This window comes from Planococcus halocryophilus (assembly GCF_022489025.1).
GTDB lineage: Bacteria > Bacillota > Bacilli > Bacillales_A > Planococcaceae > Planococcus > Planococcus halocryophilus_A.
This window is the reverse complement of the sequence record NZ_JAKVTG010000010.1, coordinates 55621-111449: the sequence shown is the minus strand read 5'-3', so window position 1 is coordinate 111449 and position 55829 is coordinate 55621. Positions and strand designations below refer to the sequence as shown.

Sequence of the window (55829 nt, the reverse complement as noted above, 5' to 3'; positions counted from 1 at the left end):
AAACGAAAGATAAATACATTTATCAATAGACAAAAGGAGAATCCTAATAACACAGGATTCTCCTTTTTATTGTAGGCTTAACCACCAATATACGACATACCAATTTTGTTACGATTTTTCGCTGTTAGTTCGGTGCGTTCATCTGAATACCGATCGTCTCTACGTTCCCAAACAGACGAAATTTTCTCGAGTAATTCTTCATCATTCAATCCATTTCGAATCAGTTCACGAATATCGAAATGTCCTGTTGCAAATAGGCAAGTATAAAATTTTCCATCTGATGATAAACGCGCGCGTGTACAAGAAGAACAAAACGACTCTGATACGGATGTTATAAATCCGACTTGTCCTTCCCCTTCTTCAAATCGATAACGTTTGGCTACTTCTCCGTAATAATCTTTATCTACTGGCTCTAATTTATACACGGATTGCAACTTCTCTAAAATTTGTTTTTTAGTAACTACTTTTTTAAAGCTCCAACCGTTATCGTTCCCAACATCCATAAATTCGATAAACCGTAACGTGATGCCTCGTTCTTTAAAATAAGCCGTCATCGGCAAAATCTCATGTTCGTTGACGTCTTTTTGCACGACCATATTGACTTTAATTTCGAATCCGACTTGTTGAGCAAATTCAATTTGTTTCAAAATATGTGAAGGATCGATTCCTCTGCCATTCAGTTTACCGAATAACTCTGGATCCAAAGCATCTAAACTAATATTCAAACGGCGAAGTCCAGCATCATATAACGCTTGCGCCTGATTTCCAAGCAGCAATCCATTGGTTGTCAAACCGATGTCTTCTACCCCTTCAACTGAAAGAATTTTTCCAACCAATTCAGGTAAGCCTCTGCGCATTAACGGTTCTCCACCAGTAAGCCGAATTTTTTTGACGCCCATCGCCACAAAAACTTTTGTTAAGCGATGTATCTCTTCAAATGATAATAACTCCTGCTTTGGTAAAAATGCATAATCATCACCGAATACTTCTTTTGGCATACAGTATGAGCAACGGAAATTACAGCGATCGGTGACCGAGATTCGCAAATCCCGTATCGGACGTTGAAATTGGTCCTGTACTGGGTTTATAGTCATGATGCCATCTCCTTTTTTTAATCATCCGGGTGATTTAAGTTGCGAAAAACAAGCTGATTTTCATGTATAGTTGATGTATCAATCCATTCAGTTGTTACTTTCTCCATAAATTTCATAACCCGTAATTGTCCGTTTTCAAGATCTTTCTGTAACTGTTTTTTTATGCGACCATTCCAAACGCTAAACAAAGGAATTTTTTCAGTCGCGTTCCAAACAGCTGTTATATCGGCAGACGCATCTGCTAAAGCAACAAGTTTTTTAGTTTCTGCGAGCCCAATAAAAGGCATATCACATGGCAACACCACGTATTTTTCTGCGTGTATGGCAGCCATACCTGAGTAAATTCCAGCTAGCGGGCCTTGTCCTTTAATCCAATCAACATCCGTAATCACATTGTAATCAACTGGAAATCGCGATACCAGTTCTGGTCTTGAGACAACAACAATACGATCGCATACTCCAGCTAATGCTCGATATGCACATTCATAAAAAAACTCACCTTCTATTTCAGCAAATGCTTTAGGTGAGCCGAACCGTCGAGATAAGCCGCCTGCAAGTAAAATTCCTACAGTTAACGTCACCCTCCGCTTACCGGGGGGATAAAAGCAACAACATCCCCAGTTTCCAGTACATCTGTCGGTAACGCATATTCTTCATTCACAGCTAAACGGGCTGCCCCACTAAGAAATTCCGGGTATTTCTCAGTCGCCCATTGCCATAATTCATCAACCGTTTTTCCTGCCATATCCACTTGTTCTTCTGACACACCCGTTTGGTCTTTAAGTCCTGCAAAATAAACTAAGCTGATCATATTAATCCCCCTTCCGGTTTTTTCTTCTGGTCTCCAATCCACTCTTCTCCGTCTTCCCAAATTTCCTTTTTCCAAATCGGTACAATTTCTTTAATTCGCTCTATGGCATATTCATTAGCTTCGTATGCAGTTTTTCTATGTGGAGATGAAACCGCAATAACCACTGCGATATCGCTAATTTGAAGTTCGCCAATCCGATGGGCTATCGCCACTTTTGTTCCTTCCCAACGTTGCTCTATTTCCTCACCAATTTGGGCTAGTTTTTTCTCAGCCATAGGTACATAAGCTTCATATGATAAATACATTGTTCGCACACCTTTTGTCCATTCACGAACATGTCCTGTAAACAACGTCACCGCTCCTGCTTCTGGCCGCAACACTAGATCTGCATAAAGTTGAGGATTGATCGCGGTTGTTACGATTTCAAATGCTTTCATGACTGTCACCATCCATCCAGTTAATAAACCAAGTCGCTATTTGCTTACTGTCATTCTGCAGAATCATACGTGCATTGTCCAGTTCTACTGCTTCTGGTGAAACAACTAATTGAATCTGTTTCAATTTTTTTAGCGTAGTCCAATCATCTGCAGAATTGAGCAAAACAATTTTTTCAAAATGAGCTTCTTTAAATCCTTCTACCAAAACTATGTCCGGACTTCCACTAGCCGCAAGTGCGACTAAATCGTCTAATGTCGCCTCTTTTTTTCGCTGATGCATTTGAATAACTCCATCACCATAAGCAATAGAACAATCTGCGCCTCTTTCGAAATGTCGCATGCTATCAGTTTTAGTACTCGGCATATCCAGTGCACCGCCATGTCCGTGATGCTTAATCGCAGCTATTGTTTTCCCTCGACTTTTTGCAAGTTTTAGCAACTGTAAAGTTAATGTCGTTTTGCCACTATTTTTATACCCAACTATTTGTAGCACTTTCACAATTGCCACCTAGCCGCGCCTTCTTCTGAACCGAGCAGCAAAACGTCTACAGTATCGCCTATTTGATAGCCTCGCGACCCACCTGGCAACACGATTAATGCATTGCCTCGTGCTATGGAAGATACGGCATTTGATTTATTGAATCCCGCTGGCGAAACTGTTTTCCCATCATAAATTGCCCGGATAAAACGAGTGAACGGATTGGCTTTCTTAAAATCTTCTCCAAGCACCGCTTTGGTATGAGGCATATATAGTTTTTGTGCTCCCATCATTTTTAAAAGTGCTGGACGCGCAAACAATTCGAAGCCCGTAAAACAAGCAGATGGGTTACCTGATAAACCGAACAAAAAGCGACCATTTGCCACTGCAACTGTCGTTACACTGCCTGGGCGCATAGCGACTTTATTAAATAATACTTGTGCACCAAGTTTTTCGTAAATAGCCGGAAGAAAATCAAAATCTCCTACGGATACACCACCTGTAGTAATTAGACAATCTGTTTCTTCTGCTGCTTTTTTAACTACTCGGTAACTTTCGTCCAAATTGTCGATTGACATGCCATACATTTTACAGTGTAATCCCATTCGTTTTAACTGAGCTACGATCATTGGTCCATTGCTATTGCGTATTTTGCCCGGTACTAAATCATCTTCTACCGCTAATAATTCTGTCCCGGTTGAAAGAATGCCTACAGTTGGCTGTTTTGCCACCAAAATTTGAGAATAGCCAAAAGTCGCGAGTAAAGCAATGGTTCCTGGGTTGATAAAACTCCCACTTTCAATTACTACTTCATCTTTCCGAAGATCTTCACCTTGTAAAGAAACGTTTTCTAGAGGCAGAAACGGCTTTCGAATGGTTATTCCTTCACCAGTTTCTTGCGTTTGTTCAAACATAACAACAGCATCTGCCTCTTTTGGCAGTTGTGCTCCCGTCATAATGCGAACGGCCTCAAATGCTTGCAGTTTTTTTGACGAGACTTCTCCTGCACCAATATGGTCAATTACTTTAAAGGCAATCCGATTATCACCCGTTGCACCTACAGAATCAATTGAACGAATAGCAAACCCGTCATAAGGTGAACGATCGAAAGGCGGTACATCACTCGACGCAATAATCGGTTCTGCTAGAATACGACCGTAGCTTTCTTCTAAATCTACTGTTTCAGCACCAATCGAAAAAGCCTGTGCTACTACTTTTTTAACCGCTTCTGCAACAGGCAGCGGTGTCCGTTTTTCGACCATTCTACTTCAGCTCCTTTAAGTTTATAAAGTTCTCAATATGTTTTACTGCTTATGTATTTTCTAAGTTTCTGAAAGTTTCTTATCGTACTAAACTTATACAAAGTGTTTGAGCATGTCAAACAAGCGTTTTTAATATAAAGAAAAAACCTTGAAATTGAAGCTTTCAAGGTTTTTCAAATAAATCATTTGTTGAATAGTTTAACTCAGTCACTAACAACTTCTGCATTAGCAGTTACTGCCGTTTCTGCGTTTTTCGCTCGAAGTCTTCGAATATCAAGACGAATAACAAGTGATATAACGAGAGCTACAAAAAATAGACCTGCAAAGAACAAAAGACTTCCTTCGTAACTACCTGTTTTGTCTTTCATGTAAGCTGCAAATAACGGTCCTGCAAGACCAGCTGCAGCCCAAGCTGTCAAAATATATCCGTGAATTGCACCAAGCTGTTTAGTGCCAAAAATATCAGCAATATACGCTGGGATTGATGCAAATCCGCCGCCGTAGCAAGTGTAAATGATTGCTAGCATAATTTGGAAGAATATCGCATTCGTTGTAAACGGTAAGAACGCAAACAGCGCGATTTGGATGACAAAAAATGCGGTGTACGTATTTGGTCGTCCGATATAATCGGAAATTGTAGCCCAACCAAGGCGACCAAGACCGTTAAAGATTCCAAGAACACCAACTAATGCCGCAGCTTGAACTGTCGTCATGCCAATACTGTCAATTGCCATTGGTTTAGCAGCTGATAAAATTGCAATACCGCATGTCACGTTAATAAATAACATGAACCATAAATAATAAAAACGCTTTGTTTTAATCGCTTCGTTTGCTGTCAGTTGTGACAAATCAACTTTTCGTTCTGCTTTTCCACTATTGAGTTTTTCTTCGAATCCAGCTGGAGACCAACCTTCTGGTGGTTTCTCAAGATAAAGTGAAGACAATAACATGACGATTAAATATGCAGCACCTAAAATATAAAAGGTTTGTTCTACTCCTACAGTCGTGATGAGCTTTTCCATAATTGGACTGCTTATTGCAGCTGCAAATCCAAAGCCCATAATAGCAAGACCTGTTGCTAAACCGCGACGGTCAGGAAACCATTTTACTAAAGTTGAAACCGGGGCAATATAACCGATTCCAAGTCCGATTCCGCCAAGTGCTCCGTAAAACAGATATAGCATCGGCAAAGAGGAAGCGCTTACAGCAAAACCTGATCCGATAATCCCTGTACCAAAAAACATAGCTGCAACAAGTCCCGCTTTTCGAGGACCGTATTTTTCAACAAAACTACCAAAAAAAGCGGCAGATAATCCTAAAAACAGGATGGCAATACTAAATGTCAATTGCACTTGGCTAGTTGACCAACCAAATTGATCGATTAAGGGGTTTGTAAAATTGCTCCATGCATAAACAGATCCGATTGATATATGAATCCCCACTGCAGATAATGCAATCAGCCATCTGTTTTTTGGTTTCTTTTTCATTTTCTCTGACCTCCTGGTGAAATTTTATCTAACTATATAAAATGATTTTTCAAGAAGACAAATCATCAGTTTTCCGTAGTTAAGTGGTTAATTCCCCAAGAAAAAAAGCTGTAAAACTACAGCTAAAATCTTGTTTCTAAATGTGTTTAATTTGTGAATAATAAGACGATTAGAATCATAGCACCCTTCTTTTTATTTGTCACCAGATTTTTTTTCAAAAACAAGTTCCGGTTTTTCCCCTACAATTCGTTCGGGATGTGTATAAAGATTAAATGAACTGCCGCGGATAAAGCCGATTGCCGTAATCCCTAAGTCTTCAGCTAAAGTTAATGCAAGTTCCGTTGGCGCAGATTTTGAGAGAACGATTTCACAACCGATTTTTGCAACTTTCATTAAAATTTCAGAAGAAATTCGTCCGCTAAAGACAATCACTTTATCACGAACGTCAATATCATTCATTAAGCAATACCCGTATATTTTATCTAATGCATTATGTCTACCAATATCCATACGAGAAACAATGATTCCATTTGCATCACAAAGTGCTGCGTTATGTACACCACCTGTTTGCTTAAACATTTCAGCTGACTCGCCCATCTCAGTCATGAGTTGAAAACAATTTTCTGGCGTTAATGTTACTCGAACTTCTGTCATTTTCTTCGCAATCATTGCGTCATGTGCAAAAACAAACCCTTGACGACTCATGCCGCAACAAGAACTAATAAACCGCTTGTTTTGTAATTGCTCAAAAAAAGGATACACTTTTTTTGCGGTGATGTGCACTGTACCTGTTTTTTCATCCACTCGAATGTCTTGAATGTCTTTAAAGTTAGGGATGATTCGCTCGGAAACCAAAAAACCAATAGCCATTTCTTCCATCTTGTCGGGAGAACACACGATAGTGATAAATTCTTTGCCATTAATTTTAATAGTGGCCGGCTGCTCAACAACCACACGATCTTCTTTTTCAGTAAAAGCACCTTTTTCAAAACGAATAATTTTACGTACTTTATCTTGTTTCATCGATTGTTTCCCCCATCTGTCCTGATTGGTCAATAGGTCTGTCGAAAAGGAAAACGGATACAGCAATATCATCTTCCACTTTGATATCTGAAAACAGGTGGACAAATTTTGCATTGACCAGTTTTTCCATGCCTTCTGGTGCAGCAGTTGCATAAACGCTTTGAATCATTCGCGTTCGTGCAGCGTGAATCATTTCTTTTCCTTCGGGAGTTCTTGCGATAAATTGTTCGGAAGGGCTAAGGTTACCGTACAAAGTTGAAATCGCCATATCGTTCACAAATACTGTGTGGATTCGCTCAGGACCTTTGCCGAATAAGTTTTTACGTAATTTCCGAATGATGTCGTTAAATTCATGGATTTGTCTAGACATATACTTCTACTCCCCATAATACGAATTTATTTATTGACCAATTAATATTTTAGTTGTATAAGATATTTTTACTGTTTATAATAATAACATACGTTGGTACTGTCGTAAGTTCTTGCGACAGCGCTTTCACTTTACTTAATAATTTTGGATTGGTCATTTAACAAGTCCTGTTAAGACACTATTCCACTATGAAACAGATGCACTTGTCAAGTGTGTTTTTCATAGTGGATTTTTTTATATCAAAAAGGAGGTTTTTGCATGTCGATTAAAATTAACGGCTCCCTTACTGAGTTCGAACAAGGCAAAACCATTTTACAAGTGCTAAATGAACAGAAAATTCTTCACCCACAAATATGTTATATGCCCGAACTAGATCCAATCGAAACTTGTGACACGTGTATCGTAGAAGTCGACGGTAAACTTGTTCGTTCATGTTCAACAACAGCTGTTGCTGGCATGGATGTTCAACTTACTTCCCCACGTGCCAAAGAAGCTCAAACTGAAGCGATGGACCGAATTCTTGAAAATCACTTGCTTTATTGCACCGTTTGCGACAATAACAACGGAAACTGTAAAGTTCATAACACTGTCGACATGATGGAAGTTGAACATCAAAAATATCCTTTCGAACCAAAATGTACAGTGGATGAAGTTGATTTAACAAATCCGTTTTACCGATACGATCCAAACCAATGTATTGCATGTGGTCAATGTGTTGAGGTTTGTCAGAACTTACAAGTCAACGAAACTTTAACGATGGACTGGGCGCGTGATCGTCCGATCGTTCTTTGGGACGGTGGCGCTAAAATCAATGACTCTTCATGTGTTAGCTGTGGTCAATGTGTAACCGCTTGTCCATGTAATGCCTTAATGGAAACCTCAATGCTCGGTGAAGCAGGCTTTATGACTGCCATCCCAGAACAAGTCCTTAGTCCAATGATTGATTTAGTAAAAGATGTTGAACCGGGTTATAGCGGTATTATGGCCGTCTCGGATGCTGAAGCGAAGATGCGTGAAACACGCACGAAAAAAACCAAAACCGTTTGTACGTTCTGTGGTGTTGGTTGTTCGTTTGAAGTGTGGACAAAAGATCGCAAAATCTTGAAAATTCAACCCGTTTCAGAAGCACCTGCCAATCAAATTTCGACTTGTGTTAAAGGCAAATTCGGGTGGGATTTCGTCAACAGCGAAGAACGCATTACAACTCCTTTAATCCGTAAAGATGGCGAGTTTGTTGAAGCTAGCTGGGAAGAAGCGCTTGACCTTGTGGCTTCTAAATTCAAAGCTATAAAAGAACAAAACGGCAAAGATTCCATTGGTGTTATTTCTTCTTCAAAAATTACGAACGAAGACAATTATGTTATCCAAAAACTAAGTCGCCAAGTGTTTGAAACAAATAACGTCGACAACTGTTCACGTTACTGCCAATCCCCTGCAACTGACGGTTTGTTCCGTACTGTTGGAATGGGTGGAGATGCAGGAACTATTAAAGATATTGGTAGTGCGGGACTTGTTATTATTGTTGGGGCTAACCCAGCAGAAGGTCACCCTGTTTTAGCGACACGCGTAAAACGTGCTCATAAATTGCACGGACAAAAATTGATTGTAGCGGATATGCGTAAAAACGAAATGGCCGAGCGCTCTGATATTTTCATTACACCTAAACAAGGTACTGACCAAGTATGGTTAATGGCTGTCACGAAATACATGATCGATCAAGGCTGGCACGATCAGCAATTTGTAGATGAAAACGTCAATTATTTCAACGAATTTAAAGAAGTATTAGCTCAATACACGTTAGAGTATGCTGAAAAACGAAGTGGTGTTTCAAAAGAAACAATTATCCGTACAGCAGAAATGATTCGTGACGCAGATGGTACGTGTATTCTTTGGGGCATGGGCGTTACACAAAATACAGGTGGTTCTGATACGTCTGCTGCTATCTCCAACTTATTACTAGCGACAGGAAATTATCGTCGTCCAGGAGCGGGTGCTTATCCACTTCGTGGTCACAACAACGTTCAAGGCGCATGCGATATGGGCTCATTACCAGGATGGTTACCAGGATATCAACACATCACCGATGACAATGCTCGCCAAAAATTTGAGCAAGCTTACGGCGTGAAAATCGATGACAAGCCAGGAATGGATAACATCCAAATGCTACAAGCTGTAGACGAAGGCATTATGAAAGCGATGTACGTTGTTGGCGAAGATATGGCTTTAGTTGACTCGAATGCTAACCATGTTGATGAAGTTTTATCGAAACTGGACTTTTTCGTCGTACAAGACATCTTCTTCTCACGTACAGCACAATATGCAGATGTTATTTTACCAGCTGCACCATCACTTGAAAAAGATGGTACGTTTACAAATACAGAACGTCGTGTTCAACGTTTGTACAAAGCCCTACCAGAAAAGGGACAATCAAAAGCTGATTGGTGGATTGTTCAAGAAATTGCCAACCGCCTAGGTGCTGGTTGGAATTATAGTCACCCAAGTGAAATTTTTGCTGAAATGGCAAGCCTGTCTCCCTTATTTGCAAAAGCAGATTATACAAATATGGAAGGTTGGGACAGTTTCTTATGGGGTAGCTTAGAAGGAGAAAGTACACCTCTTCTATATGTAGACGGCTTCAACTTCCCTGACAAAAAAGCACGTTTTGCTTTATCTGACTGGATTGAGCCTGTGGTCTTTCCACAAGAATATGATTTACACATTAATAATGGCCGTTTATTGGAACATTTCCATGAAGGTAATATGACCGACAAATCAAAAGGTATACTTTCTAAATTACCTGAGACTTTCGTTGAAGTGTCGCCAAAACTTGCAAAAGAACGCGGACTTGAAGACGGTTCGACAGTTCGCCTAGTCTCTCCTTATGGCGCATTAAAATTACCGGTCATTGTAACAGACAGAGTTAAAGACAACGAGCTGTTCTTGCCAATGAACTCGACTAAAAAAGAAACAGCAATCAATTTCTTGACTGGGCCTGCTGTCGATCAACGAACAAATACACCAGCTTATAAGCAGACAAAAGTTCGTATGGAAGTATTAAAAGATCACGTGAAACGTCCGCTACCACAATCAAATCCGCGTGATAAAAAACGCACGCCACAATCAGGCATTGAAGTCGAACGGAAATGGGCACGTGATGGCTATGTGCATTTGACAGATCAACGATAGAAAGGTGATGTCCTATGGCAAGTCCAATAACACATATTAAGAAGAAAGAATGGACCTCTGAAGAAATTCGTCAGCAAAAGCTTTTTGAATTGGAAACTTTGATCGTTGAACAAAACGAGTCACTCAATAAATTATTAGCCATTACTGGCGATTTAAATGATGCTGGCGTTTTAGATGCCGTGCTCGCAATGGTCAAAGCCAAAGAAGGCATTGCCGAAGTCGTCATGGAACAAGCTACGCGTGAACCTGTTACAAATCTCATTAATAATATGATGAGTGCAGCTGGCGCATTAACTGCTATTGATCCGGAGTCAACGGGTCAATTAGCATCGAGTGTGGTCAGAGGGTTAAAAGAAGCTGAAGAACAAAATCAAAATGGCAAGAAAATAGGAGTTTTCCAACTTCTCAAAGCTTTACGTGATCCTGATATTAACCGAACCATTAAGTTTGGTCTTAATTTCTTAAGAGGTATGGGTAAAGGATTGGGTAAATAATAAGATTTTTATAAACAGTTGCGGAGTATCCGCAACTGTTTTTTATTGTGTAAAGGTAGATTAGATTTTTTGCCATGGATGGCTCAATTTAATGTGCTGTTATGTTTTAAAGGCATATCACTTACGGTAGATTTCCAAAAGTTTAAAAACGCTCTATTATATAGAAGAAACTGAAATAAATACGTCACTTATTTCTTTTTATTTAGTAGATTTGAGTATGTGATTTTGCGGTTTTTGATTTTGCAAACAAAGCAGCACATCCCGCAAATAATGGGTTCTATGCCGCAAACAAACTACTCTATCCCGCAAACAAGCTTTTGAATTCGGCAAACAAACTACGCTATTCTGCAAACAACCTCGATTTCACTAAATAGATAACTCAATAAACTACTATTTCCGCCTTATAAATTTATACTTCTCGATATTTCCAGTAAATAATTACCTCTCTAGCTCCCCTAGAACCTCCCCCAATACTTAAAAACTAGACTCTGTCGCTCGATAACTGCTTTTATCATTATATATTCGCTTTTATCCATTTCTTATGACAAAAAACCCTTACTGTTATATATTAATTAACAAGAAAACAAACTGTATTAATACAGTTGTTAATTAAATTTTTCAAATCAGAAAGGGATGGATGACATGGTCGCAAACAAACTTCAACAAATCGAGGAACTGAATACAAGTTGGGAAAATGACAGCCGCTGGAATGGCATTGAACGTATGTACACAGCAGAAGAAGTTGTAAAACTTCGCGGTTCTGTACAAATCGAGCATACTTTAGCAAGAAAAGGTGCTGAGCGTTTATTCCGCTCGATTCATGAAGAGGATTTTGTAAATGCGTTAGGTGCTTTGACTGGTAACCAGGCAGTTCAACAAGTAAAAGCAGGTTTGAAAGCAATTTACTTGAGTGGTTGGCAAGTAGCGGCAGATGCTAACTCAGCAGGTCAAATGTACCCTGACCAAAGTTTGTACCCTGTCAATTCGGTCCCTGATGTTGTAAAGAAAATTAACCAAGCGCTTCAACGTGCTGATCAAATTGATGGCGTGGAAGGCACAGAAGGATTTGATTGGTTCGCACCAATCGTAGCAGATGCTGAAGCAGGATTTGGCGGACCGTTAAATGTATATGAGTTAATGAAAGCAATGATTGAGGCAGGCGCTGCTGGCGTTCACTTTGAAGATCAGTTAGCTTCCGAGAAAAAATGCGGACATTTAGGCGGTAAAGTATTATTGCCAACTCAAAATGCTGTAAGAAATTTAGTTTCTGCTCGATTAGCAGCAGATGTACTTGGAGTACCAACTTTAATTATCGCACGGACGGATGCAGATGCAGCTGACTTAATCACTAGCGATATCGACCCTCGTGACCATAAATTTATTACAGGTGAACGCACACCTGAAGGTTTTTACCGTACAAATCCCGGCATCGACCAAGCCATTGCACGCGGCTTAGCTTACGCGCCTTACGCAGATCTTGTTTGGTGTGAAACGTCTCATCCAAACTTAGAAGAAGCACAGCAATTCGCAGATGCAATTCACGCGGAATTCCCTGGCAAATTACTTGCCTACAATTGTTCGCCATCGTTCAACTGGAAAGCGAAGCTTGATGAAGAAACGATTGCAAAATTCCAAGTCGAACTCGGTAAAATGGGTTACAAATTCCAATTCGTTACACTGGCTGGTTTCCATTCATTAAACCACAGTATGTTCGAACTAGCTTACGATTACAAAGATCACGGCATGGCAGCATACTCGAAACTTCAACAAGCTGAATTTGCGAACGAATCGAAAGGTTATACAGCGACTCGTCATCAGCGCGAAGTTGGGACAAGCTATTTTGACGAAATTTCACAAATCGTTTCTGGTGGAACAAGTTCAACAACAGCGATGAAAGGTTCTACTGAAACTGCTCAATTTACGTCAACTAAATAAACAAAACCTATATGACTAGCATCTATTTCACCGCCATGGCATTCAAACAAAAATAAACTAACCTATTGGAGGAGATTCATATGAAACCGACAAAAACATACGAGATACGCACAATGAAAGAATGCCGCGAGTGCGGATGCGAAATCAAAGAGCAACAGCAGTCAATCATCTATGAATGTGAACGCTGCATGTGCAATAAAGACGAATAAAGCAAAAGACACAAACCCTCAATTTCGAGTGGTTTGTGTCTTTTTAATTTACCATTCCTAGTCCATCAGAGCATTGCCTGGATTTTCTTCTATCGTCTTAAAAATTCTTGTGAATAAGTCTTTTACATTTTTCTCATTTTGCTCATCGTTGTACAAGCCAAATGTCCAAGTCTTTTGAACTTGTTCTGTCGTTTATAGAAAACCTGTTGCATAATATTGATGATTTGAAATTTTTCTGGCATCTTCATACGCTAAATCAGCATCGATAAATGGATATTCTCCTGTATTGGATTCTATGAAAAAGAACGGAATATGCGACTCTAAATAAGCTGCACCTAACACAGCTATAGTTAACTCTTTCCATTATAACGTTCAAATTCTGGAGCTGAACATGCTACTAATATGGGTATTGTAACGAATAATAATAGTATAAACTTTTATAATTATTCATAAGCAATTTCCTTACTTAATTTAGTAACTTTTAAGATTAAGAAATTCGGACTTTGCATTAATTTAGCGTATTGTTCCGGTGCTAGTTCTTTAAATAACTCTGTAGGTTTCGGTTCTATTACTTGTTCGATTAAAAAATGAGCAAGTAACGACTCGAAAACTTCACTTAAAGATCTGCGGTAAAACGGCACTTTGTACGTCTTCCCTCCTTTGTTCCAGGAATCCACAATCAATTCAGTGTTAAAATAATCAAGGTTTTCCACTAGTTGAAGATCTGTTAGCGGATGATGAACCGATAACAGAAAACTGGCCCCAGGTTTTAAAACTCGGTGAAACTCTTTAAAGGTCGCTTCCCAATCTTTCAAATAATGTAGCGTTAACGAACTAACGATAAAATCAAAACTTTCGTCGTTAAAAGGTAATGCTTCTTCTAAATCTAAACACAGAACCTCAGCATTCGAACCTAATACCATTCGTGTTTGATTGACCATTTCAGGACTAATGTCAACCGCCGTTACTCGCGCACCTCGTTGAGCGAATTGCTCAGAATACCACCCTGCAGTACAGCCTGCATCAAGTATATGTAAACCGGACAACTCTTGTGGTACTAGTTTCATCATCGTTGGTCTTTCATACTGTGTATTGTATAGATTATTTGCATCTCCCATTTGTTTATAGATGCCAGCTAGGTCGTTAAATACATCCACTACTTGCTTTTTCATGCTTTTTCCCCAATCTCAGGTCGATTAATTTTATACAGTACGTGTCGCTCGAGGGAACTGCCCTTTTCTAGCTTCGGATGGTCAAACTCTCCCACTTTGATCATGCCAATTCTTTTCATCAATTTTTCAGAAGGCTTGTTAATCGATGCAGTAAAGGAATACACCTGTTTCATATTTAATGGCCCAAATGCATACGTAAGACAAGCTTCTGCCCCTTCTGTCGCATAGCCTTTTTTCCAAAACTTCTTGTCTAAGCGCCAGCCAATTTCTGCTGAACCTTTCCCTTCAATTTCCATCGTAATTTCAAGTAACCCGATAAAACCGATAAACGCCTCGTCTTCTTTTCGTTCAACCGCCCACATCGTATAGCCCTTATCATCCATATGCGTTTCAAAGCGGTCAATCAATTGGTCCGCTTGATTTTTCGTCAAAAGTTTTGGGAAATAACGCATCACGTCTTCGTCTTCAGACATGTCATAAAATCTATTGCGATCTATATCTTGCCAACGCTTAAACCCTAACCTTTCCGATTCAAAAAGATAGTTCGACAAAAGTCGTCACCCCTTTATAAATTTACATATTTATTTCTACTTTTCTATATTACCAAAGTTTGGCATTATTAAAAACTGTCCACGTAATTGTCACCTATCACAGCATTATTTAATAAACAACAAAAATAATAAGGAAAAATAAAAAATAAAGATTGCAATATGCATTATTTTTTTGCATTATTATAGATAGAGATAATTATTAATGCAAAATAATTTTGCACCTAGTTATTTATTCTACATAAGTTGAAGATTTTTATAACTTCAACGATTTGTTCCGTTATAAAATACAGAGAAGATTGGGGCAATAAAAAATGATCGTAAAAAACTTCTTTATCCACCTTTCAGAAAACCAACTTTTAAATAAAGCTGCTCAAAACTACGGTTTCAAGCTTGGAGCTCACAGCGTTGTTGCTGGGACCAACATTGAAGAAGCGATTGGCAGCATTAAAGAATTAAATGCGCAAGGCATCAGTTGTACGATTGATAATCTTGGAGAATTTGTCCATGATAAAGCAGAAGCATTAGAAGCAAAAAACCAGATTTTGGGTGTTGTTGATGCGATTCATAAACATGACGTAGATGCTCATATCTCATTAAAACCTTCACAATTAGGGCTCGATATCGATTATGATTTCTGTTTTGAAAACATTAAAGAAATTGTTGATAAAGCGTCTCAGTTCGGCATTTTCATCAATATTGATATGGAAAACTATGATCGCCTACAACCTTCTTTTGACTTGATGGAAGAATTGTCTAAAAACTACGACAACATCGGCACAGTAATTCAATCGTACTTCCTAAGAGCTCAAGAAGACATTAAAAAATATAGCAATTACCGTCTTCGAATTGTTAAAGGTGCATACAAAGAACCTGAAGCAGTTGCATACCAAACAAAAGAAGAAATTGATGCAAATTATATCGAATTAATCGAGTATCACTTGTTAAATGGTAAGTTTACTTCGATTGCAACCCATGATCATAATGTCATTAATCATGTTAAACAATTTGTGATTGACCACAATATTTCAAATGACAAGTTTGAATTCCAAATGCTTTATGGTTTCCGTAAAGAGATGCAATTTGAACTTGCAGCACAAGGGTATAATTTCTGTACGTACATTCCTTTCGGTACAGATTGGTATGGCTACTTTATGCGTAGACTTGCTGAGCGTCCTCAAAACTTGAACTTGGTCGTTAAACAAGTATTCACGAAAAAAACGAATACAGCACTAGGTGTAGTAGCTGGCGCATTTTTACTCGGCCGCTTAACAAGTAAAAAGTCATAAATTCCTTTTGATTGCTTTAATACTGTGATAAGCAAGTGTGCTATTTTTCTTTTTACAGGGGCACTTAAGCATTAACGAAATCGACCAATAACATACGAAAACCTGCATGCCTTATAGGGCTAGCAGGTTTTTTTGAGTTCAGTAATTTGTAATGATAAATACAGAAACAAACTATTATTAAATTTCGATGATTTTCATCGCTGTAAAAATTTCTTCTTTCGGCGAGTCTAGGACCCACTCGTTTGGATAATGACCAAGCGGATTACAAATACACTCAATGCCTTTATATTCTTCATGATAGCGTGAATGTGTGTGACCAAAAATCATTTTTTTCACACCATATTTTTCGGCCAGCTCACCAAACCGTGCACTTCCCATCATGGCGTTAAAAAAATCCCATGTTGGCTCATCTTTAATTTGGATAAAATGATCGAACGGCACGAAATGATTGACCAAAATAATTTTTTTGTCTTGATGTTCTTTTAACCACTGTTCCAGTTTTGCTACATACTTTTCAGTGACTGCTTTATCCTTCTCTGGCCAATGGGCATGAAGTTTGTCCGGCCATGTAAAATTACTGCAGCGACCGATTTCAAATTCCTCATCAGTAAACCCAGAAACACCCAATGAATAATCGTACCATCCACCATCACCAATAACGACCCACTCTTCATTTAACAGAATAGGACCTCTTCCTAAATTGCCTTGAAACGCTAATAATCTATCGTAGGCAATAGTGGAATCTTCGTGGTAAATATCGTGATTGCCGTGAACATACAACACTTGAATTTTTGGCAATTCATTTTGTAATTTATTTAGCAATTCGAGGCTTGTATCGGGTCCTGCTGCCATATCACCACACATGATAAAAACATTCGGTGCATGTTGGATTAAACTGTCTCTTAAAAGTGATAGTATATCAGTCTCAGTTTTTTTTCGATTTAAGCCTTCATGAATATCCGATAAGATAGCAATTTTCACTGAGCATTCCTCCTATGAGAAGCATACTAGTCATCCAAGATTTCTATTCCTATAGAAGATATTTATATTTGGTTATATATTTATTATAACTGATTTTTCAATCTTTTATGAGTGAGAGCTAAAATGTTTCATAAAAAAAGGGAAATGCATACCGTATCGCATTTCCCTTTTAGACCAATAACTCTTTAATATGACACAAGTGATTCCGTTTGAACTGGCGCATTTTTTAAAGAGATGCTGACGAAATCTCCTGTTGCAAAGCGTGTTGTAAAGACGGATTCATGAATCGTCCATGTTTCTTCCCCAACTTCAACGGTGTAATGAATTTCATGCCCTTGATACTGCACAAAAGACACAATACCTTGTAGTCCATTTTTTTCTGGAGGCATGAGTTGAAACTGTTCAGGGCGGACAGGATAAATTCCATTTTCTTTAAAACTAGTAGTCACACCAAGATCTGACCAGACATTTTTGGAATCAATTGCTGGAATAAATTGATCGTTTCTCCACTCCCCTTTAACCAAATTGCATTTGCCTACAAAAGTGGCTACAAATTCAGTTTCAGGACGTGTATACAAGACTTCAGGAGGCGCAATTTGTTCAATACGGCCTTGATTCATCACCACAATTTTATCAGCAATAGCCAAAGCTTCTCCTTGGTCATGAGTGACAAAAACAATCGAGGCTTTCGTTTCCCGGTGTAGCTTTTGAATTTCTTTACGCATCTCCATGCGCAACTCAACGTCTAACGCACTCAAAGGCTCGTCCATTAACAGTAAATTAGGTAATGGCGCGATGGCACGTGCTAGTGCTACACGTTGCTTTTGACCTCCTGACAGCTCTGAAGGGTATCGTTCGGCCAATGAGTCTAATCCAACAAGCTTTAGTACATCGTTGATTCGCTCTTGCAGCTCTTTTTTTCCTTCTTTGATTTTATTGGGGTGATAACTGAGTGGAAATTTCACATGTTCTGCAACCGTCATATGCGGCCAAAGGGCGAACGATTGAAACACCATGCCTATATTGCGTTTTTCAGGTGGCAATACCCGTTTTTTTGATGCAAGAATCAGATTGTCCATTTCAATGGTGCCGTCAGTTGGTCCCATAAATCCTGCTAACAATTTAAGTAACGTCGTTTTCCCACACCCGGAGGGACCGAGTACTGCGATAAATTCACCTTCGCCGATTTCCAAATCAATCGCATGCAGCGCAGTAAATGAACCGTATTTTTTTGAAACATTATTTACTTTGATCATTTGGTTTTCAACACCTTTCTATCCCAAAGCTTACTTAATAGCATAAACAAGCCTCCGCCAAACAATATGCCTAGCACGAGTACCGTTGAAAATGCCGTCGAATATGTTGAATAACCAGCCTGTTCATAACCAAATATAACAACACCTACTGTTTCAGATCCGGAAGACCATAATAAACTTGATACAGTCAATTCTGTGAGTGCCATTAAAAATACAAGTAATGCACCGCTGACAATTCCAGGAAACAACAACGGTAATAATATACGGCGCCATTTTACCCAACCAGCTGCACCAGACGTTCGTGCAGCTTCTTCCATAGACGGATCAATTTGCAATAATGCCGTATAACTTCCCCTAACTTGGAGCACAAGAAAGCGGGTGACATAGGCGATAAATAAGATCCATACGGTTCCATATATTCCCGGATTCCAGCCAGGTATTGGCTCAAGCCACATAAAAATCATACATAGCGCAAACACAGTACCCGGCAGAGCATAAGGAATTGTCATAAACAGTTCTGCTGTTTTCGTACTCCAATCTGGATATTTAAAGCGTAAATACGCGACAGCTGTTCCGATTACTAAACAAACAAGCATGGTGAAAAAAGCGAGTTGTATACTATTTGACAAGGCCGATAGCGGCTTGGAATCTGTTAAAAATACATATTCGTAATTTCGGAGTGATAAATTTTCTAATTTGAATGGGACGCCATATGCTGAAATAAGTGATAATGCCCCCATTGTAATAAGCGGCATTAAGCTCGTTACTAATAAGAATACCCATAACGACACTTCAAGGAGCTTTTGTTTACTTGCCGACAAATAAATGCGTGGCGTTGAATCACTTCTGCTCGTTTCGTTGACGCGGCTTCGGCGCAACAAAAACCATTGCAATATTGTTCCGATTAGCGCAATTAAACCGAGTATTACGGATAAAACAGCAGCACGAGAAAATGCCGATGGACCAAACCCGACAACTTGCTCATAAATATACGTACTTAACACACGAATATTTGCAGGAGTTCCAAGAAATGCTGGAATTCCAAAATTATCGAGATTTGATAAGAAGGCAATTAACCCACCACTCGCAATTCCAGGGAGCGCTAGGGGTAGAACAACTTTCCAAAACGCGCGTTTTTTTGATAAGCCACTTGTTGCAGCTGCTTCTTCTAGCTCACGCGGAATTTTTCTGAAGACGTTAACTGTGAATAAATACACGAGCGGATAATGGGAAATTCCAAGAAGCAGAATAATCCCACCTATGCTGTATAAGTTCGGAGCTTGCAAATCTCCTGGTAGCCAAGATAGCATTGCTGTTACTGGACCAGAGGCACTGAAAAATTGTGTCCAAGCAAGTGTTGTTATATAGGAAGGAATAACGAATGGCAAGAAAATAAACAACTGCATTGCGCGCTTCCCACTTAATTGAACATATGCGACAATCCAAGAAAATAAGATTCCTAGCACTAATGCCAGTATTGTCGAACCTAGCACGACAATCAATGTGTTTTTCACTGTTTTCCAGGTTGCCGGTTCTCTCAGAACCTCTGTGTAATACTGCATTGTTAGCGACCCGTCATCCACAAAACTCAACCAAACAAGTCGCAATACCGGTAGTAGAAAAAACACGAAAATAACGAGCAATCCGATTATTTTATACAGATTCTTACTTTGAAAAAAGAGAGAAAAAGAGGAATCCCTCTTTTTTCTCTCTTCTGCCTTTGGCGGTTTTGCTGTCATATAACTAACTCCTCACATCGAAATCCAGCTTATTTTACTCTCCGAAAATCTTTCCGAATTCTGCTTTGTCATCGTTACGTGTTTCTAAAAGTTCAGATGCTTCAGCATTTAAAATCGTCATTTCTTCTAATGTTTTTAGGCCTTCAGGAGCTTCGATACCTTCACGAATTGGTGTATAGCCTTGTTCAGAAGCTAACTTCTGACCTTCTTCTGAAAGGATAAAGTCAACAAATGCTTTAGATGCTTCTTCATTTTCAGTATTAGCGAGTATTCCTACCGGCTCCGTAATAACAGGCACACCTTCTTTTGGATAAATTAATTCGACTGGTGATCCATCATTTTTAGCACGAGCTGCTAAAAAGTCCACAATCATGCCATAATTTTTCTCGCCAGTTGCAACGCTTTCTAGCACTGCTCCATTGCCTTGCGTAATCATAATGTCATTGGCACGGAGTGCTTCGTAAAAGTCCCATCCCAGCCCTTCTTGACGTGTAATAACACCTAAGTTATATGCAGCTGCACCCGAATACAATGGACTTGGCATCACGGCCTGTCCTTTAGTAGCTGCATCTGTTAAGCTACTCCAGCTATCGGGCAGATTGGTTACTTCGTTTGTATTGATGATTATTCCCGTTGCCATAATTTTCGTGCCTGCATAAGTACCATCGGGATCGACAAATTCCTCATCGATAAATTCTGCTTCTGGTGATTCGTAACTCAGCAATAATTCTTCTGCTTTAAAATTTTCAAAAGTTACCGAATCTGCTACTAATAATACGTCAGCCTGAATATTCCCTCCTTGGTTTTCCGCTTGAATTTTTGATACTACTTCTTCAGTCCCTGAGCGAAAAATACTAATTTCAACATCTGGATTTTGTTTCTTAAAGGTATCCACTAATCCTTGTGCATCCGCATCTGGCTGTGACGTATAAAAATCCAACGTGCCTGAAACGCCATCTCCTTCTTTCGAAGTATTTGAATAGGAACTATCTTCTCCGCCTCCACAAGCTGCTAATACTGTTACTAAACACAATGACGCCGAACCAAAAAAGATTTTTTTCATCCTATTTCCTCCTCAAATTTTGTATCGGCCTTTGTAAAATTATTATGTTAAGATTCTCTATTAGTATAAAGTTACTTTATGAAGCTGTTGTTAAGCTTTTATTAAAAAATAATATTGTAGTCTGTATAACATTTTCATCTTATGGAAAGTTTGTATACTTATCGTCTTATAAAGTAACTATAAATTGACTAGCCGACAAGGTCAATTATAAATCGTAATACTATTCAGTTTACATTTTTTATAGAGCTCTCCCATTTTATAAATATAAGTTTACACCAATAAAAAAGCACTTTAATCCACAATTTCAGGCGATAAAAACCTAGTGGATTAAAGTGCTTATTATTAGTTTTAATAGTTGAGAAATTATTTTTAATTAACCGTTTGTTTCTTCTCATTTAACTGAGAAGAAAGCTCTTGGAACCACTCTTTATCATCTGTAGCCAATGCTAAATCAATCAGGAAGCTCAATTGTGCAGCATCCTTATTAACGGATTCTGGAATGCTATCAACTTGATGTATAGACATTGGAATGGTCATACCGATCATTTCTTCATTGTCGCTTTCTACAACCGTAACATTTACAGCTTCTTTAAGAACATCTAGGGAATCAATGAAGCCGATAATCAGTTCGTCATGGCGTGATTTCCCTTTTACCCAATCACTTATTTTTAAAATTGTTTTATTCGTACCCATATCTATACACCTACTTTACATTATTTTCGTTCACTAATTGCTAAACACTACCGAATTATGGACTCTCATTACTGTTTCCCTGATTAAAAACTCGCAAACGTAATTCGCCATTATTCTAAGTTTTTCTCTAGCAATTAGAACAGTAATTCGCTTTATTCTGAACAACTTGATCAGAATTTGAAGAGAAACTTCACCTTCTCAAGCTTATTACTTACATTAATTTTACGTCTCTCTACTTATAAACACAATTTATTTGCCTCACATTCGAGATATGTTCAATTTGAAATTTAAATAAACAATCCCTCTATCCGCATAAGGATTCGAGAGATTGCAACGATTCTAACATGTGATTTTTCTTAACTAAATATCTTATTAAATTGACCAGTTAATCAACATTCCAGCGTGTGTTAAGCCTCCACCAAAACCATAGAGAAGCAGTGTGTCATTGGGCTTAAGCTTTCCTTCTTGTAAGCCTTTATCTAACGATAACGGAATTGAGGCTGCTGAAGTATTGCCATAATACTCAAGACTATAAATGGTTTGTTCTAGAGAAAGTCCAGTTCTACTACAAATCGACTCGATGATTCGAAGATTCGCACTATGCGGAATAAACCAGTCTACATCATTTGTCTTGTATCCGGCTTTGTCTAATAATGCCTTTACGCCTTTAGGAACGGTATTTACTGCCCATTTATAAACTTCACGTCCATTTTGATTGACGAAACCATTTACCGCTAGTTCATTTCCAAACATTTGATTTGAAAGATCAGTGCAGTAAAGATTATGAGCAAGTTCTCCGTTTGTGCCCATATGTGACTCAATAAAACTCGGATTTTCTTCATCATACTCTACAAGTACAGCTCCGCCACCGTCTCCAAACAATATGCATGTCGAACGGTCGCTATAATCCAAAATTTTTGAAAATGTTTCCGCTCCAATCACTAAAATCTTTTTGTTTAGACCTGCTGTGATTAAGCCGTTCGCAATGTGGAGACCGTAAGCAAATCCAGAGCACGCTGCATTTAAATCAATCGCTCCTGTATTTTTAATGCCAAGTTTTGCTTGTACTAGAGCAGAAACGCTCGGAGTTTTAAAATCAGGAGTCATTGTACAGGCAATAATCATGTCTACATCATCTAGTGATTTTTTAAAGCGCTCCTTTAAATTTTCCACAGCTTTCACACTAATATCACTTGTGAATTCAGTAGTAAGCGCTATACGACGTTCTTTTATACCAGTCCGTTGGACGATCCATTCATCATTGGTTTCCACTAATTTTTCCAAATCATGATTTGTCAGCTTCTTTTCAGGTACATATGAACCGATAGCTGTAATTCGAGCTTTTGAAGTGTTCAGTTAAAGCGCCTCCTCTTGATGTACTCCCCCTATTCTACCACCAACTATTAGTAATAGGTACTAACAATAATGTTAAACAACTTTAAAATATTTTTGATTTCATTGATAAAATACTGACAATTCAGTTTATTTATTTTATAATAGACAAAAATACGGAAAAGGAGTTGATCAAATGAAAAAGCTACTACAAATGCTTATTGCTGTATTTCTAGTATTATCGCTTGGGCCCCTGTCTGTTTCTGCAGATAACAATCGCGGTAAGGATTTGCTTGTTTCATTAGGTGATTCTGTACCTTATGGCTATAACTTAGGTAAAAATAACAATCACCCTTCTAAAGCAGCGTTTCCTTACTTAATTGGTGAAAGATCTGACTTACGAGTCCGTAATCTCAGTGTTTATGGTTGGCAAACTTCTGATTTATTGGCTGCAATAGAAACAAACAAAAAGTATCAAAAAGCTATACATCACGCTGATTATATTACAATTACAGTTGGCGGAAACGATTTTATTGAGATTTTACGAGCAGCAAACGCAGAAAGCGGCGGAGACCCTGATTTGTTTAAGTATCTAATTCAGCAAAAGTTATCTACCAGTCAGGCATTTGAGAACTTAGCCGCAAGTGTTTACGAAATACGAACAATTAGTGATGCTCCAATTGTTCTATATAATATGTATAATCCATTCCAAACGAATGATCCATTACACAATGTATCAACTCTTTTCTTGCCTCAAGTGAATGCTGCTTTTGCTGAAGTAGCTCATAGCTTTAATGATGTTCACATTGCTGATGCTTATAGCGCTTTTGGCAGTGATCAAGAAAAATACGTATTGCCACAAGACATTCACCCAACCAAGGCTGGTCAAAAAAAGCTGGCTAAAATCGGTATAAAGACATTTCACGCCGAGCATGTAACGCATCATTAAGAGACATTTCAAAAAAGCTGTAGCTCCCGTACTGGGGCTACAGCTTTTTTAAATTTAACAGGAGAACCACTTTACAACTGGTGGGTTCATCGTATATTTTTTGTAGATTAAAGGATATAATTGATTTTGTTTGAAATAATTTATGAGGTGATCAGTTTGAGAAGTGGAAATCCGAGTTTAAAGACCGAAGCGTTCGAAAAATTTAAAAGTTCCGATACCACCCGAAAGATGACAATTCAAGGCACCGTCAATAAAACATTTATTTTGCTTTTGCTATTACTCGTAACATTCGTTTATTCTTGGAATCAGTTTGTCAGCAATCCAAACGGCGTATTACCGTTAATACTGGTTGGAGCAATTGGCGGTCTTATTGTCGGGTTAATCACCGTGTTCGTGCCAAAAATTTCTCCTTTTACAGCACCTATTTATGCACTACTAGAAGGGTTATTTCTTGGTGCGGTATCTGCTCAATACGAAGTCCAATACGGAGGCATTGTTTTCCAAGCAGTATTAATCACAATCGGTGTATTGTTAAGTTTGCTAGTTGTTTATAAATCTGGACTGATCAAAGTAACACAAAATTTCAGACTTGGTGTCGCTGCTGCTACAGGTGCTATTTTCTTAGTTTATATCATTTCATTTATCGGCGGGTTTTTGGGTTTTGAAATACCTCACTTACACGAAGCGACACCGCTTGGCATTGGAATCAGCGTCATTATTGTCATCGTTGCCGCTTTGAATTTAGTATTAGATTTTGATTTTATCGAGACTGCTGCCGAAAAACAAGTACCGAAATACTTTGAATGGTACGGAGCTTTTGGATTACTTGTTACATTAGTCTGGTTGTATCTAGAAATTCTTCGTTTGCTATCAAAAATTCGCAGCAGGTAACTCTAAAACGTCCTTCGGGGCGTTTTTTGTTTAATGAATTGAAATTCTCAATCCCAAATTCAGCATAGCAAAAAGCGCTTCCCTATACGATCAATAGGAAGCGCTTTTGTTATTTTATTTAATTCTAACTGCAATAGACTTAAGCTCTTTTAGTCTTTTCGCCATCAATATACATCAAAGCTTTTTCTGCTTTATACTGTTTATATCCTTCAATATATTCCTTGTACATCCCCAAATATGTTTTAGCAAGCTGATTCTTTCTTCTTCCATTATTCATCAATTTAGTCATCTAATTCATCCTCCTTAGTATGGGTAAAAATTCAGTTCTACTACCAGTAAAAAGATAATGCGATGTTGATTCACATGTCACGTTTAATTGATGAATTTTTCACTTGTAGATTTTTTGTGATAAGGAATTACTTGATAAAGTTCTTCAGGGCATCTCTTGGATAATTGATACATGTTATAAAATACCTCTTTCGTTATTTCATATCGATGCATACAATTTGGCAATTCTCTTAGTTTTTTTGACGCTTGATCAAACTGCAGTTCATTTATATCGACCCAAAAGGTTTGAATCTGTGTATTTTCTTCTCCATCTTTTTCTATTGAAACTTCTCTAGTTAAACGCGCAAAACAAGTGATATAAGTATTTCCTTCTTCAACATGAACATCTTTAGATTTCAGAAAAAAGTAACTGACCCTTTTATGAGGCAATTGCAAGACTTGTTCCATTATCTCTACTCTCCTTTGGACAATATGCTAATCTTTTACTCAAGCGTGCGGAGCGAATCTGATAGACGTTCAGCAAAGTGTTCTGGCGACTCGTGGGATGTAATTCGTAAACAATACATTCCACGTTCCGTTGACAATTGTTGCGAATAATTGGTAGGGAAAAAAATTTGATGTTTGATCAGTTCACCGATAAACACCGGCAACTCCTCAGGAAGCAGAAAAACTTCAGCTTGATTAATGGCTTTATGGTTTTCAATAGTCATTTCATAAGTAACTGATAAATCTAATGACCAACTCACACACAACCCAGAACTTGTTAGCGCTTTGACCTCTCTCCTTTTCTCAAGGTGCCATAACCCATTATAAAATTCCATTTCTCCACCTAAAAATCCGCTGACTTTCTCTGACGTCTTTACCAGTAAGTCAGTTTCTACCATTCTAAACACTCCTTTACACGCTTTGAGAAAAGCGCTAGCATACAAATCCATTTACAACTAGCTAGTCGCAATATCGAAGCGACGACTTTCATGTTACATACATATTTAAAGAAAATTCAGTCAAAAATAATTAATGATAATCGGATTTACTTACCCCACTCGACTAAAAGTAGAACTTTTTTACTGCACTATAAATTTTAAAGTTATAATGTATTTATTTTCCGATACATTAAGACTATAATACAACACAAAATATGTAAAGTATTATAGAATATTCTTTTAATTCAGACAAGTTATATATTTTTCTTATATAATATTTATGCGTAATATCGTATATCTAACTTATTTTATACGCTGCTCAAACAGATTACAATACAATTTTAAAAAATTTACTAGTTGCAGAAACTTAATATAATTGATCTGACCCTAACGATTTAGGAACTCTACTGCCCCTTTGAATTTGTTAGAGGTATTTAGCTTTTATCTCGTGTCTCATAAGATTTTTTTAACAAAATTAAAAAGAAGATGCATTGTAATTTGCACCTTCTCGTTATGTAATATCTTATAAAAATTAGTCAACGCTTAATAATTAGTTAGCCATAGTATGATTCCCAATTCTCTAATGTTTTACTAAAATAAGGTAATCCCTATATTTTCTTCAATTTTTTTATCGACTATTTTTCCATTTCGCAAGAGTTTTCATGGTATCCATACCACAAAAATAAATACGTCACTCTTTTACCTGTGGCGCAACTATAGGAAAATCTACTTTCCTATTTTAAATTATCGAGTTTTTGGCTAAAGCGATTAGACCACTCTCCCTCTTGATCGCTTTCCCGATATCCTTTTTTCAACTTCGAATCAATTAGTTTGTAAGCTTCTTTTAAACAAAGCTCTTCTGAAGGGAATTCTTTTGTATTTACAGAACCTCCGCTTCCGATTTTTCCGTATAAAACAATAAACACATTACCTTGAGCTTTTATTTTCCAAAACTTATTGGAGTAGGCAGTTATACACACCAATGATTTTTCCACTTGATTTCTCCGCTTTTTATTAGGTCTATTAAGCATAGTTTTAAGATACCTCCATATGAAGAAATTATCTACATAACCTCTATCGTGCAGTCTCATTCACATAATCAAAAAAGCTATCTAGTTTCTAAAAAGCCAGATAGCTTTAAAATTTCTTCTTTTATTTAAATACGTCGATGTGCTCGAAAATGCGGAACAACAAACTCTCCCAATTCCTGCAGAACTTCCGCTATTGGACGATGGCCGTTTTTCACTGCTAAAATAACGTGATTAACTCCCATTTTTTCTAACGCATAAAGATAATCAATTAAAAACTTATGCCCCGATGAAAATCCGAGTTTAATTGGTACTGGGCTTGGTGGTGCATTTGGTTTTTCTGACAAGTTAATAACTAAAGGTTGCGTAAACGGTTTAAATTCACTCGTTGCGTTTCTCCATTGCTCAATTAGTTGCTTTTGCCGACTAGCTTCTTGACCATAAAACATCCAGCCATCTGTATGTTTTGCTAACCACTCTATTGTTTGACCAGAATAACCTGTACCTAAAATCGGAATATCTTGTAACAATGGTTTTGGAATAACATCTCCCTCTCCTAAACCTACTCGCGCAGATTGTATATTGGGAAAGGATTCCTTCCATGATTTTCTCATTACTAGTATTGACTCTTTGAATAACTCATTGCGATTTTCTCTATCTACTTTGAACGCGGGAAATTCAATTGGCCGATCCCCTGTCGCAGCACCAAATAAAAACCGCTGTGCGGACAATGCATCTAAAGAAGCAGCCGATTTAGCCAAATGAAGTGGGTGACGCAATGTCGTAATTACACTCGCGATTCCTAAAGCAATTTCTTTTGTGTGCGCACTTGTGAAAGCAAGAAGCTGAAAGGGATCGTGCACAACTCCTGCATCTCCGAAGTTCGGATCAAAAAGTGGTGAATCTCTGACGAACAATGCAGCAAATCCAGCATCTTCTGCTTGTTTAGCCAACTTCATTTGTGAGGCCATATCCAATATGTGAGAATGGTCCTCCTCCGTTTGAAAAGGAAACGAAATTCCGAGTGTTAATTTATTTTTTTGAAACGTTCGTGCAAATCCATTATGAGTTTGAAAATTATTCACCTTTATTCCACCTGACTTTTTTGTTCTTTATCACTAACACGGATAATAACTATCTACATTAGAATAGCAGGATTATTCATTAAAGTATAAGTATCTGTCTGCGGACAAGTTAATACTTTACTGAAACTATCTTAGCAATTGACCGTATATAGTACTAAACAACTTAAGGAGGAAATAAGATGTCGAAGTACTCTATTCACCAATTTGTACAACAAACAAAACAAGACGATAGCGCACGTGAATTTTTTGAACTTGAGACAGATCGTTTATTAGAAGTAAATCTAGATGGGCTCGTTTGGGCAAAAGCAGGATCTATGATTTCTTACGAGGGTAATATTAAATTTGAACGCGAAGGCATGTTAGAGCATGGACTCGGAAAATTCGTTAAGAAAGCTTTCAGTGGTGAAGGTGCACAATTAATGAAAGCAACTGGTGAAGGGAAACTGTACGTTGCTGACAGCGGCAAAAAAATAACCATTCTGGACTTAGAAGGCGAAAGCATTTATATCAATGGAAATGATCTTCTCGCTTTTCAAGATGGGTTAGAATGGGATATTAAACTTATGCGACGTGTTGCCGGGATGATGGCTGGCGGTTTATTTAATATTCGTTTAGAAGGAAACGGACTTGTTGCTTTTACATCTCACTATGAGCCGCTCACTTTACTCGTGACGCCTGACAAACCCATTTTCACAGACCCAAATGCAACAGTTGCATGGTCTGGTAGTTTGGAACCAGACTTCGTAACGGATATCCAACTAAAAAGCTTATTTGGTCGAGGCAGCGGAGAATCTGTACAGATGAAGTTTTCAGGAAATGGCTTTGTCGTGGTGCAACCTTTTGAAGAGGTATATCAAGCATTGCAGAAATGATTTTCGATATGTACTGTGATTCGCTTAAATAAATTCTATATAAAAAAGGTTCTGGTTTAAATACCAGAGCCTTTTTTATATGCGGTAATAAGGTTTTTTTACTGTATATATCAAATATATTAATAGAAGAATTTTTTTAAAAAAGAACCTTCTACTAAACGAAACTTATTCAAAATCGTAGGTTAAGTTCCATTGCTTTCGTGTCTCATCCATTTCTTCTAAGCTAGAACACGGCATCGACTATATAACTTTTATAGCTAGTGATCAAACTCCATTCATTTTTTCGGACGTGATTTAAAGTCTTTTTCAATTTCCTTTTTCCAGCTGCGATTAATTTTTTTACCTGTTCGAAAAGAACTGACAGCTTCACTCACCACATCGTAGTTAAGTTGTGTGCCTTCAGCGTCCGCATGATAATTCACCGCAAAATCCTCTTCTACTCCGAACTGTTTTGCTGTGGCGACGGCATCGATATTCGCTCCAAGAAAGATGAACTCCCAATTCGCTGTATTTTTCTTCATCGCAATCATTTCATGAATTTTTTTATACGAGTATTCACAGCTGGAATTTTCCATACCATCTGTCGTAATAACTACCATTACCCTGTCTGCCCGCTGTTCTTGCATGGTGCTTTTTTGCACATTGCTTATTTTCTGTATTGTCGAACCCATCGCATCAAGCAATGCTGTCATTCCACCCACTTGGTAATCCTCTTCAGTAATTGGAGCAACTCCTGTTACCGGAATTCGATCATGTAGCAACTCATAGCCCTGATTGAACAATACCGTCGTGACACGAACTTCTCCGGGGAGCTTCCGTTGTTTTTCAAGCAATGCATTAAATCCACCAATTGTGTCCTTCTCTAGCCCTGCCATCGATCCACTTTTATCGAGAATAAACACCAATTCTGTCGTTTCATTTTTCATTATAAGTTCCTCCTCAAGTTTTCTTTACAACTTAAGGTTACAATTTCCAGCTAACGAATAGGTCGCTATGAAAGCGACATTTATCCACCGAGAAGCACTTGATCAAAAGCAAACAAAGCCTCATTAATTTCATGGATATTGTAATTTTTCCGCTCAATAAAATATAAAATAATTAAATCAAATTTATGGCTGCGTGATAGCCTATACCCCGCTTTCTCAAGCAAGTCCTCTGTTTCAATAAGATTCAGTTCAAGCGCTACAGCAAATGCGATAATGGTCTTTTTCATCGGTGTATAATTAGCCGAATTGCGAATTTTGGAAAACAGCTTACGATCGATATTTGCTTTTTTATATGTTTCGATGTCCGTCATGCCTTTTTCATCTATAAAGCAAAGCAACCGCTCTGAAAAAGATTCATCCATATTCCCTAACATAACATCTAAACTAAGATCTATTTGAGACTCTAAGCTAAGTTCAATTTCTGAACTATGGAAGACAATTTCTGAATCGCCTTTTTTGCGATATCGTATATCATGTTCTTCAAGTGTTCTAACTTCATTTTCATCAATAAAAGTCACAATCGATTGATAACGTTTTTTACTGAGTCCGAAAGACCTTTTATCGAATACTACTAGGTAGACATGCATTTCATGAGCCATTAAAAATTTTTCTATAGCGGAAACCGCAATTTGTAAAGCAGGCTCTTTTGGGTACCCAAAAATTCCGGTAGAAATGAGTGGAAATGAAATTGATTTACAGCCAAGCTTGTGTGCCAATTCAAGCGAATTTACGTAGCAATCTCTCAGTAATTGTTCTTCATTATTTTTACCGCCTTGCCATACAGGCCCAACTGTATGGATGATGTACTTGGCATCTAGCGAAAAGGCTTTTGTTTGCAACGCACTTCCCACAGCACAATGACCAATTTGATCGCAAGCTTCTTGTAAGACATGAGATCCGGCAGCAGAAAATATCGCCCCACATACTCCACCACCCATCTTCAAACTAGCATTCGCTGCATTGACAATTGCATCGGTTTTCATCTTTGTAATATCATTTCGTACGATTTCGAATGGCATGCCTTTTCCTCCTATTGGCTCGTTTCACTTGAAACTTCTATCTTATTTTTCATCACTACTTTATAGTTTACTAATTGTTTATGCCGCCGACTTTACTTTTAGACTCCTATAACAGAGAAAAAACCTAACAAACTACTCTATATTTGCGTTACAGTTAAACTAAGTAATTTAAGACTTCTTAATCAATTATACAGTTACTACGGAGGAGCAACCTAATGAAAAAAGGTGTCATAATATATGAAAGCATCATGTTCGTCCTCATCCTCATTTCTATCTTTTTTGCTTTTTCAGAAGATCAAAGCTTTATCCTACTTGACCGAATCATTTGGGGTATTTTTGTTATTGATTATACCGTTCGATTAATCAATGCGAAAAACAAATGGACCTATGTTAAAAAGCACCCATTTGAATTGATCGCCATTATCCCGTTCGATGCACTCTTTAGAGCCGCGCGTATTGCCAGATTGTTGCGATTGGTTCGCTTAATTGGCATTGGTTCGCGGTACATGAAGCCGGTATACAAATTACTGAAAACGAATGGCTTAGAAAAAGTATTAATCGTTGCGCTCATTCTTTTATTCCTAATTCCGATACCAATCGTTATTCTAGAACCATCAATCGAAACTTTTGCTGATGCATTGTGGTGGGCTGTTGTCACTACCACAACTGTTGGATATGGAGACTTATCACCAGAGACCCCCATTGGCCGTATTCTTGCGGTTGTTCTCATGATGGTCGGAATCGGGATTATCGGTACATTGACGTCTTCTATCACCAGTTTTTTTAATAAAGAAATCGCGAAAGGTCACGAAAAGCAACTTCTTGATATCCTTAAAACCATTGAAGAAGTTGATACGTTAACAAAAGATGATATTGAAATGATTAACCTTTATATTAAACGAAAAGAAGCTACCAAAGATAATGGTAGCGATGCAAAAGAAAAAGGTTCAATCCAAGAATAACGAACTTGGGTTGAACCTTTTTACGATAAATCTATTTTCATGGTAACCAACCTGTTTCAAAGCCGTTTAACTCTGCATAATCATAAAGCTTAACAAATTGGTGAAAGCTGTAGTTTTCCATATATTGTTTTACGTATAAATACATCGCAAACTTGTTCTATACTCAAGCTATCAATAACCTTCTTGCAGCATCTCCAAAAACTCAGCTTCACTAGTAGCTCCCAAATATTCCATTGCGCTCAAGCCATCCTCACCAGTTAAAGTAGGATCCGCTCCATTCTCCATTAACAGTAAAGCACTTTCGTAATCACCATAATCAACCGCGGTTGCCAAAGCGGTAGAGTAATCATCAAATGTATTCGCATCTGCTCCAGAAGAAAGTAAAAACGCAACAACGTCCAGTTCATTAGCATAAATGGCGTACATCAAAGCGTCGGCTCCTTCAGAATCTTTTGCATTTACATCATCACCGTTTTCGATGGCTTCTTCAACACTAGCCATGTCTCCGATAGATGCAGCGAACATTAATGGTGTTTCTCCCTCTACAACATAACTTTCATCATATAGAATATCATCAAAAGTCGGTAAAAATTGAGAAAACACTACTGCGCCCCCTGCAAATAATGCGATAGTTAAAAAGTAAATTGCGCCAAGTACGCCAGCAATTAATGTAGCACCTAAAACGATTTTGCTATGATCGGGCTCGTAAAACTTCGAATCATTATGGTCAAATTGAGCAATCGATTGAATGCGTTTTGGTAAACGCGGATGGGTAGATAACACTTCACTTAACCAAACTACAGCATTTGACTCTGTCGCAATTTGTTCACGATATGCGTCTTCGTTCACTTCCAAATAAGTCTTTTTGCCAATTCCTAAAAGCGTTAATGCCCGTTTTGCCGCTGGTGCGTTTTGGATAGCAAATGCAGCGTGTCGATCGCATGTGTATTCACAAGACCTGCTATATGCTTCACTAAGAAAAGGAATAAAACCAGCTGGTAAGATTAATAGATTTTTCCATATGTGACGGCGTTTCACATGAGCCAACTCGTGGGCGATAATAAAATCTAATTCTTCCTGCCCTTGTTCTCGAGCTAGTTCAAATACCTCTGAATACAAAACAACCATATCTCGTCCAAAAAAACGTGTAGCAAAAGCATTTAATGCGCCTTCGGATTGAACGACAAATACATCAGGCACTTTCTTCAATTCCATTTGCTTTGCTAAAATCTGCACACGCTCATAAACATCTGGAAACTGTCGCTCGTGTATGCGGATTCCGTTACCACGAATCGAGCCAAGCATCATTACATTCGCGAACAACATAACTGCGAAGACTGTAAGAGCGATGGCAATACCAATCACTGATACAATTATTGCTGCATAAATAAAAACGCTAAATAATAAGCTAATACCAAAATATACATTTTCTCTGTTTGATTGAATACTAGACTTGATCATCATTTTCTCCCTCTCGATTTGGAATATCTTACATATAGTAGCATATAATGTTCATTCTAAGAATAGAGTTTCGTGTATAATATTGATTAATTGAGATAGAGATATAACCTTTACTTTGAAAACCCTTCACATACATTTGCAGAATAATCATGACTATAGTATTATTTACGAAGTAAATAAATATATGCATCTGTATAACCCTAAGGATATGGCTTAGGGGTCTCTACCAGGAACCTCAAAATCCTGATTACAGAAAACGATCCGTTCGTTTTTTGTAATCAGGATTTTTTTGTGTTTTTAACAAACCTTAAATCTATTACAAATGCAAAGAAGAGAGGAAGCGTTAAAAGCAATGAATTTAAAAGTGTATATTTTAGCTTTATCCACAGTTGCTGTGGGACTTGTCGAACTGATTATCGGGGGAATTTTACCAACAATTGCTGAAGAATTTAATGTCTCGTTAAGCTCTGCCGGACAATTGATTACTGTATTTGCGATGATTATTGCCATCGCTGGCCCTGTCTTACTTGTGGCAACCAGCAAATTTGAACGAAAAAAAGTCTATTTGATTGCTATGTTCATTTTTTTCCTCGGAAACATCATGACTTATTTTAGCCCTGATTTCACATGGATGATGATCGCGCGCGTGTTAACTGCTGCAAGCACTGCACTTATTGTCGTGCTGTCACTTACCATTGTCGCTAAAATTGTTGAACCACCTTACCGAGCAAAAGCGATTGGCTTTATCTTTATGGGGATCAGTTCTTCACTAGTTCTTGGTGTGCCACTTGGTATTGTCGTTTCAGACTTGTTCGGATGGCGTGTTATTTTCCTTGGAATTGCTCTACTTTCCATCGGATCGATGGTATTGATTGCGCTCTATATTCAGCCAATCGCCGGTGGTACAGCAGTCCCGCTTAAGCAACAACTTAAAGCCGTTGCAAGTGCAAAAATCGGTACCGCTCATCTCGCAACAATGTTTATGCTAGCGGGACATTATACGGTATACGCTTATTTCACACCATTTCTAGAAACCATTCTGAATTTAAATTCATTTTGGGTTAGTGTCTGCTACTTATTATTCGGTATTGCTGCAGTTAGTGGTGGTGCTATCGGTGGCGCTTTATCCGATTCGATTGGTTCGAAAAAAAGTATCATCATCGTCATTTCAGCTTTTGCCGTTTCACTATTTTTACTACCATTCACTACATTTTCGTTAGTCGTGTTCTTACCAGTAATGGTCATATGGGCTGCACTGAGCTGGAGTTTAGCTCCACCTCAACAAAGCTACCTAATTGAAATAGACCCAGCAACATCAGATGTTCAACAAAGTTTCAATAACTCAGCTCTTCAAGTTGGTATTGCTCTAGGTTCTGCAATCGGCGGTATCGCATTGGCGCAAACCGGATCAATTTCAAGCATGCCTTGGGTTGGCGCTGTTATCGTTCTTATCGCACTTGGTTGTGCCATATTCTCAATAAAACGACCGGCTATTGTTCGTAACGATATACAAACTACTAGTCAAAACTAATGGGTAAATTATACAAATCCCAATAAAAAACAGGAGTGAAACCTTTTAGTTTCATTCCTGTTTTTTTGCATTTACTTCACTTTTTTATTATATAATAACTATGTTTACTAGTGTAACAATTCACTAAGCGCCGGCGCGTCAATGGGCTAGGCGAAGCACAAAGACAGATGCTTTTCCTGGCTTAGTGCAAGAGCCATGCCCAAAGCGGCCGAAGCGTTTCCAGACCCATACAAACTTCCACACCCCACATATTTTTCTGAGCTCCCTCTTTACATCCCTCTCCACTTCCTCTACACTAAACCCATCGGGAACAACCCGAACACAAAAACCGCATACCGTTTTCTGCACTAGGGGTGCCCACTTTGGCTGAGATGCAAGCGCAAGCTTCGATCCCTCAAAACTCGATCAGGATAATACCTGCGTGAGGAAGTGCGGCGCATTTCTGAAATAATTCCTTTTTGATTATTTGTAGATTATGGCTGCATCTTCACGGATGCGGTCTTTTTTGTGCACATTTTTAAGGAGGAATTATACATGGAACCATTGCAATGCGGTACTAGCCCAATTGTCGGATTTCGCTTTTCGTTACATCCAATGACAGGAGATTTTATTAACGTAATCAAAGGAGCTTTAAACGAAACGGATACTTCAAATGTATGGATGCATACAGATGATGTCTCTACCGTTATTCGCGGCAAACAAATTCACGTCTTTAACGTTGTCAAAGCTTTAACATTACATGCAGCGAAAACTGGTGAACACGTCGCGTTATCTGGCACTTTTTCGATCGGCTGTCCTGGCGATTCATCAGGCGATGTCTTTTTGGAAAAAGACGATATGTTATTAAACACAGATGACACAAAACAATACGTTTCTTCGCAATTTGCATTATACCCAATGAACAATCCTGATTATATGTCCGTGATTTATCGTGAAGTCGATCGCGCTAAACAACAAGGCGTTTTTAACGACTCGATGCATTATGCGAGTGGTATCCACGGTGATATTCACGATGTCTTTGCTTTTTATGAAGAAGCGTTTACGAATGCTCGCTCTGTGGAACACCGTCATTTAGTCATGACCGTATCGATGAGCATTAACAGCCCATCTCATGGAGGTGCTTAACATGCTAAAATCGTGGAAATTAAAAGAAGTCGTCTTAATGTCGTTATTTGCGGTTGTCTTTGGCATTGTTTATTTGTTGTTTGTCCACGTTGCAAATATTTGGGCAGCTGTAATAGGACCACTCGCATATGAATGGATGTTTGGCATTTGGTTTATCGTATCAATTATTTGTATGTACATTATCCGCAAACCCGGCGCTGCTTTTCTATCTGAAACAATGGCAGCTGCTATTGAAGTTTTAATCGGCAATGCTGTAGGCCCTCGATTAATCTTAACAGGTGTTGTACAAGGACTTGGCGCAGAAGCAGCATTTGCATTGACTGGCTACAAACATTTTAATATTTTGGTATTAATGCTTGCCGGAATCGGTTCGGCAGTTTTCAGTTTTGTATATGGCTATTTTGTCTCAGGCTATGCTGCGCTTGACCCGTCGTTCGTTGCGTTAATGTTTACTATTCGCGTGCTTAGCGGTGCTATCATCGCAGGAATTGGTGGTAAGTATATTGGAGATGCCTTACTTGCGACAGGTTCGCTGCGAGGTTATGCCATTGCACGTACGAAAAAAGGTGATGTGAATGCCTAAAGAGATCCTCTCTTTAAACAATTTGTCATTTCGATTTCCAGAAGATCAAACGGCAACGTTACAAGATATTTCTTTTGCCGTCTCAAAAGGCGAGAAACTTGTTATTTCTGGTCCAAGTGGCTGTGGTAAAAGCACTCTCTTGTATTTGTTAAACCGTTTGTATCCTGATAATTGCGATGGCTCTGTTGACGGGGAAGTTTTGTTATTCGGAAAACCAGCAACAGACTATGCACCTGGTGAAATCAATCACCGCATTGCGACCGTTTTTCAAGATCCCGATTCTCAATTTTGTATGCCTACTGTTGAAGACGAACTAGCTTTCACATTAGAAAATTTACAGATCCCTTTTGACAAAATGGAAGCTCGAATCACAGCCGTATTAGAACTAACTGGTCTAACCCATTTGAGACATACGATTATTCAATCTTTATCTGGAGGAACCAAACAACGTGTTGCAACAGCATGTACATTTATTATGGAACCAGAAGTGTTATTGCTCGATGAACCGTTGTCACATCTAGATCCCTATACGGCAAAGCAATTTGTTGAATGGCTCACAGAACTGCAACTTAAAACGCAATTGACGATTGTTGCAGTTGAACATCGTTTAGACAGTTGGGGAACATTCTTCGAACGCGAAATCCAGTTAGGTGAGAACGGGTGTCTCGTAAAAGATCATTTATTTTCACCAAAACAACCGATTTTATTTCCGGAACGGAAATCTGTACTTCTACCACAGACGGCTTTACAAGTTGAGAATTTGTCTGTCACGATTAAGAATAAACAATTGCTCACTCCGCTGTCATTTGCAGTGCATCGTGGTGAAATCGTTGTGGTGGCTGGACCAAATGGTAGCGGCAAATCGACATTGGTTAAATCCTTATGTGATATTTACAAACCGACGACCGGCACAATTCAATCAGATGGCACTGGCTATGTGCCTCAATCACCGGAATATTTGTTTTTGACACAAACAGTCCAAAAAGAAGTTGCTTATTCTGGTAGTTCAAACCCTACTGAAATTGCTTCATTAATGACTCGTTTACGTCTTGAAACAATTCGTGATGATCACCCTTTCGCGATTAGTCACGGACAAAAAAGACGCGTTGCGATTGCAGCAATGCTTGCTGATAAAAGGCCTGTTCTATTAATGGATGAACCGACTTCAGGTCAAGACACAGCTGCACTATTAGAACTTTTTGAGTTAATCGATCAGCGGTCTAAAGAAGGAACTACTTTTTTAATCGTGACACATGATATGGAATTTGCAGCAAGTTTAGCTGATTCTGTATTGCTTGTAAAAGACGGTGAACTGACTGGGAAATTTGACGCTAAAGATGTGTGGCATAATGAAGATTTGCTGGCATCTCACCACTTATTAGCACCGAAAGGAGTTGCTCGTTTTGCGGAATCTTTTGCATAACATGAATCCTTCGGTGAAGTTTATCGCAGTCACAATATCAATGCTCACAATCGCCTTCTTTTTCAATCCGTGGACACCTCTACTGTTTTGGGTCAGTATTCTATTATTGCAATTAACCATGAGCCATATTAACTGGAAGTTGTGGTTGTTGTTCATGCTACCTTTTTCCATTGGTGCTTTCGGTTATTTATGGACGACTGTAGTTTTTGGCGCAGATACTGGAGGCACAATCATTTGGTCGTTTGCAGGAATCAATGTAACCGACGAACAATGGGCACATGCATTGTCGCTATCTTTTCGTGTCATGGCATTTTCTAGTCTTTCTCTCATGTTCGCTTTTACAACAGATCCTGTAAAATTCATTTTAAGTTTAATGCAGCAGTTAAAACTGTCTCCAAAACTGGCATATGGCGTTATGGTTGGTTATCAGTTTTTACCTGTGATGAAAGATGAGTTTACTCAAATTCAACAAGCGCAACGGTTACGCGGTGCTGTAGTAGAAAAGCACAGCTGGCAACGAATATTATCTATGCGCCGTGTGCTAATCCCAATGCTCGCAGGCGCTGTTCGAAAAGCGGAACGCTCTGCCTTTGCCATGGAAGCACGGGGATTTACAGGAGAGCCAAGAAACGCTTACTACCGCCCCATTCTTTTAAGTCGCATGGATTTTTTAATGTCTTTTGTTTTTCTAACGATTTTACTAACTAGTTGCCTTGGTGGCATTTGGTTGAGCTAAAGAATAGAAAAAGGAAATCCGAGTTTTTTGTGGATTTCCTTTTTTATATCATTCTATTATCTTGCATACTTGGGCTTGAACTTTGAAGTATATCCTTAAGTAGTTATTTACATAGTAAATAAAAAACAGATTAATCTCTCAAATAATTAAAACGATTTAATTCCAAATGACAGCTTCTTTTATGTTTACATAATATAGTTAAAATTTTTATGTTAAAAAAAGACTGCTAAGAACTATTCAATCTTAACAGCCATACCTCTTTTTCTGTTCCTTTAGTTTACTGCTCCGCCAGCTTTCGTGTACCTGACATTGAACTCCTGCACAAATTGGTTTGTAATGGCTCCATCATGTATAAACAGCAGGTTTTCATCATTGATGTTATTCCCATTATTGCTCCAGTTCGTGGAACCTACAATGACCGTCGGATCACTGTTTGTGTCTGCATCGATCATCATCGTTTTACTATGAAGTTTGCGCGACTCATTGCCTGTGTAAACAGGTGCGGGGTTAGCCCAGCGAGTGTTCGGGTTATCAACGCTTTCCTGTGAAGCAGTCCGCCCCGTCATATCCACACTGGCAGACCACCACTGATTCCAGAAGCTTTGATCAAATACACCTTTGATATCAAAGCCCGTCAATGTACCTTCCAAATCATTATATGATCCTTCCCATAAATTCTTTAACTCATCGACCAGTCCTTGATCGCTCCAGGCAAAAATGGTGAAGTAAGTATTCACATTAGCGGACGTTCGAACAAACTCTCTCATTTTCCCGACCGCATCATCACCGGCCGAAAAGTAAATTTCAACAATTTTCCCATTCACATCAACTTCATGTATCGTATTGTCAATCTTCCGTGTGTTGAAATTAGCAGCTTCACTGTCAGGCGATAGCGTATAGCTGCCCCACATTTCATCGAATTCAACTCTGAATACATCCGCCAATGCCGGCCAGTTGATCTCGACTACATGTTGCTGGTTGCCATCCAACACGCCTTGTTCCATATTGGTTTCAGTGCCGTATAAGCCGGTTACTGTGAAGTTCCAGCTTCCTGTAAAAACCCAGCGATTATCAATGACGGCAAATTTATTATGCATTTGTGTCCCGGGGCTATAGTAGGCATCGGTGCTTTTTTCTTCAGCCTCAACAAACAGATAACCGGTTTCGTCACTATTTCCGACTGCAACGGTTTCCAGCGGGAAATCTTCTGGTGTGGCAGGCAAGCCAAAATCGGTTCTGGCTGAACTGTCTTCCACAGCAAACATCGGAGAATCAGAGAATACATAAATGTCATCCGCAGTTCCAACTTTTCCATCCTGTCCCCTTACCATTTTCTCTACTTGCAATCGCATCGTCTTGAACCGTTCAACATAATTCGGGTCAGCTGCATCTTTTGCATCCGCTATCACGCGTACATCAATGCCTTCTGCCGCTTTCGCTATTAACGCATCCACAATGCCAGGTAGATTAATTTCATATGTTGCAAAGTCGATGCTGGTCGTCGCTTGATTCAAGCGTTCGATCAAGCGGGTTTCCAGATTCACATTATAGTTTGCTTCATTCCCCGAACTTGCATAGGAAACATCTGCACATTTGTTAAAGTAAACGTTAATAGCACCTTCCGCTTCAGAAACGTTATTCAAATGTTCCGTTCTGTCGGTGGAGCCTTTCACTTTTGAATTGACTGCCCGCGGAGTGCCGTTCCCTCCATCGTAGCTTTTCGTAGAATCAATCCAGTTGGTGGCTTCGGTGCCGGCCACAAGCGGATCAGCTCTTTCCATTGTGGCCTTTGCTGTGTTATCCCCAGCATACCAAGCATCTGCACTGTCTATTAAAACGCCAGAAGAATCTCTCAGTTCAAGGATCTCTCCTCCATTATCCAACGCCCCTGTATAAATCAAGTCAGCCGCAACGCCAGCAACAGTGTTGTCATTCGTTCTTTCCAATAAATAATAACCCCCTGCCGCAATGGAGCCAGAAAGGCTAATTTCGGGACTGCTATCGGTGGCGCGCAAAGTCCATCCGTTGATATCTACTGCTAAGTTTGTCGTGTTATGTAATTCAATCCATTCGCTATTGTAGCTATAACTTGTACCCATCCAGGCTACTTCATTTATGGCTACCGTGCCTGTCGTCGCTGCCTGTACTTCTTGATCTAATCCGATACCAGGTGCTATAAAAGAAATCATAAGTGCAAAGATCAATGCAAGATGTAACGGTTTCCTCATTTTCCTAACCCCTTTTCCTTTTTGTGTTTCTATGCTCATCAAGCCCCTTATTGGGGATGTTCTTTCTTGTGCTATTTTGAAGTTGTTTTTAAATTCATACGAAGTAAAATAAGACAGGTAGAGAGTTCCCTACCTGTCTTTCCACTATGAAATTACGAGTTTTTTACAGGATGGGAGTAAACATGCTCCGGATAATCTGTAATAATTCCATCTACATTTAAATCGAATAGTCGTAAAGCTTGTTCTTGTGACCTTGAAGTGTATGGATAAATATCCATTCCTGCCTCATGAACATTACTAACCAGCTCATCCGTTACAATCTTCATTGTTGGATTGAAATAATCAGCATAAGTCGCAAACTGAGCTAATTGTTCTTCTGTTACGTCTGCCCAACTTCCTCCTGTCAGAACGCCATGAGAGAGATTAGGTAAAAACTCTTTCGATTTTTTCATAGATTCATGGTTAAAGGATTGGATGATGATTTTATTATTATTCGGTGCACTCATATTCTTTTCAATCAAAGCATCCGCAACCTTCTCCTCCACTCCTGGATAAAGTTCTGGTGCCTTCAATTCGACTAAAATTCCAACTTTCCCATGAAACTCAGCCAATACTTCCTCAAAAGTAGGAACCCTTTCACCGGTAAATGCTTCATTAAACCAGCTACCGGCATCTAACTGCCTAATTTCCTCTAACGTTAAATCGCCAACTTTGCCGGTTCCGTTTGTTGTACGATCTACAGTGATATCATGAATAACAACGAGCTCTCCATCTTTTGTCATTTGCACATCAATTTCAATATAGTCCGCCTTCATTTCAAACCCTTTTTGAAAGGCTCCCATTGTATTTTCAGGTGCGTGTCCAGAAGCTCCACGGTGTGCGATGTTCACCATTTCTTGCTGTTCCTGTTTCGATATCATCTTTACTTCTTCTCCGTGTTCAGCTGCAAGTCCAGATCCGGTAAAGGATGCCATTACAAGGCTTGCTGCTAAAATAGTCATCATCCGTTTCAAATAACCACTCCTTTTGTATTTGTTAACTCTAGTGTAAGCAATGAATATATAGCAGGTATTAATAGAGCATTAATAAAATGTAAATTAAAGTAAATTTTCGTTTTTCTAAAATCCCTCTTTACTTCCTCTTGTGTTCTCACAGCAACTTCCTGAAAATCCATCAACAAGGTAGGTCAAGGATTTCCTGTTGGCTTTCTTTAAAGACTTTAAGAAGATGCGGTTGATATTCAGGTTGTGTTCAGAAGACAAATAACGGATGATTCTTTCGGAAGAAGAATTCAACTCAGATGCCATAATCACAATTCTGTACATTTTATTTAGCTCTTCTGGCAAGGACGATAAAACCCGTTCAGCAAATACTTCAGCCAAACTCTTGTCCAAATAGTTTCAATAGTCGATTCGACTTTTTAAATATAGCTGGCAACGAATATTATCTATCCGCTGCTCGCAGGCGCAGTTCAAAAATCAGAACTCTGCTTTTGCAATGGAAGCACGAGGATTTACCAGCGATCCTAGAAATGATTATTAACGCCCCATTCTTTTAAGTCGCACGGATTTTTTAATGTCTTGTGTTTTTCTAACAACTTTACTAACTAGTTGCCTTGGTGGCATTTGGTTGAGCTAAAGAATAGAAAAAGGAAATCCGAGTTTTTTGTGGATTTCCTTTTTTATATCATTCTATTATCTTGCATACTTGGGCTTGAACTTTGAAGTATATCCTTAAGTAGTTATTTACATAGTAAATAAAAAACAAATCAATCTTTCAAATGATTAAAATAATTTCTAAATAAATTTTACCTCGAGTTTACATAACATCATTATTTTTCTTTTTAATAAATTTATTCATTTTTATGCAAAAAAAAAGAGCCGATAACTCAGCTCTCTAATGTTCCATATGTGATTGCGTCTTCATCTCGTGCATTCACTCCATTTTTCACATGGACAATCGTACGTAAAATAAGTTTGGCATTTTGATTTTCCAATACCCAACGTTCATCCGGTACAATTTCAAACTGCTGCATAACCGTATCTTTAGATTTCACTGATCCTGCAAACTCCATCGATTGTTTTGCCACAATTGTTTCGTAAAAATCAAAATCACTATCGTCACGCGTGTCCTCCACAAGTCTAATTACATTCAATTCGATAAAATCAATTGTTTGTTCCCCGTCGCCACCATCAAGATAAATCGTCCCATTTAATGTCTCGCCTTCTTCAAGATGTGGCCTTTCTACAACTGTATTTACTTTTAATGAACCAATGCCAATAGATGATAAAAAATCTTTGAACTTCATAAACTTGAAACCCCCAAATTAAGTTAGTTGTTAATAGACAACCTTTCTTTTATAACAACTTCATAGCTCTGTATAATCGTATTGATTTGATAAATTGGTTTCATGTCGATTATACCGACGTTTAAACAATTTATAAGAATGAGATACGAGCACTCGCAGTAAAGCATACATTGGAATACCAAGAATTACCCCAACAACTCCAAACAATGAGCCTGCAGTTAATAGGACAAAAATGATCGTCACCGGATGGATAAACATCGTCTTGCCCATAACTTGTGGTGATATTAAGTTTCCTTCTACTAATTGCACAACTGTCCAAACAATTGCCAGTTTAACGAGCATAAATGGCGACGTAACTAAAGCGATGATGGCAGCTGGCGCAATGGCAATCGCAGGACCAATATAAGGAACTATGCTAGTGACCATCGCAAGAACACCTAGTAATAATGCGTACTCCATACCGATAATCAAGAAACCAATATAGACCATCACTCCAATACAAAAAGCAACAATCAATTGACCTTGAATATATGCACCTAATTGTTTATTTGCCTCTGAAAACACTTCTCGCGTATCATCTCGAAATCTCGGTGGCAATAGTTTTAAGAAGTACTCAGGTAATTTTTCCCCATCTTTTAATAAATAAAACAATATAAACGGCACAATGACGATCGATAAAATCACACCCGTAATCGTTGAGATTAATCCTGTAATACCAGAGATAATGCCAGTCACTGTATTTTGAAGCGTGTCCGCAATATTGCCTGGTAACGTTGCAAGTAACGTATCCAACGTGAAATTAGATTCACTATAATAATCACCAACAAACGAGGTTCTCAAAAACCCATCAACAGATGTTACTAATTGCATAAAAATTTCCGGGAAATCCACGATTAAATTTTGAAATTGAGAACGTAAAAACGGAAATACCAATACGCTTAGTAATGTGATCAAACCAATTGCGCCGAGGAAGATAATTATAATTCCCCAAATACGAGAAATTTTAAACTTCTCTAACATGCGCAATATGGGTCTGAGTAAGTAAAAAAACACTAATGCCAAAACAATTGGCAATACTACTGTTTTCATAAAAACAGTAACTGGGTGAAAGATAAATGAAACTTCCTTGAAAACAAAAATGACGAATCCAAGCAATAATAAGGAGAACAATGTAAATAAAGTATTTCTGCCACCTAAAAATCGAATATAATTGGTGGAAAAAAATGATTGCTTGTCCTCTGGCTCCATAAGCTTCCTCTTTTCTGATTAAACTTTATACCTCATTTTATCATAATCGTAGCCCATTTAGTTTAAGGGTTGCGACAAAAATTCACTCAATACTTGTTTGTTCATATCAAGGTCAATATCAAGAACTGAACCAGCATGAGCGTAGTTGCCATAACTATAGCCGTTTTCAACTGGCAAAGTTAATCGTTCAACTTCCCCACTGCCACTAATGGTTAATTGAGTCGCTAACTTTATTTGATCTGTTAAGGGCATATCCGTTTGAACATAGCCTTGTAGCGTACCTGCTAATTTAGGCAATTTTGGAATAGTTGAAACAGTTGCCATTTCATCTTTCATAGCCGCAATTACTTGCTGCTGTCTTCTGACACGACCAAAATCCCCTTCTTCATCTGCTCTAAAACGAGCATATCCCAACAGTTCTTTCCCATTTAGCTTTTGAACTCCTGGAGTTAAAGTTACACCGATATTTTCTGACATTTCTTTTTCAACATTAATTTCAACACCACTTGGTACTGCTACATCGACAAGACTTTCAAAACTCTCAAAGTCGATTAATGCGTAATGATGAATTTCAACTCCAAACATTTGTCTAAGTGTTTCTGCAAGCAAATCCACTCCACCTAAATAATAGGCTGTATTGAGTTTATACGATTGATAACCCGGAATGTCTGCATAAATATCTCGCATAAATGAAGTCAGTTTTATTTCATCATTTACTTTATCATGTGTTACTAACATCATTGTATCCGTACGCGATTTTTCTTCTCCTCGTGAGTCAACACCTAATACTAATATGTTTTCGTAATCTTTATTTGCCTCATCTTCATCAAATAGAACTGGCTCTTGCGCTGATGTATCTGCTATGTCTTTACCTTCTTTAAATTGTAGGAATGCATAAGTGCCGATAGCGATTAAAGCGACTAGGAGCAGGAAGACGATGCCGCGCAGCCGAAATCTTCTTTTTCTGCGTTTTTTTCTTTTTATAGGTTGTAATTCTTCTTCCATAATAAATACACTCCTCTCTGAACTTTCACGTCAATATGACGCGTTGTTAGGCATTAAGTTTCGGTATTTCGTTTTAAATTTAAACAAATAAGCTTTATTGATATCCCTTACCAAACTCGGTTCACACGTAAATACGAAAATCGTCTTTATTTATCAAATCTGTTATTATTAAAATGACTTTAGTTTGATAAAAGACATTTTTATTGTCGGAAAACCGCGAAAGTGGTAATATTTCCTTAGCAACTTGAGAGGAGACATAGTTATGACTGAAAAAGCGACATTTGCAGGTGGCTGTTTTTGGTGCATGGTTAAACCATTTGACCAGTTTGATGGCATTGAACAGATCGTTTCTGGCTACAGTGGTGGCCATATAGAAAATCCTACATATGAACAAGTAAAGACTGGTACAACTGGCCATTTGGAAGTAGTGGAAATCACATTCCAGCCCGATGTCTTCTCTTATGAACAATTACTAGATATTTTTTGGCAACAAATAGACCCTACTGATGACGAAGGGCAATTCCAAGACCGTGGTCCTTCTTATCGCGCAGCTATTTTTGTTCATAATGAACGTCAACGTGCCATTGCCGAAAAATCAAAACAAGAGCTTGATACGGGTGGACGTTTCAACAAACCTGTCGTAACCGAAATTCGCGATGCGACGCCATTTTATGCAGCAGAAGATTACCATCAAGATTTTCACAAGAAAAACCCTGAACATTATAAGAGCGATCGTGCAGCATCTGGTCGTGATGAATTTCTTTCCTCTACATGGGAAAAAGTTGACGTTTAATACGTCAGCTTTTTTTACCCTATTAAGTTTTTTGATTATTCTACCAATTAACAGTTCTATTTTATAGTTTAGGGAGGTACTCGATTGAAACTCATTGAATCTATTGATCCCATTATTATGCAATTGGTGATTGTTCCGATTTTCGTTATCGGAATCGGTATATGGCTAGCACTTCTTTCTAAAAAAATATATATCGGTCCGATTACAACAATGATTTTGACATTGACGTACAATTATTGGTATTTCACATCTTTTTTTCCCGATTCAAAACTATCGTTTACAATGGTGTCCTCTTGGTGCATCATCTTTCCTTTAATATCTCTTTACCTTTCGTGGTTCATATTCATGCAACTTCAAAGCATTAAAGAATTTTTTCTATTAGAGCCCAAAGAATTCGATTAATTTCTTTTATGAAGTAATATTGCAAATATCAGCATCAATCCTATAAAACTTAAAAATAATAATAAAGTAATATCATGATTACCTGTTTGATCATAAATCACACCAATAACTAAAGGCATGAAAGCCGAAATCATATATCCACCCGATTGTGTCATGGCAGTCCAACTATTGGCTTCGTCTGCCGTTGTGGTTTCATCAAGAGGCATCAATAAGGCAATTGGGAAAAGACCACCTAGCGCCACACCGATAAAAGCTGCAGCTACCCAGACCAAGTTTACAGAACCGAACATCAGTAAAAGTACACCGAACGAGCCTGAACTTAAAACGAGCACAGTCCATACTAACCGATTCGGAAATTTATCAAAAAATAACGGAATGCTAATATTCCCTATGATTTGAACGGCCGTCATTAAAGTGAGCACACCACCAGCAGCCAACACGGACATGCCTTTATCGATCGCGATAGGAGCAAGCCAGGTGAGCATTGAAAAAAACAAAGCTGATTGAGAACCAAAAAACAGCAGCATATACCAAGCTCGTTTACTTTTTAATGGAGACTCTTGTGTCATTTTAAAGACTGAAGCTTCCACTTTTTCTTCAGCCGGTTGTTCCACTCGTAGCCAGATACTAATCGCTATTACTGACAACAAACTCCAACTAGCAATAGCTAACGGCCAATCCGAAATGGTATAAAATACACCCGTCAATCCTGCCGCCAATGTTGCCCCCAGACCCATACCAAACGAGTAAACACCGATTAATGCGGGCGTTCGTGTTGGGAAATTATGCTTTATAATCGCTGACAAGAGTGGACTAATCACCGCTATAGCGACACCAATAAAAAATGCACTAAGTATTAACGATGGATAACTAGGTAAAAACCCTCTTAATAAGGTAAACACTCCGATTACACCTAATAAAAAAGCGATTGAACGTTTCATGCCAAACTTCCGACCAAAAACTATCGCTAATGGCGCAAACAGCCCCATACAAAAAACAGGAACCGCCGTTAGTAAGCTGACTTCACTATTACTTAAATTCAAATCAACCCGAATAGGTTCAAGCATTGGACCAATTGACGAAATTGCTGGACGTAAATTTAACGCAACAAACAAAATCGCTATTACCATTAACCCAAGTGCCGACTTTCTTTTCTTCTCAGACACATTTTCCCCTCCATAAAATAAAGCTTTAACGCTTTATGATAAGCATCTTTCTAAAGCAAGATTTTCTTATCAATTTATTTAGATTATGCTCAAAATGACGATAACCCCAAACTTGTGTTCTCTATCTTACATCATTTAAAATAGAGAAGTGAAAGGCGGTTTGTCAATGAAACTCGTAAATTGGAGTTATGCGAAACGCTATAATATAAAAGCGATTTTCGATGATTTTCCACATGTCGTCGTATTGTTCCGCCAGATTGGTGGCTATTACTTTATCTATTCAATGAAAGGTCTCACGCCAGAACATATTCCTGGCCGCCGAGAATATGTGCAAATGGAATACTTGTTAAATAAAGAACTTGGTTCTCTAGAAGCTTATTTAGAGCGTAAATTAAGATAAAATAACCCTATATTCTCAGTTTATCCGAGACCACGCCTGAATGCTATCGATTTCCGTGGAATTCGTGGTATACTAATCTTATTGTGAAATTTAGGAGGTACGTATACATGATAGCTGCAACTGATGTAAGTCTTCGCTTTGGTGACCGTAAGCTTTTCGAAGATGTAAATATTCAATTTAACCCTGGTAACTGTTACGGATTAATTGGTGCCAATGGTGCCGGAAAATCAACATTTGTTAAAATCCTTTCTGGTGAACTTGAACCCCAATCTGGAAATGTTTATATGGGCTCTGGTGAACGACTTGCTGTACTAAAGCAAAACCACTTTGAGTACGAAGAACATGTAGTTCTTGAAACCGTCATTATGGGACACAAGAAATTATATGAAGTAATGTCTGAGAAAAATGCGATTTATATGAAAGAAGATTTCTCTGATGAAGATGGCATGCGCGCTGCTGAACTTGAAGGCGAATTCGCTGAATTGAACGGTTGGGAAGCTGAATCTGAAGCAGCAATCTTACTTCAAGGTCTTGGAATTTCTGAAGATCTTCATGATAAGAAAATGGTCGAATTATCTGGTTCTGATAAAGTAAAAGTGCTTTTAGCACAAGCTTTGTTTGGTAAACCTGATGTTCTCTTACTAGATGAGCCTACTAACCATTTGGACTTGAAAGCAATCCAATGGCTAGAAGAATTTTTGATGAACTTTGCGAATACCGTTGTTGTCGTTTCCCATGACCGTCACTTCCTTAACAAAGTATGTACGCATATTGCTGATCTTGACTTCGGGAAAATTCAACTATATGTCGGTAACTATGACTTTTGGTATGAATCAAGCCAATTGGCAACACGTTTAGCATCTGATCAAAACTCGAAAAAAGAAGAAAAGATTAAAGAACTTCAAGCTTTTATCGCTCGTTTCTCCGCCAACGCTTCAAAATCGAAGCAAGCGACGTCACGTAAGAAAATGCTTGATAAAATTGAGTTGGATGACATTCGTCCCTCTTCTCGTAAATATCCGTTCGTTAACTTTACAGTTGGCCGTGAAATCGGGAACGATGTGTTAACAATTAAAGACCTTAGCCAAACCGTAGACGGCAACAAATTATTGAACAACATCAGCTTTAACATGAGCAAAGAAGACAAAATCGTCTTAATCGGCGATCCGCTTGCAAAATCGGCACTGCTTCGTATTTTAGCTGAAGAAGACCAACCAGAATCTGGTGAATGCCGTTGGGGCGTAACCACTTCCCGCGCTTACTTACCAATCGATAACGCAAGCTATTTTGGAGGTAGTGAAACCTCATTGGTAGACTGGCTACGCCAGTATTCTCCAGAAGATGAAAGTGAAACTTTCTTACGCGGATTCCTTGGTAGAATGTTATTCTCAGGAGAAGAAGTTAAAAAGAAACCTTCTGTTTTATCAGGTGGCGAAAAAGTGCGTTGCATGCTTTCAAAAATGATGCTATCACACTCGAATGTTCTATTATTAGACGAGCCAACTAACCACTTGGACCTTGAGTCTATCCAAGCATTAAATAACGGGATGATTGCCTTTAAAGGCGCAATGGTCTTCACTTCTCATGACCATCAGTTTATTCAAACCGTTGCAAATCGCGTGATTGAAATCCGTGAAGACGGATCAATTCTTGATAAGCAATTAACTTATGATGATTTCTTGGAATGGAAAGAAACACAAGGAATCACAAACTAATACGAGCAGCAGCCCTTCTCAGTTGAGAAGGGCTGCTTTTTTCTTTTTAAAAAAATCGATAATTTTATAGTTTCTTTATTTTGTGAAACGTTTTACTAAACGACCTGCTGGTAACTTAGAAACGTATTTGTTTCCTGAGTTGGATACTTTCTTAACAAGTGACAATAAATTCTCATCGCCTGTCCAATGTTCTGTTATCACTTCTGTTGGAAATTTATTAAGTATCGTGTTAATCACAAATACGGCTACAACAACATCATCGAGAAATCCACCAGGGCCAACTAAGATCTCTGGTAAAAAATCGATAGGTGCAATGAAATACATAATCCCTGCTCCGACAGCTGCTTTGCTTTTAGCGTCAATTCGGCTATCTAGCATCAATCTTGTCAACAAGTGAAACAAATCAGGAGCGAACAATACATAACCACTAACGGTTCCAACCAAGCCCGGTTTACTATTTACCCAATCTTGTACTTTTATTCGCAGTTTTTGGTAAAAATCATGTTGTTTTTCTTCACTAGGCATTGGTTTTTTTAAGTATTCATTCGTCATTTTTTTATCTCCTTTGCTCTTTCTACATAAATTTTGAACGCAACTATTAAAAGACCAAGGTTACGTTCGTCGCAACACGTTCTTTATCAGCTACGCCTTCATATGTTGTAAATTTTACAGGCTGTCCCGGAATTAGTTTTCTAAAACCATCAACATTGATATTAATCTCTTCAAAGAAAAAGTCTTCTCCATTGTCACCAGTAATCATTCCTATACCTTTGTTTTCATCAAACGATTTTACTTTGCCTTCCATTCCTAAAACCTCCCACATTCTCATTATCCAGTCTTCTCATTATACCCAGTTGATAATGAATAAAAACCTTCTTTAAAAACGAGAAAACGGTGTAGTAGTTAAAAGTACTTCGTTGTACAAAAAAGAACCGCTTCTAAAGAAGCGGTTCTTGAGGTTATTAGACTTTAGTTACGTTTGTAGCTTGAGGTCCGCGATTGCCTTCTTCTACTTCAAATTCAACGCGTTGACCTTCGTCAAGTGTTTTAAAGCCTTCGCCTTGGATTGCTGAGAAGTGTACGAATACATCGTCTCCGCCTTCAACTTCGATAAAACCAAAGCCTTTTTCTGAGTTAAACCATTTCACTGTTCCTTCTTGCATGTAAATTACCTCCTGTGGTAAGAAAAGTTTTTCAATATGGAATCTTTTGCAATAAAAAAATTCACATATTCCCTAAAGTACCATCACGTGCTGATCACTTTTGGGAATATGTGAATAGCTGTTACTGGTCAAGATTTCATATTGTTTCATTTATTATATCAAATTGACTACAAAAGTCAAACAAATCTAAAAACTTATATTTGGTTGTCCATCCACTAGCCAGATTAGCCCATGAAATATTTGCAAATCTTCTTCGCAATTTTCACAGTATTCCTTTTCTTCTTCGTTCCAATAACATGTAAAAGCAAAATCCTTTTGTTTTTGATTGGAAAAACGGCGACTAAAGTCATTTTTAACACTTTCTAAATAAGACTGAGCGTTTTCGGTTGAACTAAATTCATGTCGGGAGATAATTTTGTCTTCCCAACCGTCAAACATCCACCACGGTTCGTAATCCGTTCTCATATAGATAATTTCGTGCATAGCTGCCGGCCTCTTTTCTTCCTAATTAGCATTGTGTCAAATCCTCTTGTACTTGTAAAGTGTTACGCCTCATATTTTAAGCGGATTCCAAAGTTTGTATTGACTTGTTGTTTCACGTAAAATATAGAAGAGCAAACGCATTGAAATGAAACTTTTCAGTGCTCAGGACGTATAGATAAAGTAGTAGTGAAGGAGGTCCTTTGCATGAAGCCCCTAAAGCCGATAGAAAATTTTATCAAAAGGCAAACCGTCAGCTTACCCATTATGGCGGTAATGTTTCCTGTACTTTATTTAGGCGCTGAAATTGGTTTAATTGCTTCTGGAGCTGTAGCTGCTGGTACATACATTGCTAGCAACAGTACTCTGAAACAAGTTCAACTTTCTTCAGACTCTAAAAATTTTGGCATGACCCGCAGTGAATACAAAAATGTACGCATGCAAATTAAAGAAGGCAAAGAAAAAATCAAACAACTTCAAGGAAATTATTATAAAGTCCGCTCCATTTCTTCTTTTAAACAATTAATGGACATGACAAAAATTGCGAATAAAATTGTTATAGTAGTCCAACAAAACCCGAGAAAATTCTACTTAGCTGAACCGTTCTTTTATTCTCATTTGGATTCAGCAATTGAATTAACCGAAAAGTACACGTTATTAGTTGGACAACCCGTTAAAGATTCAGAAATGCGTATTACGCTGCAAGATACACGGGAAATGCTGTTATCCCTTAACAAAGTAATGGAGCAAGACTTGAAGCGTGTATTATCCAGTGATATTGAACGATTGCGTATGGAATTAGATTACGCACAATTGGCAGTAAATCAACACAATGACCAGAAATTACTTGTTCAACCAGAACCTGAACACGAGGGAGACGTGGAAGATGACAGAGAAACCATCAAATCGAAGTGAATTAGATGATTTATTGGAGTCTCCATTTGGCATGCAGATGGAAAAACAACAGCAGTCACTAGCTGAACAAAAAGAAGAACGACCTGTTTCGTTAATGGATCGCCTAACTAAAGAAGAACAAGCAAAAGCACGGGAGCTTGCCAAACAAATTCCCGTAGGCAATAACGAAGCTATTCTTACTTACGGCGCAAACGCTCAAAACCAATTGAGCCAGTTTTCACATAAAATGCTCGATCATGTTCAACGAAAAGACATTGGTCCTGTTGGTGATGTACTTCATGACTTGATGAAAAAGCTAGAAGAACTGAATCCTGAAGAGTTGACACAAGGGAAACGTGCCGGGATTCGCAAGCTGTTTTCAAAAGCTAAGTACTCGGTTCAAGAAATGATGACAAAATACCAAAAACTGAGTAGCCAAGTAGATCGTATTAGCATTCAACTTGATCACTCTAAACGCGGATTGCTAGACGATATTCAAATGCTCGAGCAACTTTACGACCAAAACAAAACGTACTTCCAAGCATTAAATGTTTACATCGCGGCTGCTGAACTAAAGCGCGATGAAATTATGAGTGAAACGATTCCTGCTCTTCGCAAAAAAGCAGAAACTTCTCAAGACCAAATGGTTTATCAAGAAGTGAATGACATGGTGCAATATGTTGATCGATTAGAAAAGCGATTGTACGATTTGCAATTATCACGTCAAATTACGATTCAAAGCGCACCGCAAATTCGGATGATCCAACAAACCAATCAAACCTTAGCAGAAAAAATTCAATCGTCTATTATGACATCCATTCCATTATGGAAAAATCAAATAGCGATTGCGTTAACGTTGAATAAGCAACTAAAAGCTGTTGAAGCACAAAAACAAGTTACCGCAACGACTAATGACTTGCTTCTGAAAAACTCAGAAATGCTGAAAATGAATTCAATTGAAACAGCACGTGAAAATGAACGCGGTATTGTTGAAATTGAAACATTGAAGAAAACGCAAGAAAACTTATTAGAAACGATTGAAGAAACTTTACAAATCCAAGCAGAAGGCCGCAGAAACCGCAAAGCGGCTGAACTTGAAATCGGTCGTATGGAAGAAGATTTAAAACAGCGTTTGCTCGCAATTCATGATGGGCATGAAAAGAATAATAACTAATATAACCCCCCCCCCGAAAGCTCTTCGCTTCCGGGGGGTTATTTTCTGATTTAGTTGATTGGACAGTATTTCAGTCGATTCGGACAGTATTGGACTCAATTCCGACAGTATTCCGGCTAAATCGGACAGTATTTGCGCCAATTCAGATAGTATATCCAATTAACTGGGAAAAATACGCGAATAAACTAAAAAAGGCACTCTCTACTGAGAGCACCTCTCTTTACCCCGTCTGAATAATTAAATGCAAACTTCTTTTCAATAACCGCATGGTTTGCTCCACAAATTGTTCTAAAGAATCGGCACTGACGGATTTATTGCCATACATCATGCGATAAAAAGCTGCTTGGTCTTCTGAAATCGAGTCACTGCTTAAAAATAAATGCAGAACTTCAATTCCCATCTTTTTCGCTTCTGAAACGGCGTTTGCAGTGTCTACTACACCGTTTTCCGCATAATTATATGCAGATGGCTCACCATCAGAAAAAACCAGTAAAAAGCGGTGTTTTTCAGCTCGTCGCTTTAGTCGGTTGTTCATCCACCGAATTGCAAAGCCATCTCGATTATCTTCATGTGCATCGAGTGACGCAATTGTCTCGGCATGGTCTTTGTTGCGATCTTCAAATTTATGCATCCACTCAAAATAATTCGGTTGTTCGGCGTCACTTGCTTCGTACGCATCTTCGTAAAACAACACAATTTCATGAGGCACATTCAAGCCGCGCAAGACATCGTGAAATAAAAGAACCGCTTGTTTTGTTTCCTCTAGTTTATCAAGCATTGACGCTGACCCATCGATCAATAAACAAAAAACAGCATCGAGTTCTTTAGATGGTGCTGTTTTCCGGTAAAACGGCTTTGGTCGTTCTTCAATCGCAAGCGGCACCAATTTTTTCGACAGTCTCCCTGCATTCAAATTAGTACGAATGCCTTCCTGCCTTTGGGTCATTCGCTTTTTTAATTCTTTTAACAATGCACGGACATGCGGCGCTTGTTTTCTACGCCAGTTTTCGATATCCAAACGGTGATCGCCTACTGCTTTTAATCTCGATTCGTGATACACCACTTGATCATTTGCTGAACCAAATTTTCCTTCTGCTTTTTTCGGTTCGCTTTTCATTTGGCGATCGTCTTTATCGCTATCTTCTAAATGATCCCCGCTTGAATCGCCTTTTGCCGTTTGTTCCACTTCACTTGCGCCCGCTTCTTCCCTGCCACCATCTGCAATTTGCGAATCTCCGCTTTCTAACTCAAATTCCATCGCAGGTGCCTCGCTTATTTCAGTTTCGCGGTGCCACGCTCCGAACCATTCTTCAATCGTTTCAATTTCTTCAGGTTCTTCGGCTTCATCTGCTTCAATACCTTCATGATAATGAAACGGAGGAATCTTCTCAAGTGATTCCCCGAACGTATAATACGTATGAAGAGCATCTGATTCGATTTCAAACTCTGCACGGTCCATTATCCGATTTACAATTCTAACAGAATCCATTGTAGATTTTGCGTCAAACAGCTCTGTCCAAATTAATGACAATGCATTAGTTAGCTCTCCTACATCTATTTCGACTCCGCGTAAACGCAAGTAAGCTGCATTGATGAAAAGATCGCTTTTAAAACCTTTTTTCAGATTTTGCTTTGACTGATCTTCATGATATTCCGCATATACCATTTCTCGGGTTTGAAAAGCGGAAACTGTTCCAGGTCGTGCCGATTTAATTTGTTCTGAGAGCCTAAATTCCTCAGCACATAATAATAATTGTTCACGAAGACTTGGCAACGTTGTTTTTCTTTTTTTAAAATCACGCCATGCAGTTAAGTTAAATTCACGCCAAAAGCCTGCCGCCATTAAATAAATATCGGACAAATAGCCATTACGCTCTATTCGTTTTGTCCGGTGTCGCCAAAATACGCTCATCGATATCGCAGATTCAGATGGACGCAACTCGATTAATTTACGTGTTGTCACTTTTAAATACGGCGCGTCTGCTAAAGCGGCAGCAAGCAACTCCATTTGATGAAGCAACTTTGTATCAATGGTTTCATTATTAAATTGAATAAAGCGGTTAACTGATGCCATCATTTCCACCTACTTTTTCCAAGTATTCGCCAAATCCATGAACAGCTCTCGTTCACTT

At 38.4% G+C, this 55829-nt stretch carries 57 protein-coding genes and 2 riboswitches (1 of these 59 running past the window's edge); of the genes, 19 read left to right on the top strand and 38 right to left on the bottom strand.

From position 1 onward, the window contains the following. Positions 1 to 77: 77 nt before the first annotated feature. The 9 genes from moaA to MLE13_RS12380 form a co-directional block, all read right to left on the bottom strand. Positions 78 to 1094 carry a GTP 3',8-cyclase MoaA gene (gene moaA / locus MLE13_RS12420; RefSeq protein ID WP_240750002.1) on the bottom strand — a complete coding sequence of 339 codons (1017 nt, stop codon included), beginning with the start codon at positions 1092 to 1094 and terminating at the stop codon, positions 78 to 80. A gap of 17 nt (positions 1095 to 1111) precedes the next feature. Further along, positions 1112 to 1675, bottom strand: a complete 564-nt coding sequence (mobA, locus tag MLE13_RS12415; RefSeq protein ID WP_240750001.1) for a molybdenum cofactor guanylyltransferase — start codon at positions 1673 to 1675, stop codon at positions 1112 to 1114. After that, positions 1672 to 1905 (bottom strand): molybdopterin converting factor subunit 1, encoded by a 234-nt coding sequence (gene moaD / locus MLE13_RS12410; protein ID WP_008497459.1) that lies wholly within the window; start codon positions 1903 to 1905, stop codon positions 1672 to 1674. Before moaD ends, mobA begins: the two co-directional genes overlap by 4 nt. Further along, positions 1902 to 2342, bottom strand: coding sequence for a molybdenum cofactor biosynthesis protein MoaE (locus tag MLE13_RS12405; RefSeq protein WP_276323924.1), 441 nt, complete (start codon positions 2340 to 2342; stop codon positions 1902 to 1904). The genes moaD and MLE13_RS12405 overlap by 4 nt, the downstream gene beginning before the upstream one ends. Beyond that, on the bottom strand, positions 2329 to 2850 hold the full coding sequence (gene mobB / locus MLE13_RS12400) for a molybdopterin-guanine dinucleotide biosynthesis protein B (RefSeq protein ID WP_240749999.1): 522 nt from the start codon (positions 2848 to 2850) through the stop codon (positions 2329 to 2331). The genes MLE13_RS12405 and mobB overlap by 14 nt, the downstream gene beginning before the upstream one ends. Then, on the bottom strand, positions 2838 to 4082 hold the full coding sequence (locus MLE13_RS12395) for a molybdopterin molybdotransferase MoeA (protein ID WP_240749998.1): 1245 nt from the start codon (positions 4080 to 4082) through the stop codon (positions 2838 to 2840). The genes mobB and MLE13_RS12395 overlap by 13 nt, the downstream gene beginning before the upstream one ends. 203 nt (positions 4083 to 4285) lie before the next feature. Then, a complete protein-coding gene (locus MLE13_RS12390; protein ID WP_240749997.1) occupies positions 4286 to 5569 on the bottom strand; it encodes an L-lactate MFS transporter in 1284 nt (427 codons plus the stop codon). A gap of 192 nt (positions 5570 to 5761) precedes the next feature. Continuing rightward, a complete protein-coding gene (gene fdhD / locus MLE13_RS12385; protein WP_240749996.1) occupies positions 5762 to 6592 on the bottom strand; it encodes a formate dehydrogenase accessory sulfurtransferase FdhD in 831 nt (276 codons plus the stop codon). Then, positions 6579 to 6962: a DUF2294 domain-containing protein gene (locus MLE13_RS12380; RefSeq protein WP_240749995.1), complete on the bottom strand. Its 384-nt coding sequence runs from the start codon at positions 6960 to 6962 to the stop codon at positions 6579 to 6581. The genes fdhD and MLE13_RS12380 overlap by 14 nt, the downstream gene beginning before the upstream one ends. A gap of 258 nt (positions 6963 to 7220) precedes the next feature. Here MLE13_RS12380 and fdhF point away from each other — a divergent pair, with 258 nt between their 5' ends. The 3 genes from fdhF to aceA all read left to right on the top strand — a co-directional run bounded on the left by fdhF (position 7221) and on the right by aceA (position 12577). Further along, complete coding sequence (gene fdhF, locus MLE13_RS12375) at positions 7221 to 10148, top strand: formate dehydrogenase subunit alpha (RefSeq protein ID WP_240749994.1); 2928 nt, start codon at positions 7221 to 7223, stop codon at positions 10146 to 10148. Positions 10149 to 10162: 14 nt separating this feature from the next. Further along, positions 10163 to 10642, top strand: a complete 480-nt coding sequence (locus MLE13_RS12370) for a DUF1641 domain-containing protein (RefSeq protein ID WP_240749993.1) — start codon at positions 10163 to 10165, stop codon at positions 10640 to 10642. 642 nt (positions 10643 to 11284) lie between these two features. Further along, a complete protein-coding gene (aceA, locus tag MLE13_RS12365; RefSeq protein ID WP_240749992.1) occupies positions 11285 to 12577 on the top strand; it encodes an isocitrate lyase in 1293 nt (430 codons plus the stop codon). A gap of 401 nt (positions 12578 to 12978) precedes the next feature. On the opposite strand, the gene MLE13_RS12360 is transcribed toward aceA, so the two are convergent. The 3 genes from MLE13_RS12360 to MLE13_RS12350 form a co-directional block, all read right to left on the bottom strand. Continuing rightward, positions 12979 to 13128 carry a hypothetical protein gene (locus MLE13_RS12360; protein ID WP_240749991.1) on the bottom strand — a complete coding sequence of 50 codons (150 nt, stop codon included), beginning with the start codon at positions 13126 to 13128 and terminating at the stop codon, positions 12979 to 12981. A 101-nt stretch (positions 13129 to 13229) separates the two neighbouring features. Then, the gene (locus tag MLE13_RS12355; RefSeq protein ID WP_240749990.1) at positions 13230 to 13958 is read right to left on the bottom strand and encodes a class I SAM-dependent methyltransferase; all 729 of its coding nucleotides are present in this window, start codon (positions 13956 to 13958) and stop codon (positions 13230 to 13232) included. Continuing rightward, the gene (locus MLE13_RS12350; RefSeq protein WP_240749989.1) at positions 13955 to 14509 is read right to left on the bottom strand and encodes a GNAT family N-acetyltransferase; all 555 of its coding nucleotides are present in this window, start codon (positions 14507 to 14509) and stop codon (positions 13955 to 13957) included. The genes MLE13_RS12355 and MLE13_RS12350 overlap by 4 nt, the downstream gene beginning before the upstream one ends. A 311-nt stretch (positions 14510 to 14820) precedes the next feature. Between MLE13_RS12350 and MLE13_RS12345 the strand changes: the two genes are divergently transcribed. Beyond that, complete coding sequence (locus MLE13_RS12345) at positions 14821 to 15795, top strand: proline dehydrogenase family protein (RefSeq protein WP_240749988.1); 975 nt, start codon at positions 14821 to 14823, stop codon at positions 15793 to 15795. 177 nt (positions 15796 to 15972) lie between these two features. Here the strand turns inward: MLE13_RS12345 and MLE13_RS12340 are convergent, their stop codons facing one another. The 6 genes from MLE13_RS12340 to MLE13_RS12315 all read right to left on the bottom strand — a co-directional run bounded on the left by MLE13_RS12340 (position 15973) and on the right by MLE13_RS12315 (position 22883). Then, a complete protein-coding gene (locus MLE13_RS12340) occupies positions 15973 to 16776 on the bottom strand; it encodes a metallophosphoesterase (RefSeq protein WP_240749987.1) in 804 nt (267 codons plus the stop codon). Positions 16777 to 16961: 185 nt separating this feature from the next. Next, a complete protein-coding gene (locus MLE13_RS12335) occupies positions 16962 to 18032 on the bottom strand; it encodes an ABC transporter ATP-binding protein (RefSeq protein ID WP_240749986.1) in 1071 nt (356 codons plus the stop codon). After that, positions 18029 to 19771 carry an ABC transporter permease gene (locus MLE13_RS12330; RefSeq protein WP_240749985.1) on the bottom strand — a complete coding sequence of 581 codons (1743 nt, stop codon included), beginning with the start codon at positions 19769 to 19771 and terminating at the stop codon, positions 18029 to 18031. Before MLE13_RS12330 ends, MLE13_RS12335 begins: the two co-directional genes overlap by 4 nt. Before the next feature lie 34 nt (positions 19772 to 19805). Then, complete coding sequence (locus tag MLE13_RS12325; protein WP_240749984.1) at positions 19806 to 20834, bottom strand: ABC transporter substrate-binding protein; 1029 nt, start codon at positions 20832 to 20834, stop codon at positions 19806 to 19808. A gap of 369 nt (positions 20835 to 21203) precedes the next feature. Beyond that, complete coding sequence (locus MLE13_RS12320) at positions 21204 to 21527, bottom strand: IDEAL domain-containing protein (protein WP_240749983.1); 324 nt, start codon at positions 21525 to 21527, stop codon at positions 21204 to 21206. Positions 21528 to 21899: 372 nt separating this feature from the next. Next, a complete protein-coding gene (locus MLE13_RS12315) occupies positions 21900 to 22883 on the bottom strand; it encodes a ketoacyl-ACP synthase III (protein ID WP_240750005.1) in 984 nt (327 codons plus the stop codon). Between the two features lie 172 nt (positions 22884 to 23055). Here MLE13_RS12315 and MLE13_RS12310 point away from each other — a divergent pair, with 172 nt between their 5' ends. Together MLE13_RS12310 and MLE13_RS12305 are read left to right on the top strand one after the other, a co-directional pair. Beyond that, on the top strand, positions 23056 to 23808 hold the full coding sequence (locus tag MLE13_RS12310; protein ID WP_240749982.1) for a GDSL-type esterase/lipase family protein: 753 nt from the start codon (positions 23056 to 23058) through the stop codon (positions 23806 to 23808). A gap of 156 nt (positions 23809 to 23964) precedes the next feature. Beyond that, positions 23965 to 24699, top strand: coding sequence for a Bax inhibitor-1/YccA family protein (locus tag MLE13_RS12305; protein WP_240749981.1), 735 nt, complete (start codon positions 23965 to 23967; stop codon positions 24697 to 24699). Positions 24700 to 24838: 139 nt separating this feature from the next. Here MLE13_RS12305 and MLE13_RS12300 read toward each other — a convergent pair whose 3' ends face one another. The 5 genes from MLE13_RS12300 to MLE13_RS12280 all read right to left on the bottom strand — a co-directional run bounded on the left by MLE13_RS12300 (position 24839) and on the right by MLE13_RS12280 (position 28023). Next, complete coding sequence (locus MLE13_RS12300; protein ID WP_240749980.1) at positions 24839 to 24988, bottom strand: hypothetical protein; 150 nt, start codon at positions 24986 to 24988, stop codon at positions 24839 to 24841. Positions 24989 to 25071: 83 nt separating this feature from the next. Beyond that, the gene (locus tag MLE13_RS12295; protein ID WP_240749979.1) at positions 25072 to 25434 is read right to left on the bottom strand and encodes a hypothetical protein; all 363 of its coding nucleotides are present in this window, start codon (positions 25432 to 25434) and stop codon (positions 25072 to 25074) included. A 35-nt stretch (positions 25435 to 25469) separates the two neighbouring features. Then, positions 25470 to 25871, bottom strand: coding sequence for a hypothetical protein (locus tag MLE13_RS12290; RefSeq protein ID WP_240749978.1), 402 nt, complete (start codon positions 25869 to 25871; stop codon positions 25470 to 25472). Between the two features lie 773 nt (positions 25872 to 26644). Continuing rightward, on the bottom strand, positions 26645 to 26905 hold the full coding sequence (locus tag MLE13_RS12285; RefSeq protein ID WP_240749977.1) for a WGR domain-containing protein: 261 nt from the start codon (positions 26903 to 26905) through the stop codon (positions 26645 to 26647). Positions 26906 to 27066: 161 nt separating this feature from the next. After that, positions 27067 to 28023, bottom strand: coding sequence for an LLM class oxidoreductase (locus tag MLE13_RS12280; protein ID WP_240749976.1), 957 nt, complete (start codon positions 28021 to 28023; stop codon positions 27067 to 27069). A gap of 179 nt (positions 28024 to 28202) precedes the next feature. Between MLE13_RS12280 and MLE13_RS12275 the strand changes: the two genes are divergently transcribed. Further along, entirely contained in the window at positions 28203 to 28895 is a 693-nt protein-coding gene (locus MLE13_RS12275) for an AIM24 family protein (RefSeq protein ID WP_240749975.1), read from the top strand. 275 nt (positions 28896 to 29170) lie between these two features. On the opposite strand, the gene MLE13_RS12270 is transcribed toward MLE13_RS12275, so the two are convergent. Together MLE13_RS12270 and MLE13_RS12265 are read right to left on the bottom strand one after the other, a co-directional pair. Continuing rightward, positions 29171 to 29821 carry a vWA domain-containing protein gene (locus MLE13_RS12270; RefSeq protein WP_240749974.1) on the bottom strand — a complete coding sequence of 217 codons (651 nt, stop codon included), beginning with the start codon at positions 29819 to 29821 and terminating at the stop codon, positions 29171 to 29173. An 80-nt stretch (positions 29822 to 29901) separates the two neighbouring features. After that, positions 29902 to 30900 carry a macro domain-containing protein gene (locus MLE13_RS12265; RefSeq protein WP_240749973.1) on the bottom strand — a complete coding sequence of 333 codons (999 nt, stop codon included), beginning with the start codon at positions 30898 to 30900 and terminating at the stop codon, positions 29902 to 29904. Positions 30901 to 31115: 215 nt separating this feature from the next. On the opposite strand from MLE13_RS12265, the gene MLE13_RS12260 reads away from it, so the two are divergent. Then, positions 31116 to 31862, top strand: coding sequence for a potassium channel family protein (locus MLE13_RS12260; protein WP_240749972.1), 747 nt, complete (start codon positions 31116 to 31118; stop codon positions 31860 to 31862). 171 nt (positions 31863 to 32033) lie between these two features. On the opposite strand, the gene MLE13_RS12255 is transcribed toward MLE13_RS12260, so the two are convergent. Next, positions 32034 to 33326 carry a M48 family metallopeptidase gene (locus MLE13_RS12255; RefSeq protein WP_346429167.1) on the bottom strand — a complete coding sequence of 431 codons (1293 nt, stop codon included), beginning with the start codon at positions 33324 to 33326 and terminating at the stop codon, positions 32034 to 32036. Positions 33327 to 33493: 167 nt separating this feature from the next. Beyond that, positions 33494 to 33593, top strand: a riboswitch (purine riboswitch). Positions 33594 to 33675: 82 nt separating this feature from the next. Between MLE13_RS12255 and MLE13_RS12250 the strand changes: the two genes are divergently transcribed. The 5 genes from MLE13_RS12250 (at position 33676) to MLE13_RS12230 (ending at position 38721) form a co-directional block, all read left to right on the top strand. Then, complete coding sequence (locus MLE13_RS12250) at positions 33676 to 34854, top strand: MFS transporter (protein WP_240749971.1); 1179 nt, start codon at positions 33676 to 33678, stop codon at positions 34852 to 34854. A gap of 339 nt (positions 34855 to 35193) precedes the next feature. After that, a riboswitch (TPP riboswitch) is annotated at positions 35194 to 35299 on the top strand. Positions 35300 to 35388: 89 nt separating this feature from the next. Then, positions 35389 to 35979 (top strand): Ykof family thiamine-binding protein, encoded by a 591-nt coding sequence (locus MLE13_RS12245; protein WP_240749970.1) that lies wholly within the window; start codon positions 35389 to 35391, stop codon positions 35977 to 35979. 1 nt (position 35980) lies between these two features. Continuing rightward, a complete protein-coding gene (locus MLE13_RS12240) occupies positions 35981 to 36562 on the top strand; it encodes an ECF transporter S component (protein ID WP_008497491.1) in 582 nt (193 codons plus the stop codon). After that, on the top strand, positions 36555 to 37985 hold the full coding sequence (locus MLE13_RS12235; RefSeq protein ID WP_240749969.1) for an ABC transporter ATP-binding protein: 1431 nt from the start codon (positions 36555 to 36557) through the stop codon (positions 37983 to 37985). Before MLE13_RS12240 ends, MLE13_RS12235 begins: the two co-directional genes overlap by 8 nt. After that, on the top strand, positions 37966 to 38721 hold the full coding sequence (locus MLE13_RS12230) for an energy-coupling factor transporter transmembrane component T family protein (protein ID WP_240749968.1): 756 nt from the start codon (positions 37966 to 37968) through the stop codon (positions 38719 to 38721). Before MLE13_RS12235 ends, MLE13_RS12230 begins: the two co-directional genes overlap by 20 nt. Before the next feature lie 272 nt (positions 38722 to 38993). Here the strand turns inward: MLE13_RS12230 and MLE13_RS12225 are convergent, their stop codons facing one another. The 5 genes from MLE13_RS12225 to MLE13_RS12205 form a co-directional block, all read right to left on the bottom strand. Further along, on the bottom strand, positions 38994 to 40949 hold the full coding sequence (locus MLE13_RS12225; RefSeq protein WP_240749967.1) for a phospholipase D-like domain-containing protein: 1956 nt from the start codon (positions 40947 to 40949) through the stop codon (positions 38994 to 38996). A gap of 152 nt (positions 40950 to 41101) precedes the next feature. Next, positions 41102 to 41962: a glycerophosphodiester phosphodiesterase gene (locus tag MLE13_RS12220; RefSeq protein ID WP_240749966.1), complete on the bottom strand. Its 861-nt coding sequence runs from the start codon at positions 41960 to 41962 to the stop codon at positions 41102 to 41104. Between the two features lie 875 nt (positions 41963 to 42837). Continuing rightward, entirely contained in the window at positions 42838 to 43257 is a 420-nt protein-coding gene (locus MLE13_RS12215) for a sporulation protein (protein WP_240749965.1), read from the bottom strand. Positions 43258 to 43317: 60 nt separating this feature from the next. After that, complete coding sequence (locus MLE13_RS12210; protein ID WP_240749964.1) at positions 43318 to 44505, bottom strand: AI-2E family transporter; 1188 nt, start codon at positions 44503 to 44505, stop codon at positions 43318 to 43320. A 57-nt stretch (positions 44506 to 44562) separates the two neighbouring features. Beyond that, positions 44563 to 45510: an LCP family protein gene (locus MLE13_RS12205; protein ID WP_240749963.1), complete on the bottom strand. Its 948-nt coding sequence runs from the start codon at positions 45508 to 45510 to the stop codon at positions 44563 to 44565. 262 nt (positions 45511 to 45772) lie between these two features. On the opposite strand from MLE13_RS12205, the gene msrA reads away from it, so the two are divergent. After that, positions 45773 to 46303: a peptide-methionine (S)-S-oxide reductase MsrA gene (gene msrA / locus MLE13_RS12200; protein ID WP_240749962.1), complete on the top strand. Its 531-nt coding sequence runs from the start codon at positions 45773 to 45775 to the stop codon at positions 46301 to 46303. Between the two features lie 84 nt (positions 46304 to 46387). After that, positions 46388 to 46705 carry a hypothetical protein gene (locus tag MLE13_RS12195; RefSeq protein ID WP_240749961.1) on the top strand — a complete coding sequence of 106 codons (318 nt, stop codon included), beginning with the start codon at positions 46388 to 46390 and terminating at the stop codon, positions 46703 to 46705. Here MLE13_RS12195 and MLE13_RS12190 read toward each other — a convergent pair. Beyond that, positions 46702 to 47871, bottom strand: a complete 1170-nt coding sequence (locus MLE13_RS12190) for a CynX/NimT family MFS transporter (protein ID WP_240749960.1) — start codon at positions 47869 to 47871, stop codon at positions 46702 to 46704. The two genes, MLE13_RS12195 and MLE13_RS12190, sit on opposite strands and share 4 nt — an antisense overlap. Before the next feature lie 166 nt (positions 47872 to 48037). Here MLE13_RS12190 and MLE13_RS12185 point away from each other — a divergent pair, with 166 nt between their 5' ends. Together MLE13_RS12185 and MLE13_RS12180 are read left to right on the top strand one after the other, a co-directional pair. Further along, positions 48038 to 48271, top strand: coding sequence for a hypothetical protein (locus MLE13_RS12185; RefSeq protein WP_240749959.1), 234 nt, complete (start codon positions 48038 to 48040; stop codon positions 48269 to 48271). A gap of 107 nt (positions 48272 to 48378) precedes the next feature. Further along, positions 48379 to 49986 (top strand): ABC-F family ATP-binding cassette domain-containing protein, encoded by a 1608-nt coding sequence (locus MLE13_RS12180; protein ID WP_240749958.1) that lies wholly within the window; start codon positions 48379 to 48381, stop codon positions 49984 to 49986. A 75-nt stretch (positions 49987 to 50061) separates the two neighbouring features. On the opposite strand, the gene MLE13_RS12175 is transcribed toward MLE13_RS12180, so the two are convergent. The 4 genes from MLE13_RS12175 to MLE13_RS12160 form a co-directional block, all read right to left on the bottom strand. Further along, positions 50062 to 50538: a YkvA family protein gene (locus MLE13_RS12175; protein ID WP_240749957.1), complete on the bottom strand. Its 477-nt coding sequence runs from the start codon at positions 50536 to 50538 to the stop codon at positions 50062 to 50064. A 46-nt stretch (positions 50539 to 50584) separates the two neighbouring features. Further along, complete coding sequence (locus MLE13_RS12170) at positions 50585 to 50791, bottom strand: cold-shock protein (RefSeq protein ID WP_240749956.1); 207 nt, start codon at positions 50789 to 50791, stop codon at positions 50585 to 50587. 157 nt (positions 50792 to 50948) lie between these two features. Then, entirely contained in the window at positions 50949 to 51149 is a 201-nt protein-coding gene (locus MLE13_RS12165) for a cold-shock protein (protein WP_008428384.1), read from the bottom strand. 186 nt (positions 51150 to 51335) lie between these two features. Further along, entirely contained in the window at positions 51336 to 51632 is a 297-nt protein-coding gene (locus tag MLE13_RS12160) for a DUF1033 family protein (protein WP_240749955.1), read from the bottom strand. 204 nt (positions 51633 to 51836) lie between these two features. Between MLE13_RS12160 and MLE13_RS12155 the strand changes: the two genes are divergently transcribed. Next, positions 51837 to 52544, top strand: coding sequence for a 5-bromo-4-chloroindolyl phosphate hydrolysis family protein (locus tag MLE13_RS12155; RefSeq protein ID WP_240749954.1), 708 nt, complete (start codon positions 51837 to 51839; stop codon positions 52542 to 52544). Next, on the top strand, positions 52516 to 53697 hold the full coding sequence (locus MLE13_RS12150) for a toxic anion resistance protein (protein ID WP_240749953.1): 1182 nt from the start codon (positions 52516 to 52518) through the stop codon (positions 53695 to 53697). The genes MLE13_RS12155 and MLE13_RS12150 overlap by 29 nt, the downstream gene beginning before the upstream one ends. 220 nt (positions 53698 to 53917) lie before the next feature. Here the strand turns inward: MLE13_RS12150 and MLE13_RS12145 are convergent, their stop codons facing one another. Together MLE13_RS12145 and MLE13_RS12140 are read right to left on the bottom strand one after the other, a co-directional pair. Next, entirely contained in the window at positions 53918 to 55771 is a 1854-nt protein-coding gene (locus tag MLE13_RS12145) for a vWA domain-containing protein (protein WP_240749952.1), read from the bottom strand. Between the two features lie 9 nt (positions 55772 to 55780). Next, a protein-coding gene (locus MLE13_RS12140; RefSeq protein ID WP_240749951.1) for an AAA family ATPase crosses the window boundary here: on the bottom strand, positions 55781 to 55829 show its end. Its footprint extends 809 nt past the window's final position; 49 of the gene's 858 nt are visible here — the last part of the coding sequence; its start codon lies off the right edge, out of view — the gene reads right to left on this strand; its stop codon occupies positions 55781 to 55783.

Excerpts from the sequence above, each read along its gene's own strand:
- moaA (WP_240750002.1), bottom strand. The coding sequence starts at position 1,094 with ATGACTATAAACCCAGTACAGGACCAATTTCAACGTCCGATACGGGAT.
- moaD (WP_008497459.1), bottom strand. The coding sequence starts at position 1,905 with ATGATCAGCTTAGTTTATTTTGCAGGACTTAAAGACCAAACGGGTGTG.
- MLE13_RS12405 (WP_276323924.1), bottom strand. The coding sequence starts at position 2,342 with ATGAAAGCATTTGAAATCGTAACAACCGCGATCAATCCTCAACTTTAT.
- MLE13_RS12395 (WP_240749998.1), bottom strand. The coding sequence starts at position 4,082 with ATGGTCGAAAAACGGACACCGCTGCCTGTTGCAGAAGCGGTTAAAAAA.
- MLE13_RS12390 (WP_240749997.1), bottom strand. The coding sequence starts at position 5,569 with ATGAAAAAGAAACCAAAAAACAGATGGCTGATTGCATTATCTGCAGTG.
- fdhD (WP_240749996.1), bottom strand. The coding sequence starts at position 6,592 with ATGAAACAAGATAAAGTACGTAAAATTATTCGTTTTGAAAAAGGTGCT.
- MLE13_RS12380 (WP_240749995.1), bottom strand. The coding sequence starts at position 6,962 with ATGTCTAGACAAATCCATGAATTTAACGACATCATTCGGAAATTACGT.
- fdhF (WP_240749994.1), top strand. The coding sequence starts at position 7,221 with ATGTCGATTAAAATTAACGGCTCCCTTACTGAGTTCGAACAAGGCAAA.
- MLE13_RS12370 (WP_240749993.1), top strand. The coding sequence starts at position 10,163 with ATGGCAAGTCCAATAACACATATTAAGAAGAAAGAATGGACCTCTGAA.
- aceA (WP_240749992.1), top strand. The coding sequence starts at position 11,285 with ATGGTCGCAAACAAACTTCAACAAATCGAGGAACTGAATACAAGTTGG.
- MLE13_RS12355 (WP_240749990.1), bottom strand. The coding sequence starts at position 13,958 with ATGAAAAAGCAAGTAGTGGATGTATTTAACGACCTAGCTGGCATCTAT.
- MLE13_RS12345 (WP_240749988.1), top strand. The coding sequence starts at position 14,821 with ATGATCGTAAAAAACTTCTTTATCCACCTTTCAGAAAACCAACTTTTA.
- MLE13_RS12335 (WP_240749986.1), bottom strand. The coding sequence starts at position 18,032 with ATGATCAAAGTAAATAATGTTTCAAAAAAATACGGTTCATTTACTGCG.
- MLE13_RS12330 (WP_240749985.1), bottom strand. The coding sequence starts at position 19,771 with ATGACAGCAAAACCGCCAAAGGCAGAAGAGAGAAAAAAGAGGGATTCC.
- MLE13_RS12325 (WP_240749984.1), bottom strand. The coding sequence starts at position 20,834 with ATGAAAAAAATCTTTTTTGGTTCGGCGTCATTGTGTTTAGTAACAGTA.
- MLE13_RS12320 (WP_240749983.1), bottom strand. The coding sequence starts at position 21,527 with ATGGGTACGAATAAAACAATTTTAAAAATAAGTGATTGGGTAAAAGGG.
- MLE13_RS12310 (WP_240749982.1), top strand. The coding sequence starts at position 23,056 with ATGAAAAAGCTACTACAAATGCTTATTGCTGTATTTCTAGTATTATCG.
- MLE13_RS12300 (WP_240749980.1), bottom strand. The coding sequence starts at position 24,988 with ATGACTAAATTGATGAATAATGGAAGAAGAAAGAATCAGCTTGCTAAA.
- MLE13_RS12295 (WP_240749979.1), bottom strand. The coding sequence starts at position 25,434 with ATGGAACAAGTCTTGCAATTGCCTCATAAAAGGGTCAGTTACTTTTTT.
- MLE13_RS12290 (WP_240749978.1), bottom strand. The coding sequence starts at position 25,871 with ATGGTAGAAACTGACTTACTGGTAAAGACGTCAGAGAAAGTCAGCGGA.
- MLE13_RS12275 (WP_240749975.1), top strand. The coding sequence starts at position 28,203 with ATGTCGAAGTACTCTATTCACCAATTTGTACAACAAACAAAACAAGAC.
- MLE13_RS12270 (WP_240749974.1), bottom strand. The coding sequence starts at position 29,821 with ATGAAAAATGAAACGACAGAATTGGTGTTTATTCTCGATAAAAGTGGA.
- MLE13_RS12265 (WP_240749973.1), bottom strand. The coding sequence starts at position 30,900 with ATGCCATTCGAAATCGTACGAAATGATATTACAAAGATGAAAACCGAT.
- MLE13_RS12260 (WP_240749972.1), top strand. The coding sequence starts at position 31,116 with ATGAAAAAAGGTGTCATAATATATGAAAGCATCATGTTCGTCCTCATC.
- MLE13_RS12255 (WP_346429167.1), bottom strand. The coding sequence starts at position 33,326 with ATGATGATCAAGTCTAGTATTCAATCAAACAGAGAAAATGTATATTTT.
- MLE13_RS12250 (WP_240749971.1), top strand. The coding sequence starts at position 33,676 with ATGAATTTAAAAGTGTATATTTTAGCTTTATCCACAGTTGCTGTGGGA.
- MLE13_RS12245 (WP_240749970.1), top strand. The coding sequence starts at position 35,389 with ATGGAACCATTGCAATGCGGTACTAGCCCAATTGTCGGATTTCGCTTT.
- MLE13_RS12240 (WP_008497491.1), top strand. The coding sequence starts at position 35,981 with ATGCTAAAATCGTGGAAATTAAAAGAAGTCGTCTTAATGTCGTTATTT.
- MLE13_RS12235 (WP_240749969.1), top strand. The coding sequence starts at position 36,555 with ATGCCTAAAGAGATCCTCTCTTTAAACAATTTGTCATTTCGATTTCCA.
- MLE13_RS12225 (WP_240749967.1), bottom strand. The coding sequence starts at position 40,949 with ATGAGGAAACCGTTACATCTTGCATTGATCTTTGCACTTATGATTTCT.
- MLE13_RS12215 (WP_240749965.1), bottom strand. The coding sequence starts at position 43,257 with ATGAAGTTCAAAGATTTTTTATCATCTATTGGCATTGGTTCATTAAAA.
- MLE13_RS12210 (WP_240749964.1), bottom strand. The coding sequence starts at position 44,505 with ATGGAGCCAGAGGACAAGCAATCATTTTTTTCCACCAATTATATTCGA.
- MLE13_RS12205 (WP_240749963.1), bottom strand. The coding sequence starts at position 45,510 with ATGGAAGAAGAATTACAACCTATAAAAAGAAAAAAACGCAGAAAAAGA.
- msrA (WP_240749962.1), top strand. The coding sequence starts at position 45,773 with ATGACTGAAAAAGCGACATTTGCAGGTGGCTGTTTTTGGTGCATGGTT.
- MLE13_RS12185 (WP_240749959.1), top strand. The coding sequence starts at position 48,038 with ATGAAACTCGTAAATTGGAGTTATGCGAAACGCTATAATATAAAAGCG.
- MLE13_RS12180 (WP_240749958.1), top strand. The coding sequence starts at position 48,379 with ATGATAGCTGCAACTGATGTAAGTCTTCGCTTTGGTGACCGTAAGCTT.
- MLE13_RS12175 (WP_240749957.1), bottom strand. The coding sequence starts at position 50,538 with ATGACGAATGAATACTTAAAAAAACCAATGCCTAGTGAAGAAAAACAA.
- MLE13_RS12170 (WP_240749956.1), bottom strand. The coding sequence starts at position 50,791 with ATGGAAGGCAAAGTAAAATCGTTTGATGAAAACAAAGGTATAGGAATG.
- MLE13_RS12165 (WP_008428384.1), bottom strand. The coding sequence starts at position 51,149 with ATGCAAGAAGGAACAGTGAAATGGTTTAACTCAGAAAAAGGCTTTGGT.
- MLE13_RS12160 (WP_240749955.1), bottom strand. The coding sequence starts at position 51,632 with ATGCACGAAATTATCTATATGAGAACGGATTACGAACCGTGGTGGATG.
- MLE13_RS12155 (WP_240749954.1), top strand. The coding sequence starts at position 51,837 with ATGAAGCCCCTAAAGCCGATAGAAAATTTTATCAAAAGGCAAACCGTC.
- MLE13_RS12150 (WP_240749953.1), top strand. The coding sequence starts at position 52,516 with ATGACAGAGAAACCATCAAATCGAAGTGAATTAGATGATTTATTGGAG.
- MLE13_RS12145 (WP_240749952.1), bottom strand. The coding sequence starts at position 55,771 with ATGGCATCAGTTAACCGCTTTATTCAATTTAATAATGAAACCATTGAT.